This is a genomic window from Micromonospora sp. NPDC023644 (genome assembly GCF_040640115.1).
In the GTDB taxonomy this organism is placed as follows: domain Bacteria; phylum Actinomycetota; class Actinomycetes; order Mycobacteriales; family Micromonosporaceae; genus Micromonospora.
The window spans coordinates 56,893-114,563 of record NZ_JBFABA010000008.1; the positions used below are offsets into that span (position 1 = coordinate 56,893).

Consider the following 57,671-nt stretch of genomic DNA (forward strand, 5'->3'; position numbering starts at 1 on the left):
CACCCCGGTGATCGGGCGGGGCCCCGAGACCCCCCGGCAGTTCTACGGCGGCGACCTGGACGGCGTCACCGGGCGGCTGGACCACCTGGACCGCCTCGGCGTGAACACCGTCTACCTGACGCCGATCTTCCCGGCCCGCTCCAACCACCGCTACGACGCGGCCAGCTTCGACACCGTCGACCCGCTGCTCGGCGGGGACGCCGCCCTGGCCCGCCTCGCCGACGCCGTACGCGCCCGGGGCTGGCGGCTGCTCGGCGACATCACCAGCAACCACACCGGCGACGCGCACGAGTGGTTCACCAGGGCCGCCTCCGACTCCTGCGCGCCCGAGCGGGAGCTGTACTACTTCGACGAGACGACCGGAGACTACGAGTCCTGGAACGGGGTCCGGTCGCTGCCGAAGCTGAACTGGGGCAGCGCCGAGCTGCGCCAGCGCTTCGCCACCGCCGACGACTCGCTGCTGCGCCGCTGGCTGCGCCCGCCGTACGGGCTGGACGGCTGGCGGGTGGACGTGGCGAACATGACCGGGCGGCGGGGCGCCGACGCGTACACCCACGAGGTGGCGGCGCTGCTGCGCGAGGTGGTCGGGCGGACCCGGGCCGACGCGCTGCTGATGGCCGAGCACGGCCACGACCACACCGGCGACCTGGACCGGAACGGCTGGCACGGCACGATGAACTACGTCGGCTTCACCGACCCGGTCTGGTCCTGGCTGCGCCACGGCGACCAGCCGGTACCGAACTTCCTCGGCACCCCGGGCGGGGTGGTGCGCCGGGACGCGGACGCGGTCCTCGCCACCATGAACGCCTACCGCTCGCTGGTCTCCTGGCGGTCGTACACGCACTCGTGGCAGCTGCTCGGCTCGCACGACTCCGCCCGGATCAGGACGGTGGTCGGCGACGCCGCGCGGCAGGAGGTCGCCGCCGGCCTGCTCGCCGCCATGCCCGGCACCCCGATGATCTTCGCGGGCGACGAGCTGGGCCTGACCGGCACCAACGGCGAGGGCTCGCGTACCCCGATGCCGTGGCACCGGCCGGAGAGCTGGGACGCCGCGACGTTCGCCGCGTACCGCGCCCTGGTCGCGCTGCGCCGCGCGGAGCCCGCGCTGCGCCACGGCGGCCTGCGCTGGCTGCACGCCGACGCGGACACGCTGGTCTTCCTGCGCGAGGCGCCGACCGGCACGGTGCTGGTGCTGGCCCGCCGCGCCGCCGGCGAGCCGCTGCGCCTGACCGGGCTGCGGCCGGGCGAGAACCTGTACGGCGGCGCCCCCGCCCTGCGCCCCGACGCCGACGGCGCGGTCACCCTCCCGGCGGACGGCCCCACCTTCCAGGCCTGGCGGCTCTCCTGACCCCTACCCGCCCCGCTACTACAATCCGTCGTTGATGGGGGAGGATGTGCCCGTGGAAGCTCTGAGACTGATACTTCGCTACGTCCATCTGATCGGTTTCGCCCTGCTGCTCGGCGGGGCGATCGTCCAGTACGTCAGCGGGAAGCTGCGGATCAACCCACCCATGCTGTGGGGGTCCGTGATCATGCTGGCGACCGGGTTCGGCCTCTCCGCGCCGCTGCGGGACGGCGACGAGCCGGCGCCCGCGAAACTTGTTACCAAGTTGGTGCTCGCCATACTGATCTTCGTCATGGTGTTCTTCTCCCGGAAGCGCGACGTGGTCAACCGGGGGCACTTCCTGGCGATCGTCGGGTTGACCCTGGTCAACGCGGCGGTGGCCGTCTTCTGGCGGTAACGTCACCGGCAGGGGGCGACGCGCAGAACCGGACGTTCCGCGACGCCGCCCCGCGCATCTACCAGCACCGAGAGTGATCTGGCCCACCTAAGGGTTACGTAGGGGTAACAGGCGCTCAACAGTCGTGCACGATTGTCGGCCGGTGGGTGGGCGCGGGCGTACGCTCCCGTCCGTAACGTGGGACGCCGGCGGCGCAGCGCAGGCCGGCTCAAAGGGCTGCCACCGTGCAGGACGCGGTGTGCAATGGGAAGGAGACGTCTTGCGCTCTGTGCGTGGGATGCGGATTGCCTCCGTCGTCGCGGTGGGTGGGCTCGTGCTGAGCGCCGCCGCGTGTGGCGAGGCTCCCGAGGAGAACAACAACGCCGGCAGCGGCGACAAGAAGTACAGCGCCTGCATGGTGACCGACGTCGGCGGCATCGACGACAAGTCGTTCAACACCTCCGCCTGGAAGGGCCTGGAGGAGGCCAAGAAGGCCAACGACAAGATCGACATCAAGTACGTCGCGTCGAAGGCCGAGGCGGACTACGAGGTCAACCTGACCCAGTACGTCAACCAGAAGTGCGACTTCATCCTGGCCGTCGGCGGCCTGATGGGTGACGCCACCTCCAAGATCGCCAAGGCGAACCCGAACCAGCAGTTCGGCATCGTCGACGCGAAGGTCGCGGAGACCAACGTCTACCCGATGCAGTTCGACACCGCCCAGGCCGGCTTCCTCGCCGGTTACCTGGCCGCCGGCATGACCAAGAGCGGCACGGTGGGCACCTACGGCGGCCTGCCGATCCCGCCGGTCACCATCTTCATGGACGGCTACGCCGACGGCGTCGCGCACTACAACAAGACGAAGAGCAAGACCGTCAAGGTCGTCGGCTGGGACAAGGCCGCCCAGAAGGGCTCCTTCACCAACGACTTCGTCAAGCAGGACGAGGGCAAGAAGGTCAGCGACGCGCTGGTCGCCCAGGGCGCCGACATCATCATGCCGGTCGCCGGCGGCGCCGGCCTCGGCACCACCGGCGCGGCCAAGGCGTCGGGCGGCAAGTACAACACCATCTGGGTGGACGTCGACGGCTGCGAGAGCACCCAGGACTGCGCGGCGATCATCACCACCGTCGAGAAGAACATCCCGGACGCCGTCAAGGAGGCCGTCGTCAAGGCCGCCAACGGCGAGAAGCTGTCGGCCACCCCGGGCTACCTCGGCAACCTGTCCAACAACGGCGTCGGGCTCGCCCCGTACCACGAGTTCGACAGCAAGGTCCCGGCCGAACTGAAGGCCGAGATCGACAAGCTGAAGGCGGACATCGCCGCCGGCACCGTCACCGTCACCTCCGCGGCCCAGCCGAAGTGAGGCTCCGCCGGCCGCCCGCGGTGAGACGATCACCCGGGTAGGCCGGCGAGCGGTACAGCACGACGATCCGGCCGCCCCGGCGTCGCGGGGATCCCCCACGACGCCGGGGCGGCCGATCCGCTACACCCGACGACGGCCCCGCGCCGCGAGCGGTACATCGGCAGCTACGCTGCACCATCGCTTCGCACTCCAGGAGGTTGCGCTGAGACTCGAACTGCGCGGCATCACCAAACGGTTCGGTGACCTGGTCGCCAACGACCACATCGACCTGACGGTGGAGCCTGGAGAGATCCACGCCCTGCTCGGCGAGAACGGCGCGGGCAAGTCGACCCTGATGAACGTGCTCTACGGGCTCTACCAGCCCGACGAGGGCGAGATCCTGGTCGACGGCGCGCCGCTGAAGCTGCGGGGGCCCTCCGACGCGATCGCGGCCGGGATCGGCATGGTGCACCAGCACTTCATGCTGGTGCCCGTCTTCACCGTGACCGAGAACATCATGCTCGGCGCCGAGCAGGTCCGGGGCGGCATCGCCGGCTTCCTGGACCGGCGGCGGGCCCGGCGCGAGGTCGCCGAGGTCTCCGAGCGGTACAACCTGCGGGTCGACCCGGACGCGGTGATCGAGGACCTGCCGGTCGGCATCCAGCAGCGGGTGGAGATCGTCAAGGCGCTCACCCGCGACGTCGACCTGCTCATCCTCGACGAGCCGACGGCCGTGCTCACCCCGCAGGAGACCGAGGAACTGCTCGCCGTGATGCGGTCGCTCAAGGCCGCCGGCAAGTCGATCGTCTTCATCACCCACAAGCTGGGCGAGGTCAAGGCCATCGCCGACCGGATCACGGTGATCCGGCGCGGGAAGACCGTGGGCACCGCCTCCCCGGAGGCGAGCCGGGACGAACTGGCCGCGCTCATGGTCGGCCGCAGCGTGCGGCTCACCGTGGAGAAGGAGCCCGCCACCCCCGGCAAGCCGGTCCTGGAGGTCGCCGGCCTGGTCGTCGACGACGACCGGCAGATCCGCGCGGTCGACGGGATCGACCTGACCGTGCACGCGGGCGAGGTGCTCGGCGTCGCGGGCGTGCAGGGCAACGGCCAGACCGAGCTGATCGAGGCGATCATGGGGCTGCGCCCCACGCTCGCCGGCACGGTCACCCTCGACGGGCAACAGGTCAACGGCTGGTCTACCAAGAAGGTGCTCCGCGCCGGCGTCGGCTACGTGCCCGAGGACCGCAGCGTCGACGGTTTGGTCAAGGAGTTCTCCGTCGCGGAGAACCTGGTGCTCGACATCTACGACCGGCCGCCCTTCGGCAAGGGCCTGGCGCTGAAGCCGGACGCCATCGCGAAGTCGGCGAAGGAGCGGATCGCGCAGTTCGACGTGCGTACCTCCTCGGCCGACGCGCCCGTGGGCACCCTCTCCGGCGGCAACCAGCAGAAGGTCATCGTGGCCCGGGAGCTGTCCCGGCCGCTGAAGCTCTTCATCGCCGCCCAGCCGACCCGCGGCGTCGACGTCGGGTCGATCGAGTTCATCCACAGCCAGGTCATCCGGGAGCGGGACGTCGGCACCGCCGTCATGGTGGTCTCCAGCGAGCTCGACGAGGTGATCGGCCTGGCCGACCGGATCGCGGTGATGTACCGCGGCCGGGTCATCGGCATCGTCGGCCCGGACACCCCCCGCGAGGAGATCGGCCTGCTGATGGCCGGCATCACCCCCGACGCGGCGTCCGCCGCCACGACCGGCACGACCCCGGCCGACGGCGCCGCGGCGGCCCCCGCCGCCGAGGGCCCTGGCAACGAGGACGAGGCATGACCAATCCCAACCCCCCGTCGGGCTCCCCGGACAAGGAGCCGGCGACCGAGGCGCAGGCGGCGCAGACCGCGCTCGGCAACACCGAGCGGGCCGGGACCGCCACCTCCCCGAAGGGCCCGGCCCCGGAGGCGAAGCCCTCGCTGGGCCGGCTGTTCCTGGACAACCTCTGGGCGGCGAACACCTTCACGGTGACCCTGCTGTCGCTGGTGCTGGCGATGCTCGTCGGCGCGGTCCTGATGATCGTGTCCGACCCCGAGGTGCTGGCCACCTACAGCTACATCACCGCCCGCCCGACCGACGCGCTGAACGCGAGCTGGACGCTGGTCAGCGAGGCGTACGGGAACCTGTTCAAGGGCGCGGTCTTCGACCCGGACGCGGTGGGCTTCCAGGCGGTGATGAGCCCGATCTCGGAGACGCTCACCTACACCGCGCCGCTGGTCTTCACCGGCCTGTCGGTGGCGCTGGCGTTCCGGGGCGGCCTGTTCAACATCGGCGCCCAGGGCCAGGCCGTCATGGGCGTGATCCTGGCCGCGCTGGCCGGCTTCCTGCTCCCGCTGCCGCCCGGCCTGCACCTGCTCGTCGCGGTGCTCGCCGGCGCGCTGGGCGGGGCGATCTGGGGCTTCGTCCCGGGCATCCTCAAGGCGCGTACCGGCGCCCACGAGGTGATCAACACGATCATGCTCAACTACATCGCCACGTACTTCCTGACCTGGATCATCGTGCAGAACGGCGTCCAGGACCCGAACCGCACGGACGCGATCAGCCGGCCGGTCGACCCGTCGGCCCAGCTGCCCCGGCTGCTCGGCGACGGGCTGCGGGTGCACGCCGGCATCATCCTGGCGGTGCTGGCGACCTGGGCGGTCTGGTGGCTGCTGAACCGGTCCACCCTCGGCTTCGAGCTGCGCGCCGTCGGCGCCAACCCGGACGCCGCGCGGACCGCCGGCATCAGCGTCACCCGGACGTACGTCCTGATCATGGTCTTCGCCGGGATCCTGGCCGGCCTCGGCGGCTCCAACATGGTGCTCGGCTCCACCGCGAGCGCGCTGACCCCGCTGGTGGTCGCGCAGATCGGCTTCGACGGCATCCTGGTGGCGCTGCTCGGCCGGGTGAAGCCGTGGGGCGTCGCGCTGGCCGCGCTGCTCTTCGGCGCGCTCCAGGCCGGCGGCAACCGGATGCAGTCCTACTCGGGGATCTCACTGGAGCTGGTCACCGTGCTCCAGGCGCTGATCGTCATCTTCATCGCCGCGCCGGCCCTGGTGAAGGCGATCTTCCAGCTCCGGGCCGCCCGCGCCGCCCGGTTGCAGACGAGCCTGGCGAAGGGCTGGTAACTCATGTCCACCATGGCTGTCGAAGACGTCGCGGTCGCCCCCGTCGACCAGGGCTTCTGGACCCGTACCCGCAAGGTCGGCGCCGTGCTGCTCGCCCTCGGCCTGCTGGCGACGGTGGTGTTCGGGGCACTCGCCACCGGCGAGCAGGCCCGCTTCACCCTCAGCGAGGACGCCGCCGGCGCCGCGTTGAAGATCCATGGCACGCTCGGCGCGATCCTCTTCGGCCTCGTCGCGGTCGCCGCCGGCGTCGCGATGCTCGCCGGGCTGCCGAAGCGCTGGTTCACCCTCGTGCTCGGCGTCGGGCTGGTCGGCTTCGTGCTGTCGTTCCTCTGCTGGCAGGTCTCCGACGCGCCGGCCGGGCAGAACTTCATGCCGCTGGTCAACATCCTCCGGGGCACGTTCGTCCTGGCCCTGCCGCTGGTCTTCGGCGCGCTGGCCGGCGTGCTCTGCGAGCGCTCCGGCGTGGTCAACGTGGCCATCGAGGGGCAGCTGCTGATGGGCGCCTTCAGCGGCGCGCTCTTCGGCAGCCTCTCCGGCAACGTCTGGGTGGGCCTGGTCGCGGCGGCCGTCGGCGGCGCGTTCATCTCGCTGCTGCTGGCCGTCTTCTCGATCCGCTACCTGGTCGACCAGGTGGTCATGGGCATCGTGCTCAACCTGCTGGCCGTCGGCGTCACCGGCTTCCTCTACGAGCGGCTGATGCAGACCGACGCGCAGAGGTACAACAGCGCCCCCCGGTTCAGCAACTGGGAGATCCCGCTGCTGTCGGACATCCCACTGCTCGGCCCGGCGCTGTTCCGGGGCAACATCTTCCTCTACCTCGGCCTGCTGCTGGTGCTGGTCATCCACATCGCGCTCTTCCGCACCCGGTGGGGCCTGCGCACCCGCTCGGTCGGCGAGCACCCCACCGCCGCCGACACGCTGGGCGTCAAGGTGCTCGGGCTGCGCTACCGCAACGTGCTGCTCGCCGGGGTGGTCGCCGGCATCGGCGGCGCCTCCTACACCCTGGCGCTCTACTCGTTCACCAAGAACATGATCGGCGGCAAGGGCTTCATCGCCCTGGCCGCGCTGATCTTCGGCCGGTGGAGCCCGACGGGGGCGCTGCTCGCGGCGCTCTTCTTCGGCTTCGCCGACCAGCTCGCCACCTACCTGGGCGCCATCAACAGCGTGATCCCGAGCCAGTTCCTGGCCATGCTGCCCTACCTGGCGACGATCCTGGCGGTGGCCGGGCTGGTCGGCCGGGTCCGGGCGCCGGCCGCCGACGGCAAGCCGTACATCAAGGGCTGACGGGGGAGTACCACATGGAGATCGACTGGGAGCGGCTGCGGGCCGCCGCCACCGAGGTGATGCGGCACGCGTACGTGCCGTACTCGAAGTTCCCGGTCGGGGCCGCCGCCCTGGTCGACGACGGCCGGGTGGTGGTCGGCTGCAACGTGGAGAACGCCGCGTACGGCGTGGTGCTCTGCGCCGAGTGCGGGGTGGTCTCCTCGCTGCACGCCACCGGCGGCGGCCGGATCGTGGCCCTGTCCTGCGTCGACGCCACCGGCGAGCCGCTGATGCCGTGCGGCCGGTGCCGCCAGCTGCTCTGGGAGCAGGGCGGGCCGGAGTGCCTGATCGAGGCGAAGGGCGGGCCGCTGCGGATGGCCGAGCTGCTGCCGCACGCCTTCGACGTGACCGACCTGGAGGCCGTGACCGGGGAGGCCCCGGTGCCCGTGGTGCCGGAGCGGCTGGCCGCCTGGCGCGGGCGCGGCACGGTCTTCGTGCACCCCGACCTCTCCGCCGGACAGCAGGTCTGGACGGCCTACTGGGAGCGGTCCGCGGGCGACAGCGAGGGCGCCGAGACCGGCGTGCTGGAGGAGGGCCCGAGCTGGGACGACGCGGCGGAGGCGATCGGCTGGGGCCTCGCCCGTACGCCCCGGGTGGTGGTCGTGGACGCGTCCGGCGGCATCTTCTGGGCCGGCGAGGGGGAGCCGCCGATGGAGATCCCGGTTCGCTGGGGTGGTTGAGCTTCGGGGATCGGGCCGACCGTGCCCGGCTCCGGGCGGTCAGGCTTGATCCCTCCGCCGGGCACGGTCGGCCCGATCCCTCGTGGTCGGGGTCCGCGTGCCGGTATCTGCATACGACTAGGAAGATCTTTTGTGATGAGTGGTTTTGCGGCGGTTGATGTCATTCGGGTGAAGCGGGACGGGGGTGTGCTCTCCGACGCGCAGATCGACTGGGTGGTGGACGCGTACACCCGGGGGATGATCGCCGACGAGCAGATGTCGGCGCTGGCCATGGCGATCCTGCTGCGCGGCATGACCGGGCCGGAGATCGCCCGGTGGACCGCCGCGATGATCGCCAGCGGGGAGCGGCTCGACCTCTCCGCGGTGGACCGGCCGACCGTCGACAAGCACTCCACCGGCGGCGTCGGCGACAAGATCACCCTGCCGCTCACCCCGCTGGTCGCCGCCTGCGGCGCCGCCGTGCCGCAGCTCAGCGGCCGGGGCCTCGGCCACACCGGCGGCACGCTGGACAAGCTGGAGTCGATCCCGGGCTGGCGGGCGGCGCTGAGCAACGACGAGTTCACCGCCCAGCTCCGGGACGTCGGCGCGGTGATCTGCGCGGCCGGCGCGGGGCTCGCCCCCGCGGACCGCAAGCTGTACGCGCTGCGCGACGTGACCGGGACTGTCGAGGCCATCCCGCTGATCGCCAGCTCGATCATGAGCAAGAAGATCGCGGAGGGCACCGGCGCGCTGGTGCTCGACGTGAAGGTCGGCTCCGGCGCGTTCATGAAGTCCGTCGAGCAGGCCCGCGAGCTGGCCCGGACGATGGTCGAGCTGGGCGGCGCGCACGGCGTACGGACGGTCGCCCTGCTCACCGACATGTCCACCCCGCTCGGCCTGGCCATCGGCAACGCCGTCGAGGTGACCGAGTCGGTCGAGGTGCTCGCCGGGGGCGGCCCCGCCGACGTGGTCGAGCTGACCCTGGCGCTGGCCCGCGAGATGCTCGACGCGGCCGGGCTGCCGGACGCCGACCCGGAGGCCGCCCTGCGCGACGGCCGGGCGATGGACTCGTGGCGGGCGATGATCCGCGCCCAGGGCGGGGACCCGGACGCCCCGATGCCGACCGCGAACGAGGTCGAGGTGGTCCGCGCGGAGGCGGACGGCCACGTCGCGGCGATCGACGCGTACGCCATGGGGGTGGCCGCCTGGCGGCTCGGCGCCGGGCGGGCCCGCAAGGAGGACCCGGTCAGCGTGCCGGCGGGGATCGTGCTGCACCGGCGCCCGGGCGAGGCGGTGCGGGCGGGCGACCCGCTCTACGAGCTGCGCGCGGAGGACGCCGCCCGGATCCCGGCGGCGCGCGACGACGCCGCGCGGGCGGTGCGGATCTCGCCGGTCGCACCCGCCACGACGCCGCTGGTCATCGAGCGGATCGGCTGAGCGCGGCGGCCGCCGGGGCGGCATGGTGCCGTCCCGCTCGGACCGCTATCCTCCCTGGCCAAGGGGGGACAACCGGCGCCGAGTCGTCGCGAGCAGACAGGATTTTCCGCCGTGACCGTACCTGCCCCCGATCCTCGGGAGGTGCGTGAGGCGAGCCTGGACGAGTTGTCCCGGCTGCGTCTCCCGCTGCCACCCGCCCAGTTCCCGCTCGTGTGGGAGCCGGGCGACCAGATCGAGCTCCGCCCCACGGTGGAGATCGAGGCCCGCATCGCGGTGCTGCACCTGATCCAGGCCCGCTGCTTCGGGATGCCACCGCAGGCGGCGATGAGCTGGCTGCTCGCCTCGCACCTGGTCGACATGGTCACGCCGCCGGAGTTCCAGTTCGTGACCGGCGGCAAGGGCGACCACCGGTCGTTCGTGCTGCACCACGACGCGCTCTTCGCGCTGGCCTGGGTACTCGGGCTGACCAAGCAGCTCGACCCGACCCTGCCGGTCGACGAACGGCTGGTGGAGCGGATGCCGCACATCCCCGACGGGGAGACCTTCGGCCAGTGGCGGGCCCGGATCCTCACCGCGCCGCAGCACCCCGCCGACGCGGCGGCCCTGCTGGACCTGCACTACTGCCTGGACTGGGCGTACCTGGAGACGGAGCGGGCCGGCCGGACGCCGCCCGGGCTGGTGGACGCGAACGCGATCGGCCAGCGCCGCTGGGCCCTGGAGTGGGCGGTGATGCTGCGGGGGCCGTACCACGACGAGCCCCCCGGCTGGGAAGAGGTGGACCTCTCCACCTGACCGGGGCGGTCAGCGTGCTGCCGGGCGCCAGACGGTCAGCCGCACCGCGACGGTGACCCGGACCGGCTCGGCGAGGGCGGCCACCCGGGCGGCGAGCCCGGCCGGGTCGGTGTGCCAGGCGCTGGGGCCCATCCCGACCAGCGTCGCGACCTCCGGGCCGGTCAGCGCCAGCTCCCGCCGGTGCACGGTGGACGCCGCGGGGGCGAAGTGCCCGCCCAGGCTCTCGGCGACCCGGTCCGCCTTGGCCGGGTCCACCCGCAGCAGGCCGAGGGCGCCGACCAGCTCGGTGAGGTGGTCGTCGGCCGGCGTCACCACCAGCAGGGACCCGGCCGGGTCGAGGACCCGGTGGAACTCCGCGCCGTTGCGCGGCGCGAAGACGTTCAGCAGCACGGCCGTGCCGGCGTCGGCCAGGGGCAGCCGCTGCCAGGTGTCGGCGAGCGCCGCCGCCGCGCGCGGGTGTGCCCGGGCGGCCCGGCGCAGCGCCGGCTTCGACACGTCCAGGGCGAGACCCGCGGCGTCCGGCAGCGCCGCCAGCACCGCCGCGAGGTGCCGGCCCGTCCCCGCCCCGGCATCCACCACCAGGGGGTACGCCCCGTCGGGGCGCGCCCCGACCAGGTGCTCCACGGCCTGTGTCGCGGCGGCGGCGAGGGCGGTCGAGATGAGGTCGTAGTGGCCGGCGGAGAGGAAGTCGGCGCGGGCGGCCACCATCTCGGCGGTGTCCCCGACGTGCGGGGCGCGGCCGGCGAGCAGGTTGACGTAGCCCTGGCGGGCCACGTCGAAGCTGTGCCGGCGCGGGCAGCGCAGCGCGCGGGCGGCGCCGGTGGCGACCTCGGCCAGCGGCTGGGCGCAGACCGGGCAGCGGAGTCGGTCGAGGACGCGGGGGTCCACGTCAGGCGTCCAGGTGGGTCGGCGACGCGGGTGCCCGGCGGTCGTCGTCGTCGCAGTCGCGCTCGGGGTCCACCGGCTCATTCTCCGGGTCGGGCGAGGTGGTCGACCACCCGGTGGGTGAGCGCGTCCAGCGCGGCGACCTCGTCGGGGGTCAGCAGGTCGATGAGGTGCCGGCGGACGGCCGCCACGTGGCCGGGGGCGGCGGCCTCGATGGCGCGCCGGCCCTCGGCGGTGAGGACGACGACCGCGCCCCGCCCGTCCGTCGCGCACTCCTCGCGGGTGACCAGGCCACGCTGCTGCATGCGGGTCAGGTGGTGGGAGAGCCGGCTGCGCGACCAGAGCATCCGGTCGGCCAGCTCGCTGAGCCGCAGCCGCTGGTCGGGCGTCTCGGAGAGGTCGGAGAGGACGTCGTAGTCGGGCTCGGAGAGACCGGCGTCGCGCATCAGCTCGCGGGCCAACTCCAGGTCGAGCAGGCGGCGCATCCGTCGGTAGCCCCGCCAGGCGCTCTGCTCCCGCTCGTCGAGCCAGCGTGTCTCTGCCATGCCGCCACTCTAGCGATCTGGTTGACATGTCATCAACTCGCTCCTACGGTGTGTGACATGTCAACTAGATCGGCGCGCGACGCCGCCGCGGTGCTGCTCGACGAGGTCGCCTGGCTGGCCGCCGCCCTCGCCCCGCTGCGGGTGCCGGCGTGACCGCCCGGCTGTGGGAGCTGTTCGAGGAGCGCAGCCGGGGTGTGTTGGTCACCCTGCGGCGCGACGGCCGGCCCCAGCTGTCCAACCTCGACTTCCTCGCCGAGCCCGGCCTGATCCGCTGCTCCACCACCGCCGACCGGGCCAAGGTGCGCAACCTGCGCCGCGACCCGCGGGCCAGCCTCCACGTCACCACGGCCGACGGCGGGGCCTACGCGGTCGCGGAGGGCGTGGTCACGCTCACCCCGCCGGCGGCGGCGCCCGACGACGCCACCGTGGAGGAACTGGTCGAGGTCTACCGGCGGATCCGCGGCGAGCACCCCGACTGGGCGGACTACCGGGCGGCCATGGTCGCCGACGGCCGGCTGGTGCTCCGGCTCGCCGTCGAGCGGCTGTACGGCTGGCGGCCCTGACCGGCGCCGGGCTGCTCTTCCGGCCGCTGCGGCCGGGCTGCGCCGGTGCGGCGGGCCGCACGACGGCACCGGGCTGCTCATTCGGCCGTTGCGGCCGGCTGCGCGGTGCGGCGGACCGTACGACGGCGCCGGGCGGTGCCGGTGCCGGCGGCGCGCCGACTGTGGATCCGCGCCGGTCCCGTCGGCCGGCCCGGTGCGGCCGACTAGGGTCTGGGCATGGTCGCGACAATCCGTTACGAGGACATCGTCAAGGTCCCGAAGGCACTGCTGCACGATCACCTCGACGGCGGCCTGCGGCCGGCGACGATCGTCGAACTGGCCGCCGAGGTGGGACACGAGCTGCCCACCACCGATCCCGAGGCGCTCGGCCGTTGGTTCGTCGAGGCGGCCGACTCCGGCTCCCTGGAGCGCTACCTGGAGACGTTCGCGCACACCGTCGCCGTCATGCAGACCGCCTCGTCCCTGCGGCGGGTGGCCCGGGAGTGCGCCCAGGACCTGGCCGCCGACGGGGTGGTCTACGCCGAGGTGCGGTTCGCCCCCGAGCAGCACCTGGAGCGGGACCTGAGCCTGGACGAGGTGGTCGAGGCGGTGCTGGCCGGCTTCGTCGAGGGCAGCGCGCTGGCCGCCGAGGCCGGCCGGCAGATCCGGGTCGGCACCCTGCTCACCGCGATGCGGCACGCCGCCCGGTCGCAGGAGATCGCGGAGCTGGCCGTCCGGCACCGGGACTCCGGGGTGGTCGGCTTCGACATCGCCGGCGCCGAGGCGGGCTTCCCGCCCACCCGGCACCTGGACGCCTTCGAGTACCTCCAGCGGGAGAACTTCCACTTCACCATCCACGCCGGCGAGGCGTTCGGCCTGCCCTCGATCTGGCAGGCCATCCAGTGGTGCGGGGCGGACCGGCTCGGCCACGGGGTGCGGATCGTGGACGACATCACGGCCGGCCCGGAGCCGGTGCTCGGCCGGCTGGCCGCGTACGTGCGGGACAAGCGGATCCCGCTGGAGCTCTGCCCGTCCTCGAACGTGCAGACCGGCGCCGCCCCCTCGATCGCCGAGCACCCGATCGGGCTGCTGCGGGACCTGCGGTTCCGGGTGACGGTGAACACCGACAACCGGCTGATGAGCGGCACCTCGATGTCCCGGGAGATGGCCCTGCTGGTGGACGCCTTCGGCTACGGCTGGAAGGAACTCCAGTGGTTCACCATCAACGCCATGAAGAGCGCCTTCATCCCGTTCGACGAGCGGCTGAAGATCATCGATGAGGTGATCAAGCCCGCGTACGGCAAGCTGCTGGGCTGACCGGGACGGCGGTGGCAGTCAGGAGCGGTGCGGGTGGCCGGCGAGCAGGCCGGCCACCGCGCGCAGCACCTCGCCCGCCCGGGCCGCCTCGGCGCCCAGGCCGGTCTGCCGCCGCAGCACCGCCGGCTCGGCGCGCAGCAGCGCCAAGCCGCGGCGCACCAGCACCCGGGGCGCCTTGCGCTGCTCGGCGAGGTCGCGGGCCAGCCGGCGGACGAAGGTCGCCCCCCGGGGCCGCCGCAGGGCGTACGCCCCGGCGAGGACCCCCCGTCGGCGGCACTCCTCGACGATCTCGGCCGCGAAGATCCCTTCGGCAACGAAAAGTGGCGAACCGGCGACCTCGAATGGCCGGGTGGACACCCGACGGTCCGCATCGATCGCATAGACCGGCACTTCGGCCCTGCCCTCCCTGGCCAGGCGGGCAATCGTCTCCACGGCCGCCGCGGCGTCCCAGGAGCGGGGCGACTCCCAGTCCACGGCACCGTTTCGGCGCGGCAACGTGGGGTCGTCACCGTCCTTGTAGAAGTCGTCCAGGCAGAGCACCGGAAGGCCGGTTCGCTGCGCTATGTACGACTTTCCCGAACCGGAAGGGCCGGCGAGCAGGACAACGCGATGGGGGTGCTTCATTACCTTCAGTGACTCCGGCCAGACGGATTGCTATCAAATTGCATCAACATCTCATCACACCCCCGGCTGCGGCCAACCTGGGCTTTCTCTTTCAGGGGTAGCGTGATGGAATCTCGGATGGTCCGGCCCGCGGGGTCGGCCGCTGGGCGTTGTCCAGGGGCAACGCAGTCCAGGAATCGCGAGGGCGGTGACGTGAGCAAACGGCCAAAGGCGGCGGGTTCCTTCCTGTCGCGTCTGCGCCGGCCGAGCGGTCGGCTCCGCGACATGCCGATCTGGTCCAAGCTCGGTCTCATCATGATCGTGCCGACCATCGCCACGGTGGTCGTGGGCACCAGCGGTCTGGTCGACCACCTGGAGACCCTCAACAACGCCAACCGGGCCGGCGACCTGGCCAACCTCGTCGGCTACTCGGGCGACCTGGTCGACACCCTCCAGAACGAGCGGACCAACGCGCTGCGCCTGCTGGGCGTGCCGCGCGGTCAGGACAACGCCCGCTACAAGCAGGCGTACGAGCAGGCCAACGTCGAGGTGGACAAGGCCAAGGGGCCGTACTCCCAGCAGCGGGCCGAGGTCGAGGACCTCCCGGCGAACCTCGACACCCTGCTGGGCGAGATCGACCAGACGCTGATCGACCTGCCCGGCACCCGCAGCCAGGTCTTCAACGGCAAGCTCGGGCTCGTCCCGGCCATGCAGGCGTACGACGGCCTGATCGACGACCTGATCAGCATCCGCGACTCGGCCACCCAGCTCGCCGGCGACAACGAGCTCAGCGACAAGATGCGCGCGTCGACGGCCACCGCCCGCAACAAGGAGTTCCTGTCCCGTCGCCGCGACGTGGTGCACCGGGCGTTCATCCAGCAGCGGCTCACCCCGAACCTGCGCAACGAGTACATCGCCACCAGCACCGGCTCCAGCCAGTGGCTGCAGAGCTTCCAGGTGGTGGCCAGCCAGCCGGAGCAGGAGTACTACGCCCAGGTGGTGGCCGGCCCCGACCTGCGCGAGGCGAACACCTACAACAGCTGGCTCAACGGCATCACCAACGCCGACAGCCTCGCCGGCGCCCCGTTCGACGCGGACGAGTGGGACGCGGCGATGGTGGCCAACGCCAAGCTGATCCGCACGGTCGAGACGAAGATCGACCGCGAGGTCGTCGCGGGCGCCGAGGACCTGCGCTCCGGCGTGCAGCGCCAGGTGTTCCTGGAGACCGGCCTGCTGCTCAGCATGCTGCTCCTGGCGATCCTCTTCGCCTACCTGGTCGCCCGCTCGATGGCCCGCTCCCTGCGCGAGCTGCGTCAGGGCGCCCTCTCCATCGCCCAGTTCGGCCTGCCCCAGGCCGTCGCCCGGCTGCGCGACCCCAAGGTGACCGGTCAGCTCTCCCCGGTGCAGCTCGCCAACCAGATCGCCGAGCCGCTGCCGGTGCGCAGCAAGGACGAGTTCGGCCAGGTGACCGAGGCGTTCAACGCGGTCCACCTGGAGGCCGTCCGCACCGCCGCCGAGCAGGCCGCGCTGCGCGCGTCCGTCGCCACGATGTTCGTCAACCTGGCCCGCCGGTCGCAGATCCTCGTCGACCGCCTGATCGGTCACCTCGACCGGCTGGAGCGCGGCGAGGAGGACCCGGACCGGCTGGCCGAGCTGTTCCAGCTCGACCACCTGGCCACCCGGATGCGCCGCAACGACGAGAACCTGCTGGTGCTCGCCGGCGCCGACTCCACCCGCGTGCAGCGGGAGCCGGCCGCGCTGATCGACGTGCTCCGGGCGGCCCAGTCCGAGGTCGAGCACTACACCCGGATCGAGTTCGGGGTGATCGACCGGGACATCGAGGTCGCGGCGCACGCCGTCAACGACCTCGTCCACCTCGTCGCCGAGCTGTTCGACAACGCCACCGCCTTCTCGCCGCCGGACTCGCACGTCATGGTGGAGGCCCGGCGCGTCGGCGACCGCGCGTCGCTCTACGTGGAGGACCGGGGCATCGGGATCAGCCCCGACCAGCTCCACGACCTCAACGAGCGGCTCGCCAAGCCGCCGCAGGTGGACGTGGCCGTCTCGCGGATGATGGGCCTGGTCGTGGTCGCCCGCCTGGCGTCGCGGCACGGCGTCAAGGTCGAGCTGCGTCCGGGCACCGACCGGGGGACCGTCGCCGAGGTGGTCATGCCGACCTCGGTGCTCGTGCCCCGGGCGCTCTCCGGCCGCCCGCAGGCGCCCGGGCTGCCGCCGCCCGGCCCGCAGCCGCTCGGTCCGGCCCCGGCCTTCGGCGCGCTGCCGGCGCTCGGCAACGGCCCGACCAATCCGATGCCCACGCAGCGCTCCGGCGAGTCCGGCAACCAGGTCACCCTGGGCGGCCGGCCGTTCGACCCGGCGCCGCGCAACGGGGCCGGCACGCCGGCCTCGGCCGGCGCGACGCGGTCCATGCCGGCCTGGTCCGACCTGACCGGCGCCAGCGGCTTCAACGGCGGCGAGGCCTTCCGGCCGCGCACCTCGAACGGCCAGCCGATCGACCCGCTGCCGCAGCGGCGGTCCGACGACCAGGACGCCACGGGCCAGCAGCAGGCCGTCCCGCGGCAGCTGCCCAGCAGCCCCGAGGCCCGGCCGTACTCCGTCCCGCCGGTCTCCGCGCCGCCCGTGCCCTACGCGGGCCCGCCGGTGTCGACGCCGCCGGTGCCCTACTCCGCGCCGCCGGTGTCCAGCCCGCCGGTCTCCGGCATGCCGGTCTCGGCGTCGCCCGTCTCCGGTCACCCGTACTCCGGCTCGCCCGTCTCGGCCTCGCCGTACTCCGGCTCGCCCGTCTCGGCGCCGCCGAGCGGTCCGCTGCCCCATCGTCAGGCCCCCGGCACGCCCGGGCCGAGCACGCCGGCGCCGCCCGCCTGGCCGCCGGTCGCCGGTGCGGACCGCGAGCCGGCGACCCCGCCGGTGCCCGAGCGTCTGGCCGCCGCGCTGGACATGACCACCGAACTGCCGCGGGTGTCGCGCTCCGGCGCGCCGACCCACGCCCCCGCTCCGCAGGCGCCGGCCCCGGCCGCCCCGCAGGCGCGGCCGACCACGCCGCCGGCCCAGACCCCGCAGCGGTACGCGGACGAGACGATGGAGCTGCCGATCTTCCGGGAGCTCGAGTCGGCCTGGTTCCGGACCCGCCGCCCGGGGCCGGAGGAGGCGACGGTGGCCGCCGTTCAGACGCCGACCGACGGTGGACCGACCCAGCAGTTCGCCCGGGTCGACACCGACGGTCGGGACGTGCAGCCGACACCACCCGGGACGACAGGTAACTCGCCGATGGCAGACACTCCGGCGGCCGGAGGCGCGCCGCGCGAGAACGGACCGACGGTCAACGGGGGTGTCCGCCCCGGCGTCGCCGACAGCTTCGGTCACCGCCGGCCCTCGCAGCAGCAGACCGCGGGTTGGCAGACCGCGGCCGACGACGGGTGGCGCGCCGCCTCGGCGGCGACCGAGGTGCCGGTCGCGGCGACCACCTCGACGGGGCTGCCCAAGCGCACCCCGATGGCGCAGCTGGTGCCCGGCGCGGTGGAGAAGCCCACCACCTCCGTGCAGCGGCGTACGCCGGAGGGTGTCCGGGGCCTGCTTTCGGCCTACCATCGGGGCGTGCAGCGGGGGCGTACGAACCCGTCGGACAGCAACCCGACCAGCCCGGAGGCGACTCCGGGAGGGCAGCAATCCTCGCAGTCTGGCTCAGGCCCGGTGGCCGGGAGCGGGCAGAAGGAGCAAGAACGATGACAACTACGCAGGATCTCGGTTGGCTGCTGGCCAACTTCGCCGACCGGGTACCCGGTGTCGCGCACGCGGTCGCCGTCTCCGCGGACGGACTGCTCCTCGCGTCGTCACGGGACCTCCCGCGTGACCGGGCCGATCAGCTGGCCGCGATCGCGTCCGGCCTGGTCAGCCTCACCCAGGGTGCGGCCCGCTGCTTCGAGGGAGGCGCGGTGCTGCAGACAGTGGTGGAGATGGACAATGGCTTCCTGTTCCTCATGTCCATCTCGGACGGGTCGTCGTTCGCGGTGCTCGCCGCCCGCAGCTGCGACGTGGGACAGGTCGGCTACGAGATGGCCCTGCTGGTCGACCGGGTGGGCGACGCGTTGACCCCGCAGCCACGTGCGGCTGCGGGGATGCTGGGCTGACGACCTGTTGACCCGTGAGGTCGGCGGGGCGACAACGACAACGACGACGGGCTCCATCCGGAGCCGGTGCCGGGTGCGAGGGAGGTGAGCGGCGACATGGCCGATCGTGACGAACCGACCGGAGCGTTGGTCCGTCCATACGCCGTGACCCGTGGTCGTACCCGCCCCCGCCTCGACATCGCGCTGGAGGCGCTCGTCGAGACGACGGTGCGCGGCCGCGCCGCTGCCAATGGCAACGGCGGTCAGGGTCGCGAGCACCAGTACATCGCCGCGCTGTGTGATGGACGTGTGCAGTCGCTCGCCGAGATCGCGGCGCGGATGCAGCTCCCGCTCGGTGTGGCCCGGGTGCTCATCGCCGACATGGCGACGGACGGCCTGGTCGCGGTCCACGAGCCGACCATCTTGGACGACTCGGACGACGCGGTGGGCACTGAACTGCTGGAGAGGGTGCTGAGTGGACTTCGCAGGCTCTGACATGTCGCACCGCCCGCCGACCCCGAGTGGGCGCGTGACGTCGGCGAAGATCGTTATCGCCGGTGGATTCGGCGTCGGCAAGACGACGTTGGTCGGCTCGGTCTCGGAGATCACGCCGCTGACCACCGAGGCCATCATGACCTCCGCCGGCGTGGGCGTCGACGACACCCGGCAGGTGCCGGGCAAGACGACGACCACGGTGGCGATGGACTTCGGCCGCATCTCGATCGACCGTGACCTGATCCTGTACCTGTTCGGTACGCCGGGGCAGACCCGGTTCTGGTTCATGTGGGACGAGTTGGTCCGCGGCGCGATCGGCGCGGTCGTGCTGGTGGACACCCGCCGGCTGGCCGACTGCTTCGCGGCGATCGACTTCTTCGAGCACCGGCGGCTGCCGTACCTGGTGGCCATCAACTGCTTCGACGGGATGCAGTACCACGACCCGCAGGACGTCCGGGACGCGCTCGCGATCTCCGGCGACGTGCCGGTGGTGGCCTGCGACGCCCGTAACCGGGAGTCGACGAAGCACGTGCTGATCTCGCTGGTCGAGTACGTACTGACCATGCGGCGCTCGCGCGCCGTCGCGCCGGCCTGATCGACGCGATCCGCGCCCGGTGACGGCCTCGGCCGCCACCGGGCGCTCGTCGCTGCCTGTGTCACGGCGTCGACGACCGCGCCGACGCCACGGCGTGAACGCCCACGCCGTGCCCGGCCTCCCGCCCCCCACCACGGCCGGCGGGGCGCCGCCTGCGTCACGGCGTGGGCGCTGCCTGTGTCACGGCCGGAGAGACTCCGCCTGCGGCACGGCCGGGAGGACGGCTGCCCGGGTCACCAGGAGCGGGCGGCGGGCCGGCGCCGGGTCAGGAGACGCGCGTCCAGGCGCCCGCGCTGACCGTGTAGACGCCGAGCGAGCCCTGGTCCATGCCGCCGTGCCGGATGGGGGTGAAGGAGTACATCCCCGCCATCCCCTCGGTGACCTGGTTCTGGAGGAACGCCCGGATCCGTCCACGGTCGACGCTGGTGGAGAGCCGCGCCGCGTCCGCGATCAGCTGCACCGCGTCGGACGCGTACGGGGCGAAGCCGCTGAACCCGCCGTGCAGCTGGACGTAGCGGTAGACGAACTCCTTGCGGTCCAACGCGGACATGGTGGTGTTGGCGAGCATCGCCCCGCCCAGCGAGGTCGGGTGGACGGCGTACGCGCCCTCCATGAGGGCCGCGTTCCCGCCCTCCAGGGTCTGCTCGGCCACCGCGCCCGCGTCGAGGAAGACCGGCCCGTCGTAGCCGGCCCGGCGCAGCGCCCCGACGGCGGCGGCCGAGTCCGGGGCGGTCGCCCACACCACCACCCCGTCGGGGCGGGACCCCGCCGCCGCGCGGGCCGTCCGGCGGAGGTCCCCGCCGGTGCGCGGTAGCCGGGTGGCGGAGGCCAGCGCCACTCCCGCCGTACGCAGGGCCCCTGTCATCGCGCGTACGCCGGAGTCGCCGTGCAGGCCGTCCGAGGCCAGCAGCGCCACCCGGGAGAGCCGCTGCGAGGCGATGAGCCGGGCGAGTCGTCGGGCCATGTCGCCGGCGTCCGGAGTCATCTTGTAGACGTACGTCCGCTGCGGCAGCGGCAGCACGATCCCGTCGCCGAAGGCGAGGGAGAGGAACGGCACCCGCTCCTTCTGCGCGACCCCGACCAGGGCCATCGAGGTCTCGGCCAGGGTGCCGCCGACCAAGGCGTGCACGCCGGTGTCGCGGGCCAGCGCGGTGGCCTGCCGGGCCGCCAGCGCCGGATCGCCGGCGTTGTCCCGCACCTCCAGCCGTACGGCGCGGCGCGCGTTGCCGATCGGCACGCCGTTGGCGTTGAGCGATTCGAGGGTGATCTCCAGTGCCCGCTGCTGGAGGACGCCGAGGGCGGCGCCGGGACCGGTCAGCTCCAGGCTGACCCCGATCAGCAGTTCCTGACCGCCCGGCGCGACCGTCCTGACGGGATCGCCCTCGCCCGCCTCGCCGCGCCCGCAGGCGCTGAGCAGGAGCGTGCCCGCCGTCGCGGCCAGCAAGCCGCGACGGGTGAACGCGGAGGGGCCGGTTGCCGATGTCGCCATGAGTCGCCTTCCCACCCGGCGACCCCTGCCGCCGGCTGTTCCGCCGGTATGCTCCCGGCCGCCGCGAGGCGGCGTCAAATTATCCGGGTGTGGGCAGGAACACGCAGGTGGGAGGCGGTTTTCCGGTGGTCAGGAGCGGTAGCCGGCGGAGCGGTACTCGTATTCCCGGTCGTCGTCGCGGTCGCCTGTGTCGCGGGTGAAGTCCCAGCCGCCGGCGGCCTCCCGACCGGGCCGGCCGCCGACCGCGAACCCGCCGATCTCCTGCCCGCGGCGCCAGCCGCGGAAGTAGCCGGTGGTGTTCTCGGCGAGGCTCGCCGCGTCGCGGACGATCCGCAGTGGCCGCTCCTCCCGCAGCGGAGAGCCGGGGACGAGGTTGGCCTGCGGGACCCGCTTGGGCAGCCCGGCCGGGGTCTCGGCACCGACCGCCGGGCGGGCGGCCTGCTCGGCCGCCTGCCAGCCGGTGTCGGCCGTGGTGGACCAGTCCAGGTTGGACTCGTCGTCGTGCCCCACGAACCAGGCGGACTTGGCCTGGGCGAAGATCAGCAGGTCGCCGTCGCCCTCGTCGGACACGGGCGGGGGGCGGCGCTCCATCGGGGGCGCCGGTCGGTACTCGGCCACCGGCCGCTCGTCGCGGGGCGCCGGCCGGTAGTCGGCCACCGGCCGCTCCTCACGGGCTGCCGGCCGCTCGTCGCGGAGGGCCGGCCGCTCGTCACGTGCCACCGGCCGCTCGTCACGGGGGGTCGGCCGGCCACTGCGCGCGGCCTCCTCGCGGTCGACCAGCCGCAGCGGGGGCGTCTCGGGCTGCGCGTCGGCAGCCGGGCCCGTCCCGCCGCGCAGCGCGCGGTCGGCCAGCGGCGGCGGCTCGACCAGCCGCAGCACCGGGGGCTCCTGGGGCAGGTCGTCGGCGAGCCACGGCGGGGTGACCCGGCGCTCCGCCCCCGGATCGGTCGGGGCGTCGACGCCGCGCCCGCCGCGGTCGCCGTAGGCGCCGGCGACCGGGTTCTTGGCGGAGCTGTCGGCCGGATTCTCCGGGTTGTTGACCAGCGGCCAGTTGGCCCGGGAGCCGGGGGGAGCGGGCTCCGCCCGGCCGGCCGGGGGAGCGGACTCCTGGCCCGGCCGGGGCGTGGGCACGGGAACGCTGAGGTCGGTGGCGCTGAAGCCGCCCGTGGGCGTGGCCGGCTCGCCGCCGGTCTTCGGGCGGGGCGGGATCACGGTGCGCTGCCGCTCGGCGCGGGCGCTCTGGATCGCCGCGGTGGTCAGGGTGGGGCGGAACGGCTCCCCCGCCTCGGCGGGCGGCACCGTGCCCCGCTGTGCCGGCGCGATGGGGGTGATGCCCGGCGGCGGGGGCGGCGGCGCGGACACCGGGCGGTTGGTCGGGCCGTCGATCCGGCTCGGCAGCGACCCGGGTCGCGAGGGGGGCGCGGAGACCGGCGGACCGGCGACCGCGGCCGGCGTCACCGGCGTCGGCGCGACCGGGGGCGGGGTGACGGGGGCGGGTGCGACCGGCGGCGGGCCGAGCGGCCGGGGGGCCGGGGGCGGCGTCGGGCCGGAGACGGGCTCGGGTCGGCTCCGTCGGCCACCGGTCGGGGCGGGCTCGAGCTCGGCGGGCCGGAGGGCACGCGGGCCGGTGCCGGCGAGACCGGGCAGGCCGCCGGTGGGGGCGAGGCCGGGGGTGTCGCCGAGGGGCTCGCCGTGTCGGGTCGCGGCGCGGCGCCCCGGGGCCGGTGCGGCGGACGTGCCGGCCCGGTCGTTGAGCGCGCCGACCAGGGCCTGGCAGCCGGCGTCGCAGGCCCGGACGGAGGCGACGGCCTGCCGCACGGTGTCCGCCACGGCGGAGGTGAGGGCGCGGTTGACGGTGGCGCGCCGGGGCGTCTCGCTGATGGCCACCCGCAGGGCGGTCACCGCCGAGGTGAGCTGGTCTGCGTCGGCGACCCCGTCGGCGGCGAGCCGCGACGCGACCGCCTCGGCGGGGATCGGGGCGTCGCCCTCGCGACCCACGGTGCCGCTCAGCATGCCGGGCTCGGGCAGCGCGTCCAACACGGCCAGCGAGACCGGCTCGGCCGGGTCCGGGTATGCGCGCAACGCGGCCGGGTAGAGCTCGCGGAGCACCTCCCGCAGCGCGACGGCGGCGGAGTGCCGGCCGCTGGCCAGGGCGGCGTGCGCGGCGAGGACCTGCTTGTAGCCGGCGAGGTCCCGAGGGGCCGGGAGGGTGACGGCGGAGAGGGCGCCGGCCTGCAGGGCGCGGGCCAGGCCGACGGCGCGCCGCTCGGCCTGGGGCGACTGCATCTCCTCCAGGGAGTCGTCGTCGGCGAACCGCTCGGCGAAGTCGTCGACCGAGTCGTCGTCGGCGATCGCCAGTGGACGACCGGCGGCGCTGAGCAGCGAGGTGACCGTGTGGTCGTCGCTGTCGGCGGCGATGGCCGCACCGCTCGGCCCGCCCGACCGCTCCACGAGCAGCGCGACCAGCTGGGCGTAGCCAGCGGGGTCGTCGCCGATCTCGCAGACATGCAGCAGACGGCCTGCGTCGTCGACCACAGCGGACGTCAGCGTCGAACCGGCCGAGACCGGTCGGTCGGCCGGATCCGCCGAGGCCAGACCGCAGTACACGCGCACGAGCGCCACGGCGTCGTCCTCCTCCCGGGACACAAGGCTTTCACTGCCAGAGACTGATGCTCCCCGTTAAGGGTCAGTCGCGCCAGTCCACGACCGCAGAGATCTTGCCGACAATGGTGCGCCAACCCAGACTTGCGGTTTGTGCCCCGATTTTCTTCAGTCGGCGCCGACCGAAGAACCCGCCGACCCCGCCGTCGACCGTGGCACGCAGCGCCTCGTCCAGGTCGTCGAGGCTGGAGCCGGCGGAGAGCATGTCCAGCACCGCGGGCAGCCGCAGCGCGTACGCCAGGTCGCGGGCCACCTCGCCGGCCTCGATGAGCAGCGTCGGGTCCCAGGTGTCGTGCCCGCCGCGGAGGTTCTCCACCACCAGGTCGAGCTCGTAGATGTCCTCGTCGAGCGGCGCGATGTCGGCCGGCTCCACCCGTTCGGACAGTTCGTTCCAGCTGTCCAGCTGAGACAGGTCGTTCGGCGCCCCGGAACGGATGAAACTGACCAGCGACTCGGGCGTCTTGAAGAGCAGCAGCTTTCCCCGGTGGCTGAGGAAGACCGGAACCTCCTCGTCGCCCGCCTCGTCCTCGTCCTCGGAGTCCGACTCGGCGTCCTCGTCGTCGGTCGCGTCGCGGCGGCGGCCCTTGGCCTCCTCCTCGTCGCTCTCGGCGAACTCCTGGGCGACCTCCTCGTCGAGGATGACGACGGCCTCGTCGTCGTCCTCGTCCTCCTCCACGACCTGGCGGCGGGCCAGGAACGGGTCGTCCTGGTCGCGCTCGGCGACGTCGGTCGGGGTCAGCTCCCGCGCCGGCCGGTACGCCCGCAGCGTGTAGCCGGTGCCGGCGGGCAGCGCGATCTCCACCGGGTCGATCCGCAGCTCGTCCCAGAGGGCGCGGGCGGCCTCGGCAGAGACGGTTGCGGTGCCGGACTCGGCCGGGGCGTCGGCGTCGTCGAGCTCGGGCTCGTCGGCGTCGGGCCGTTGGGGCGACTGGCGGGCCACGCTGACCTCCGTGTGCTTCGGGTTGCCCACCCGCCGGCGTCCGCCGCCGACGAGTGACTCTGGGCACATACCCTAGTGGGCGTCTCCGGGAGACCGGTGCCCGCACCCCGGTGGCGGACCGGGCCGCCGACAAGTAGCGTTGCTACACATGAAGGCCCAGGCGCTGCACGGCCACCTCGACGCGCTGCTGCTCGCGGTGCTCGAGCAGGGTTCGCTGCACGGCTACGCGATCATCGAGGCGCTGCGCAACCGCAGCGACGGCCAGCTCGACCTGCCGACCGGCACCGTCTACCCGGCGCTGCGCCGGCTGGAGCGGGCCGGCCACGTGGCCAGCACCTGGAGCACCGTCAACGGTCGGGAGCGGCGGACGTACCAACTCACCGACGAGGGCCGGCGGGCCCTGGCCGGCGAACGGTCGGGGTGGCACGAGTTCCGCTCCACCGTCGGCCGGTTCCTCGACACCGACACCCCGCCGGCCGCGCCGGCCTGACCGGGGACCGGCCGCGCCGGCCTGACCCGGAGCTCAGCGGGCGGCGAGCAGCCAGGTGCGGGCGGCCCGGCCGAGCCAGAGATATCCGGCGGTGGCCACCACCGCGCCGATGATCATGGGGGGCCAGGTGAGCGCGGCGTCCCAGAGGCCGACCGACCACGCGAAGAGGGCCGAGCCGGCCAGCACGCCGAGGGCGAGGACCCCGGTGAGGGCCGCCCCCACCGCCCGGTCGGCGGCACCGCCGCGCAGCGCCGACCGGCCGGCCCGCAGCAGCCCGATCGCGGCCAGCACGAACGCCGCCGCCCAGATCCAGCCCACTGACGCCGACAGCAGCTGATAGGCGGCCGGCGGCGGGGAACCGCCCCAGCTCGACCCCTGCCAGGTGAGGTCGCCGGCGACGAACGCGACCGTGGCGAGCGCGATGACCCGTAGCGACAGCCCGCGCAGCGCACCCGCCGCCAGCTCCGCCTGGTAGGCCGGGGCGAGCTGCGCCGGCGAGCCGAACTCGGCCACCGCCCGGCGCTGCGCCTCCGTCGCCGGCAGCCCCTCCTCCCGGTACGCGTCGACGGCGTCCAGCAGCCCGTGCCGCGCCTCGGTCAGCAGGTCCGACTTCAGCCGGCGCGGCCCCCGCAGGTGCGCGCCCAGCTCCCGCAGCCGTTCCTCCACCGTCGTCGCGTCGTCCTCGCCCCGCATGGCCCCACCCTGTCACGGGCCGCCGCCGGGCGTCGTCGGGGAGAACCCTGGCCCGACCCGGAACTGGCGGGCGGGGGGAGGTCGGACGCAGGTCAGGGGCGCAGGGCCAGGTACCCGCGTTCGGCCGCCTCCTGGATCAGCCACTGGTCCCGATACCAGCCGGGGGCGGCGACCAGCTCGGCGTGCCGGCCGCGCTGGGCCACCCGCCCGGCGTCCAGGACCACGATCTCGTCCAGCTCGGCGAGCCCGCTGAGCCGGTGGCTGATCAGCAGCACGGAGTGCCCGGCCGGGGTGGCCGCCAGCGCGGAGGCGAGCACCGCGTCGGCGGCGGCGGGGTCGAGCCCTTCGGTCGGCTCGTCGAGCACCAGCACACCCGGCGCCGCGAGCAGCGCCCGGGCCAGCGCGAGCCGCTGCCGCTGGCCCCCGGAGAGCTGGCCGCCCTCCTCGCCGACCACGGTGTCCCAGCCGTCGGGCTGCTCGCGTACCCAGTCCAGCAGCCCGGCCGCCGCGGTCGCCGCCGCCAGCTGTTCCTCGTCGGCGTCGGGCCGCCCCAGCAGCAGGTTCTCCCGCACCGAGGCGTGGAAGACGTACGCCTCGGCGAGCAGCCCCCCGACGGCGCGCGGCAGGTCGTCGGCCCGGTACGCCGACAGCTCCCGCCCGTCCAGGGTGATCCGCCCGTGCGCGGGGCGCACCGCGCCGGTGAGGACGGCGGCCAGGGTGCTCTTGCCGGCGCCGCTGGGCCCGACCACCGCCACCCGGCGGCCGGGCGGCAGCTCCAGGCTGAACCCGTCCAGGGCGGGCGGGGCACCCTCCCGGTACCGGACGGTGACCTCCTCGAACCGCACGTCGTACGGCCCGGGGCCGACCGGTGCGCCGTCGGGCGCGGCCGGACCGGCCGGGGCGTCCAGCAGGGCGGCGACCCGGGTCAGGCCGGTCCGCAGCTGGGTCCACTGCCGGGCGGCCCCGACCAGCGCCAGCGCGATCTCCACGGCGGCGAGCGTGCCGACCGCCAGGACGCCGACCAGCACCCCGTCCACGCCGTCGGCGAGCGCGGCGAGCACCACCGCGCCGGCGGTCAGCCCGGCCACCAGCACCCCGGCGGCGTCGACCGCGAAGCCGGTGGCGGCGAGCCGCCGCTCCAACCGGGCCAGCCGCCGGGTCCGGGCCCCGGCCGCCTCCAGCGCGTGCCCGGTGGCCCCGAAGGCGGCCAGGTCGGCGGCGCCGTGGGTGAGGTCGACTGCGTCGGTGGCGAGGGCGCCGCGCAGCGGCGCCAGCTCGGCGGCGGCGCGCCGGGTCAGCGCGGTGGCGAGTGCGGGCAGCGCGACCCCGGCGACCAGCAGCCCGACCGCGAGCACCCCGGCGGCGGCCGGCGACATCAGCGCCGCCCCGCCGACCGCGAGCACGCTGACCAGCGCCGCCGCCGAGGCCGGCACCAGCACCCGCAGCAGCAGGTCCTGGACCGCCTCCACGTCGGAGACGAGGCGGCTCAGCGCGTCGCCGGAGCGCTGCCGCGCCGTCGGGCGGGCGGCGAGGGTGCCGAAGACCCGGGCCCGGACGTCGGTGATCAGCCGCAGCACGGCGTCGTGCCCGGCGAGCCGTTCGGTGTAGCGGAGCACGCCCCGGCTGATCGCCAGCGCGCGGACCGCCACGATCGCCACGGTGAGGCGGTCCAGCGGGGGGCGGCCGGCGGCGCTCATCAGCAGCCAGGTGGCGGTGGCCATCAGGGCGAGGCCGGCGAACTCGGTGGCGGCGGCGAGCAGCCCCGCCCCGAGCAGCCGGTTCAGGTACGGCCGGGCCAGCCGCAGCACGGCCCGCTCGGCGGAGCCGGCCCGGGGGCCGGACGACGAAGGCTCGTCGGTCATCGGGTCGCCTCCCCGGCCGCCGTGGGCGTCAGCTCCGTGACCCGGCCGTCCTCGATCCGCAGGATCCGGTCCGCGTCGGCGAGCAGCGCCGGCCGGTGCGCCACCAGCAGGGCCGTCCGCCCGGCCACCAGCCGGCGGGTGGCGTCGAGGACGACCGCCTCGGCGGCGGTGTCGAGTCGGGCGGTCGGCTCGTCGAGCAGCACCACGGGCGCGTCCCGCAAAAACGCGCGGGCCAGCGCGACCCGCTGCCGCTGCCCGCTGGACAGGCCGTGCCCGCGCTCGCCGAGGACGGTGGCGAGGCCGTCGGGCAGCCCGGTGATCACGTCGTCCAGGGCGGCGTCGTGGACCGCCGGGGCGAGCGCGGCGTCCGGGGTGTCGGGGGCGCCGAGCCGGATGTTGTCGGCCAGCGAGGCGGCGAAGAGGTGGGCCCGCTGCGGCACCCAGGCCACCTGGCGCCGCCAGCCGTCGGCGTCGGCGTCGGCCAGGTCCACCCCGCCCACGGTGACCCGGCCGGCGGTCGGGGTGACGAAGCCGAGCAGCAGGCCGAGCAGGGTGCTCTTGCCGGCGCCGCTCGGCCCGATCACGGCGACGCGCTCGCCTGGCCGGATGGTCAGCGTGACGTCGCGCAGGGCGGTGGTCCGCTCGTACGCCACGGTCACCGCCTCGAATCGGATCTCGCCGCGGCCGTCGGGGACGGTCGCACCCTCGCCGCGCGTCGGCGCGGGGGCGGCGGCCGACAGGGTGAGCGCCTCGTCCAGCGCGGTGAGCCCCTCCATGCTGGCGTGGAACCGGGCGCCGGCCGCCCGCAGCGGCAGGTACGCCTCCGGGGTGAGCAGCAGCACCAGCAGCGCGGTCTGGAGGGTCAGCCCGCCGCCGAGCAGCCGCACGCCGACCGGCACGGCGACCAGCGCCACCGAGAGGGTGGCCACCAGCTCCAGCACCAGGGCGGACAGGAACGCGATCCGCAGCGTCTTCATGGTCGCGACCCGGTGGCCGTCGGCCATCCTGCGGACCACCTCGGTCTGCGCCCGGGCCCGGCCGAACGCGCGCAGCGTGGGCAGCCCGGCGACCATGTCGAGGAAGTGCCCGCCGAGCAGGGAGAGCCGCCGCCACTGCCGCTCGGTGGCGGCCTGCGCCTGCCAGCCGAGCAGCGCGCCGAAGATCGGGATCAGCGGCAGGGTGACCGCGATGATCAGCGCCGAGCTCCAGTCGGCGACGAAGATCCGGGCCAGCACGGCGAGCGGCACGGTGACGCTGAGCACCAGCTGCGGCAGGTAGCCGGTGAAGTAGGCGTCCAGCGCGTCCAGCCCGCGCCCGGTCAGCGTGGCGAGCTGCCCGGCGCGCTGGCCGGCGACCCAGCCGGGGCCGTGCCGCCCGACCGCCGCGAGCAGGTCCGCCCGCAGCGCCGCCTTGACCGTCGCCGCGACCCGCGCGGACACCGTGCCCTGCGCCCAGACCAGCAGCGAGCGGGCCGCCACCGCGGCGGCGAAGCCGGCCAGCGCCGGCCGGTCCAGCCGCCCTTCGAACGCGGTCGCCAGCAGCGCGGCCAGCGCCGTGGCCTGCGCGACGACCAGCCCCGCGGCCAGCACGCCGAGCAGCGCGAGCACGGCAAGGTCGCGCCGGGCCCCCGGGACCCGGCGCAGCAGACGCGGGTCGAAGGGACGGCGGTTCACCAGTACACCGGTGCCCTGCCGTCGGTCCGTCCCCGGAACACCCACCAGCACATCGCCTGAAAGCCTAGTAGGGCCGGCAGGAGCGGCAGCGTCAGCCAGCCCAGCAGCCGCAGCGTGGGGGCGCTCGCCGCCGCGTCGGCCACGGTCAGCGACGCCCCCGGGTCGACCGTGGAGACCAGCGCGTAGGGCCAGATGGTCGCGCCGGCCAGCGCCACCGGCAGCGCCAGGGCGGCGCAGGTGGCGGCGAAGGCCAGCCCCGGCCGCCGCCGGGCGAGCGCCACCCGGGCCCCCAGCAGCGCCGCGACCAGCAACGACAGCAGCAGTACGCCCACCACCGGCTGCCGTGCGGCGGCGCGTACGTCGGCGGAGAGCAGGCCGAGGACGGCGGCCGCGCCGACGGTGGCCAGCGCCACCGGGACGAGCCGGGCGGCCAGTCGCCCGACCGGCGCGGCGTCGGCGGCGGGCAGCCGCAGCGTGAGGAAGGTCGCACCGTGCAGCGCGACCAGCGCGACGACGGCGAGCCCGGCGGCGGCCACGAACGGGGTGAAGAGATGGGTCACCCCGGCGACGTGGCCGTCGGCGTGCAGCGGTACGCCCTGGAGCAGCCCGGCCAGCACGGCCCCCCAGCCGAGCGCGGCGAGCACGCTGCCGACGACCACGACCCGGTCCCACCAGGCGCGGGCGCGCTGCCCGTCGGGGCGGCTGCGCAGCTGCACGCCGGCGGTCACCAGGACGACCCCGGTCAACGCGCCGAGCACCGCCGGGTAGAAGCCGGCGAGCAGTTCGCCCTCCAGCACGGGGAAGGCGCCGAAGAGGATGCCGACGGCGGCCACCAGCCAGACCTCGTTGCCGAGGAAGAACGGGCCGACCGCGTTGAGCGCGGCGCGGCGGCGGGCGGGGTCGGTGTGCCGGGCGAGCAGCAGGCCGACGCCGTAGTCGTAGCCGCCGAGCACCAGGTAGACGGCGAAGAAGAGGCCGAGCAGGGCGTACCAGGCGAGTTCCACGGTCGTCTCCTCAGGCGAAGGCGGGCTCGGGGTGGGGGTCGGCCGGAGGCTGGTCCGGTTGCCGGCCCAGGGCCGGGTCGTGCGCGCCCCGGGCGGCGTGCCGCGCCAGCAGCACCCAGTTGGTGACGGCGAGGGCGCCGAGCAGCAGGCTGAAGCCGATCAGCGAGGTGAGCATCAGCCAGGGGCTGACCGGCGACACCGCCTTCTCCACGGGCAGCAGCCCGTACGCGGCCCAGGGCTGACGGCCGACCTCGCGGGCGATCCAGCCGAGGATGAGCGCGACGAACGGCAGCGGCAGGGCGAACAGGAGGATCCGCAGCGGGACGCGCAGCCGGATGATCCAGTCGCGCCAGAGCAGCGGGAGCATCAGCCAGAGCATGCCGAGGGTGAAACCGATCAGGATCATGAATCCGAGGCCGACGTTGGCGAGGGCCGGCGGGGTGTAGTCACCGGGGCCGAACCGGGCGGTCCAGTCGGCGATCAGCGGCGCGGCGGCGGGGTCGTCGCCGAACTTGGTGGGTTGCACGTCCCCGATCGCGAAGAACTGGGCGAAGCCGAAGGCCTGCACGAAGAAGATCGCCACCGCCGAGGTGACCAGCCCGATCCGCAGCCCCTTGCGGTGCAGCGCGAAGTCGGGGGTGCGCCGGAGCAGGTGCCAGGCGCTGACCGCCGCCATCAGCATCCCGCCGACCAGCAGCGCCGCCGTGACGACGTGCCCGAGGGCCATGCGCAGGGTGGGGTTGTCCAGCAGCGCGGAGAAGTCGGTGAGGTGGGCGACCCCGTCGCGGACCTCGTAGCCGACCGGGTTCTGCAGCCAGGAGTTCGCCACCATGATCCAGAACGCCGAGGCGTACGCGGTGATCGCGACGCCCCAGAGCAGGGCGAGGTGGACGCCCCGACGCAGCCGGTGCCAGCCGAAGATCCACATGCCGAGGAACGTCGACTCCAGGAAGAAGGCGACGAGCGTCTCGATGGCGAGCGGCGCCCCGAAGACGTTGCCGACGTAGCGCGACAGCCCGCTCCAGTTCAGCCCGAACTGGAACTCCATCACGATGCCGGTGGCGATGCCGAGCACGTAGTTGATCACGTAGAGCTGGCCCCAGAACCGGGTCAGCCGCTCGTAGACCGGCTTGTTCGTGATCACCCAGGCGGTCTGGAGATAGACCAGCAGGGTCACCAGGCCGAGGGTCACCGCCACGAAGAGGAAGTGGATCGACGTGGTGGTGGCGAACTGCAGGCGGGCGAGGAGCAGGGTGTCCATGGCCGGCTCTCCGTACGGTTGGCTCACTTGTCGTAGCGAGCCTACACGTAGATTACCTACACATATCTACTATGGCCCGTCGTAGAGGATGCTACGACGAATCGTAGTAGTCGTGGGGGAGGGGCGACGGGCGGGTCGCGTCGCCGGGCGGGCCTGGCTGCCAGCATGGCCGGACGCGATCCACGCAGCGGTAACTCGGGAGAGCGGCCGGGCGGGGGAGCGGGGGCCGGGGCAGGGGCCGCCCGGGTCAGCTCAGGAAGAGGGAGACCGGCAGGGCTGCCACGTTGGTCGCCACGACCAGCGCGGCACCGCCGAGCAGCCGGGGCGGCCGGTCGGCGACCAGGAGTCGCTGCACCCGTACGTCGAGGTCCCGGTCGCCCAGCCCGAGGGTGCCGGCCGGGGTGATCCGGTTGCCGGCCGCGGCGAACCGGCGCAGCGCACCGGCCAGCGGGGCGTCGGCGTGCGCCTCGCGGGCCTTGTCGTCGGCCCGCATCTCGACGAGCAGGGCGACCCGCTCGTGCGCCTCGCGCACCCAGGCGAACCAGGGCAGCGCCCGGCTGAGCGCGGTGAACGGCAGCAGCACCAGGTCGTGCCGCTCCTGGGCGTGCGCCCGCTCGTGGGCGAGCACGGCCGCCAGTTCGGCGCGGTCCAGCAGGTCGAGGGTGCCCGCGCTGACCACCACCCGGGGCTTCATCCCGGGCAGGCAGTACGCCGCCGCGCTCGGGTGGTCGAGCACCAGCGCCCCGGGCACCGTCGGGTCCCGGCGGGCGACCAGGGCGAGCAGGTCCCGGTGCCGGCGCTGGGCGCGTACGGTGCCGTGGACGCTGCGGACCGTCGTGGTCAGCAGGACCGCGCCGATGCCGAAGCCCACCCCGACGGCGGCCAGGTGCGGCGCCCCCAGCCCGACGGGCAGGGTGCCGTGGGCGAGGTCGGTGGCGAGGGCGACCAGCGCGCTGCCGGTCGGGCGGTCGTAGGCGCCCAGGCCCAGCGCCATCGGCACGCCCATGGCGGAGAGCCCGAGGGCGAGCCCGACCGCCTGCCAGCAGACGATCGCGACGCGGGGGCTGCGCCACGTCCAGGTGGAGCGGGCCAGCACCTGCGCGGTCAGCCAGCAGGCCAGCATCGACGCGGCGAAGTGCAGGGCGTACGCCACGACCGCCGCCCTACCGGTCCGCTGCCTTGTCGGCCCGGGGCGGGCGGCCGACCCCGTCGACCGTCGGCGCCTCGACCCGGTCGGTCAGCGCGTCCCCGTCGTGCCCGGTCGCTGCGGCCTCGGCCCCGAGGGCGGCGCGCAGCACCTCGGCCTCGGTGCCGGTCACCGAGCGGGCGAAGCGCACCAGCGCGGCGTCCCGGCTGCCGCCGAGGTCGAGGGCGTCGAGCATGAGCCGGGCGATGTGCGCCTCGCGGCTGGCGGCGGCCCGGTAACGCCAGGCCCGCCCCTCCCGCTGGCGCTGCACCATGCCCTTGCCGGCGAGCCGGTCCAGCACGGTCATCACCGTCGTGTACGCCAGCTCGCGGCCGTCCAGCGCGTCGGCCACCTCGCGCACGGTGATCCCGTCCGACGTGCCCGGGACCGAGTCCCACAAGACGTCCATCACCGCACGTTCGAGATCACCAAGCCGAGTCACGCCGCAATCCTACCCCCGGTAGTAGACCCGCCCCGCCCCGCACACCACCGCAGCCACCCACGGCAGCACCCCGGAGCTGAGCCCACCCGAGGAAGCGCCCAGAGCTGAGCCCACCCGAGGCGGCACACCTGAGCTGAGCCCTGCCACGAACCTGTCCCCGATCGGTTTTCCGGGGGAGCCCCGCCCGCGCAGGGATCAAGCCTGACCGCCCGGAGCGGGCGGGGCTCCCCCGGAAAACCCCAGGACAGGGACCCGTCACACCCCCTTGGGGTGCCAGACCGTCTTCGTCTCCAGCAGCGTGGTCATCCGGGTGATGCCCGGGTCGGCGGACCAGTCGTGGTCGGCCGGGGCCGGCCGGAGCACCCGCTTGAGGTTCTGCGCCGCCTTGATCTCCAGCTCCGTCGCCAGCTCGGCGTCGGCCACCCCGGTCAGGTCGATGGCGTTGACGTCCATGTGGGCGGCCAGCGCCGGCACGGTCTCGGTGATCCGCCCGGTGAGCAGGTTGACCACGCCGCCGGGCAGGTCGGAGGTGGCGAGCACCTCGGCCAGGGTCACCGCCGCCAGGGGCTGCGTCGGCGAGGTCGCCACCACCACGGTGTTGCCGGTGACGATCGCCGGGGCGATCACGCTGACCAGGCCGAGCAGCGCCGGGGACTCGGGGGCGACCACGGCCACCACGCCGGTCGGCTCGGGCGCCGACAGGTTGAAGTACGGCCCGGCGACCGGGTTGGCGCCGCCGTACACCTGGGGGAGCTTGTCGGACCAGCCGGCGTACCAGACCCAGCGGTCCACGGCCGCGTCGACCTCGTCGCCGGGCACGCCGAGGGCGACGAACTGCTCGCGCCGGCCCTCCAGCATCTCGGCGACCCGGTAGAGGATCTGACCCCGGTTGTACGCCGTCGCACCGGCCCAGCCCTTCACGGCGGCGCGGGCGGCGACGACGGCGTCCCGCGCGTCCTTCCGAGAAGCAAGAGACACATTCACTGCGTCACCGTTGCCGCTTTGCACGAGATACGACCGTCCCGACTCGCTGCGCGGGAACTTCCCGCCGATGAAGAGCTTGTACGTCTTGCGTACCGCGACCCGCTCAGACATTGAGGTAGCCCTCCAGCCCGTGCCGGCCGCCCTCGCGACCGTAGCCCGACTCCTTGTAGCCGCCGAACGGCGAGGTGGGGTCGAACTTGTTGAACGTGTTGGCCCAGACCACGCCGGCACGCAGCCGGTCGGCCATCCACAGGATCCGGGAGCCCTTGTCGGTCCAGATCCCGGCCGACAGCCCGTACGGCGTGTTGTTGGCCTTCTCGACGGCCTCGGCCGGGGTGCGGAACGTCAGCACGGACAGCACCGGGCCGAAGATCTCCTCGCGGGCGATCCGGTGCGCCTGGGTGACCCCGGTGAAGATCGTCGGCGCGAACCAGAAGCCGCGCTCCGGCAGCTCGCACGGCGGCGACCAGCGCTCGGCGCCCTCGGCGGACCCGGCGTCGGACAGCTCCCGGATCCGCGCCAGCTGCGCGGCCGAGTTGATCGCGCCGATGTCGGTGTTCTTGTCCAGCGGGTCGCCGACGCGCAGCTGGGCCATCCGCCGCTTGAGCGACTCCAGCACCCGGTCGGCGACGTTCTCCTGGACCAGCAGGCGGGAGCCGGCGCAGCAGACGTGCCCCTGGTTGAAGAAGATCCCGTTGACGATGCCTTCGACCGCCTGGTCGACGGGGGCGTCGTCGAAGACGACGTTGGCCGCCTTGCCGCCCAGCTCCAGGGTGAGCTTCTTGCGGGTGCCGGCCACGGCGCGGGCGATGGCGCGGCCCACCTCGGTCGAACCGGTGAAGGCGACCTTGTCCACGCCCGGGTGCTCGACCAGCGCGCGACCGGTGTCGCCGGCGCCCGTGACGATGTTGACCACGCCGGCCGGCAGGTCGGCCTGCTGGCAGATCTCGGCGAAGAGCAGCGCGGTCAGCGGGGTCGTCTCGGCCGGCTTCAGCACCACCGTGTTGCCGGCGGCCAGCGCCGGGGCGATCTTCCAGGCCAGCATCAGCAGCGGGAAGTTCCACGGGATGACCTGCGCCGCGACGCCGACCGGCCGCGGGTCCGGCCCGAAGCCGGCGTACGGGAGCTTGTCGGCCCAGCCGGCGTAGTAGAAGAAGTGGCCGGCGACCAGGGGCAGGTCGACATCGCGGGACTCCCTGATCGGCTTGCCGTTGTCCAGCGACTCCAGCACGGCCAGCTCGCGGGAGCGCTCCTGGATGATCCGGGCGATCCGGAAGAGGTACTTCGCCCGGTCCCGGCCCGCCATCGGGCCCCAGACCTTTTCGTAGGCCTGGCGGGCGGCGCGGACGGCGCGGTCCACGTCCTGCGCGCCGGCCTCGGCGACCTCGGCGAGGACCTCCTCGGAGGCCGGGTTGACCGTCTTGAACGTGCCGCCGTCGGCGGGATCGACGAACTCACCGTCGACGAAGAGCCCGTAGGAGGCTTTGAGGTCCACCACCGAGCGGGACTCGGGGGCGGGTGCGTATTCGAACATCGGCTCTCAGTCCAGGGTGAAGTAGTCGGGACCGGAGTAGGCGCCGGTCGTCAGCTTGGTGCGCTGCATGAGCAGGTCGTTGAGCAGGCTGGAGGCGCCGAAGCGGAACCAGGCCGGGTCCAGCCAGTCCGCGCCGACGGTCTCGTTGACCATCACCAGGTACTTGATGGCGTCCTTGGTGGTCTTGATGCCGCCGGCCGGCTTCACGCCGACCTGCCGGCCCGTGGCGGCCCGGAAGTCGCGGACCGCCTCCAGCATCACCAGGGTCACCGGCAGGGTGGCCGCGACCGGGACCTTGCCGGTGGAGGTCTTGATGAAGTCGCCGCCGGCCAGCATCGCCAGCCAGGAGGCGCGTCGCACGTTGTCGTACGTGGCCAGCTCGCCGGTCTCCAGGATGACCTTGAGGTGGGCGTCCCCGCAGGCCTCCTTGGTGGCCACGATCTCGTCGTAGACCTCGCAGTAGCGGCCGGCCAGGAACGCGCCCCGGTTGATCACCATGTCGATCTCGTCGGCGCCGGCCGCCACGGCGGCCCGGGTGTCGGCGAGCTTGACCTCCAGCGGCGCCTGGCCCGACGGGAAGGCGGTCGCCACGCTGGCCAGGTGCACGCCGCTGCCGCGCAGCACCTCGGCCACGTGCGGGACCATCGAGGGGTAGACGCAGACCGCGCCGACGTGCGGGCAGGACGGGTCGGCCGGGTCGGGGCGCAGCGCCTTGGCCGCGAGCGCCCGCACCTTGCCCGGGGTGTCCGCCCCCTCCAGCGTGGTCAGGTCGACCATCCGGATCGCCAGGTCGATGGCCTGGGCCTTGGCGGTGGTCTTGATGGAGCGGGTGCCGAGCTGTGCCGCCCGCTGCTCCGCGCCGACCTGGTCCACGCCCGGCAGGCCGTGCAGGAAGGTCCGCAGAGCGGTCTCGGATCGTCCCAACTCGGAGAGCTCCGACCGGGCCGACGTCGCTGTCGCCGTCATGCCCCGAAGTCTACGCATCCGACCGGGCAGTGATCTTGGTCACCGCCCGGTCGGCGTGCGGTGGTGAGCGGGGTCGCTGCTCCGGGCGCACCCGCAGTGCCCGGACGGCCGGACCGGTAGGTTGAGCGATCGTGGACGTACACGTCATTGACCATCCGCTCGCCCAGTCGCGGCTGACCGCCATGCGGGACGCGCGCACCGACTCCTCCTCGTTCCGGGCGGCGCTGCACGAACTCACCACCATGCTGGTGTACGAGGCCGCGCGCTCCTTCCCCGTCGAGAAGTACCCGGTGCAGACCCCCGTCACCGGCACCGAGGGCACCCGGCTGGCCAACCCGCCGCTGCTCGTGCCGGTGCTGCGGGCCGGCCTGGGCATGGCCGACGCCGCCCTCGGCCTGCTGCCGGAGTCCTCGATGGGCTTCGTCGGCCTGGCCCGGGACGAGGAGACGTACGAGCCGCGCGCCTACATGGAGTCGCTGCCGCGGGACCTGAGCGGCCTGCCGGTGCTGGTGCTCGACCCGATGCTCGCCACCGGCGGCTCGCTGGAGCACTGCTGCCGGCTGCTGGCCGACCGTGGCTGCACCGACATCACCGTGCTCTGCGTGCTCGCCGCGCCCGTCGGCATCGAGCGGCTGGAGCGCTCGGGCCTGCCGCTGCGCCTGGTCACCGCCTCGATCGACGAGGGGCTCAACGACCGGATGTTCATCGTGCCGGGGCTCGGTGACGCCGGCGACCGCCAGTTCGGTGGGATGCCCCGCTTCTGAGGTCTGCCGCGCGGCTGCGCGCGAGTCCGTGCGCGAGATGCGCGCAGCCGCTACCGTTCCGGGCCATGACTGGTGTTGCGCTCGCCGAAGAGCTGCTTCTCCTCGCGTACGACGACGAGACCGGCAAGGCGACCATGCCGCGGATCAGCCTCGACCTGGGGATGGCCGCCGCGGTGCTGATCGAACTGGCCCTGGCCGGGCGGATCGTGTACTCCGAGGGGTCCCTGGCGGTGGTCGACCCGACGCCCACCGGCGAGCCGCTCGTGGACGGGGTCCTCGCCCGCATGGCCGCCGACACGCCGCACAGCCCCTCGTCCTGGGTGCAGCGGCTGCGCCACGGCCTGCGCGACCGGATCCTCGGCGACCTGTGCGCCCAGGGCGTGGTGCGCGACGTCGACGAGACCGAGCTGGGCTTCATCCACGTGCACCGCTACCCGACGGTGGACCCCGCCGTCGAGGCGGACGCCCGGCGTCGGCTCGCCGAGGCACTCGCCAGCGGTGAACTGCCCGACGAGCGGACCGCCGCCCTGGCGACCCTGGTCGCGGTCCTGCGGATGGAGCCGGCGCTCGGCCTGACCGGTGACGCGGCCCGGGCGGCCCGGCAGCGGCTGGAGGAGATCGCCGGCGGCGCCGGCTTCTCCGGCACCGTCAGCCTGGACGACTCCGTGGTCCGCCCCTCGGTCGGCCTCGTCGTGGCGGCCCTGGGCCGCGCGGTCGACGCCGCCCTGGGCCCCCGCCGCTGACCCACCCCGCCCTCACCCCACCCCACCGCCCGGCTGCGGCCCCCGCCGCCCGGACACCCCGTCGATCATGAGGTTGGCGGCCCGGGAAGCGCTTTCCAGTGCCGCTAACCTCATGATCAACGTGGCGGGGGCGGGGCTGGGGCGGGGGTAGGGCGGGTGGGTCAGAGGCCGAGGGCCGTGGACATCTCGGCGCGGAGGGCGGCGATCGCGTGGGTGGCGCGGGCGCGGGCCGCGGCGACGTCGCCGTCCGGCACCGGCTCCACCACCTCCAGGTACGCCTTGAGCTTCGGTTCGGTGCCCGAGGGGCGGATCACCACCCGGGCGGTGCCGGTGCGCAGGATCACCACGTCCGCCTCGGGGAGCAGGTCCTGCGCCTCGGTGACCGGCTGCCCGAGCAGCGCCGTCGGGGTGGCGGCCCGGATCCGGGCCATCGCGGCGGCGATCTCCCGCAGGTCGTCCACCCGCACCGAGAGCTGGTCGGTGTGGTGCACGCCGAACTCGGCGGCCAGCTCGTCCAGCCGGTCGGTCAGGGTGCGCCCCCGCGCCTTGAGCCCGGCGGCCAGCTCGGCCACGGTCAGCGCGGCGGTGATGCCGTCCTTGTCGCGTACGTGCTCCGGGGCGACGCAGTAGCCGAGCGCCTCCTCGTAGCCGAAGACCAGCGGCTCGGCCCCGCCGCCGGCCCGTACGATCCACTTGAACCCGGTCAGCGTCTCGTCGTAGGGCAGGCCCCGGGCGGCGCACATCGCCCGCAGCAGGGACGACGACACGATCGTGGTGGCGTAGAGGCCGGTCACGCCGCGCCGCATGAGGTGGTCGGCCAGCAGCACCCCCACCTCGTCGCCGCGCAGCATCCGCCAGCCGGGCGGGTTGCCGTCGGGCTGGGCCGGACCGGCGACCGCGCCGCCCGCGCTCGCCGCCGGACCCGTCTCCCGGACGGCCACCGCGCAGCGGTCCGCGTCCGGGTCGTTGGCGATGGCGATGTCCGCGCCGGTCGCCTCGGCCAGCGCGACCAGCCGGTCCACCGCCCCCGGCTCCTCCGGGTTGGGGAAGGAGACGGTCGGGAACGCCGGATCCGGCTCGGCCTGCTCGGGCACCACGCCGGGCACGGGGAAGCCCGCCCGGGCGAACGCCGCGGTGAGCACCGCCGCCCCCACCCCGTGCAGCGGCGTGTACGCCACCGCCAGGTCGCGCGACCCGTCCTGGTCGATGACGGCGGTGGCCCGCTCCACGTAGGAGACCACCAGGTCGTCGCCGAGCACCTGCCCGGCCGGCCCGAGCGGCACCTCGGCCAGCGGCCCGACCGACCGGATCGCGGCCTCGATGCCGGCGTCCGCCGGCGGCACGATCTGGGCGCCCGCGCCGAGCGTGCCGCCCAGCTCCGCGCCGAGGTAGACCTTGTAGCCGTTGTCCTGCGGCGGGTTGTGGCTCGCGGTGACCATCACCCCGGCGACCGCCCCGAGGTGGCGCACCGCGTAGGCGAGCACGGGGGTGGGCAGCGGGCGGGGCAGCAGCAGCGCCGGGCGTCCCGCGCCGGTGGCGACCTGGGCGGTCCGCTCGGCGAACTCGCGGGAACCGTGCCGGGCGTCGTACCCGATCACCAGCGGGCCGGAGCCGCCCTGGGCGGCGAGCCAGGCGACCAGCCCGGCGGCGGCCTGGGTGACCACGGCGAGGTTCATCCCGTTCGGGCCGGCGCGCAGCGGGCCGCGCAGCCCGGCGGTGCCGAAGGTCAGCGGGCCGGCGAACCGGTCGGCCAGCTCCGGGGCGCTCGCCGGCAGGCGGTCGAGCACCGCCCGCAGCTCCTCCCGGCTGGCCGGGTCGGGATCGTCGTCGAGCCAGCGCCGCGCTCGCTCGCGAATGTCGTCGATGTCAGTGGTTTCCGCCGGCATGTCTCTTGATAGCACGCCGGCGGATCACCACCGCGCCTAGCCCGGGGCTCAGCCGGCGTCGGTGAGCTGGAACGACTTCACCATCTCGTCGAAGATCGGCTTGCTGTCGGCGAACTTCGCGTCGGTCGAGGTGAGGTAGAACGAGTAGACCTTGCCCTCGTGGACCACGCCGCGCCACACGCCGTGCCGCTTGGCCTCGCCCTCGCCGCAGGTGTACTCGAACTCGGCCGCCGACTTGCCGACCCACTGCACCTCGTTCATGGCGAGCTGGGCGTACGGCTTGGCGCAGGACTTGGAGCGGTTCTTCAGGGTGTCCTGGGCGACCTCCGCCCAGCGCAAGGAGGTGGTGCGGAAGTCCTCCACCACGATCCGGACCTTGCGGCCCTCGTCCTCCGGGTCGATGTAGTCCACCCAGACGCCGGCGCTCTTGACCTCCCAGCCCTGCGGCACCTTGACCCGTACGCCCTTGCCGGCGTACTCCGTCATCTCGGGCACGCCGGCGGCCGGGGCCTGCGAGGTCGGGGCGGCCTGCGGGACGGTCGGCGCCTCGTCGTCGCCGCCGCTGAACAGGACGACCGCCCCGATCAGCAGCAGCACGGCCAGGCCACCGGCGGCGGCGAGCTGCATCTTGCGGGGCCAGCCCTTGACCGTGCCGACGACCTGGTTGCCGACGGCGCCCACCCGACCGGCGAAGCCACCGCCGGAGCCGGCCGCGCCCGGCGCGGTGGCCGGCGTCGCCCATGCCTGCCCGGTGCCCGGCACGGACCACTGGCCGCCGCCGTAGGTCCCGCCCAGCTGCTGGGTCGCCTCCGGCGGCGGTGCGCCGAAGACGGGGGATCCGGCGCTCACCCGCTGGGTGGCCTCCGACGGGGCGCCGAAGGCGGGGATGCCGGTCCCCACCCGCTGGGTCGCCTCCGTCGGACCGCTGAAACCGACCAGGCCGGCGGCGTTGGTCCGCAGCTGCTGGGTGGCGTCCGACCCGCCGGTCCCCACCCGCTGGGTCGCCTCGGCGCCGCCGTAGGTGCGGCCGGCCGGCGCGGGCCCGCTCGGCGCCGGCATCGCGCCGGTGGGGGTGTGCAGCGGTCCGGCCAGGGCGTCGGCGCTGGTGTCGTCCATCGCGGCGGGGCTGGCGGGGAGGGCGGCCTGCGCGGGCCGCTCGCCCCGGCGCAGCGCCGCCAGCCGGTCGGTGAGCGACTCGCCGGGGTTGAGCATCGCCCGCCCGCCGATCTGCCCGCTCGGCTTCGGCTGCTCCGCCGGGGTGGCCGGCGGGGCCGGCACCGCCCGGGGGACCGGGACCACCGAGTAGGGATCGGTCATCGAGTTCACCGCGGCGGCGTTGCTGGTCAGCGGGCCGGCGAGCAGCTCGCGCAGCATGGCCCGGGCGGTGTGCACGTCGAGGCGGCGGGCCGGGTCCTTCTCCAGCAGGCCCATCAGCACCCGGGCCAGCGGCCCGCTGCGCTGCGGCGGGGCGGGCGGGTCCTCGACCACGGCGTGCATGGTCTCGATCGGGTCGCCCTTGTCGAACGGGGGCCGCCCCTCCACCGCCGTGTAGAGCGTGACGCCCAGCGAGAAGAGGTCGCTCGGCGGACCGAACTCCTGGCCCATCGCCCGCTCGGGGGAGATGAAGTGCGGCGAGCCGAGCACCATCCCGGGGGTGGTGAGCTGCACGTCGGTGGGCATCCGCGCCACGCCGAAGTCGGTCAGCACGCAGCGCCCGTCGGCGCAGATGAGCACGTTGGCCGGCTTGACGTCGCGGTGCAGCACGCCGATCGCGTGCGCCACCTCCAGCGCGCCGAGCAGCGCGATGCCGATCTTGGCGACCACCCGCTGCGCGACCGGCCCGTCCTCGATCACCATGTCGGCGAGGCTGCGGGCGTCGAGCAGCTCCATCACGATCCACGGCCGGCCGCCCTCGGTGACCACGTCGTAGACCTGGACCACGGCCGGGTGCTGGATCGCGGCCGCCGCGCGGGCCTCGCGCAGGGTGCGCTCGTACATGGCGTCGCGGTCGCTCGGGGCCAGCCCCGGGGGCAGGACGACCTCCTTGACGGCCACGTCCCGCCGCAGGAGTGTGTCCGTGGCACGCCACACCGTGCCCATGCCGCCGTTGCCCACCGCCGAACGCAGCGAGTAACGGCCACCGATGGTCGTGCCGGGGGTCGCGCGTCCGTTGGGGGGACTGACTGGTCCGCCGCTCCACGTCGGGATCTGAGTCACAGAAAAGCCACCGGGGGAATTCGAGGGGGGCTGGGACACAACCCCCCTATCTTGCTGGTTCCGACGCCCGATGCGAAACCCGACGCGGCGGACGTTTACCGAACTGGACAGTACGTATCCGAACGTTCACCTCTCGTCGATGCCCGTCGACCCGTCGACCGGTGTGCGGTATCCCTCACCCGCCGACGCCGCCGCGCGTCCTACCATCCGCTAATGAGCGAACCGCGGTCAAGCGAGTCCGGTTTCCCGATCAAGGGCGTCTACACGGCGGCGGACCTTCCGGAGGAACTGGACTCCCGGCTCGGCGGCCCGGGCGAGTTCCCGTACGCGCGCGGGGTCTACCCGACCATGTACACCTCCCGCCCCTGGACCATGCGCCAGTACGCAGGCTTCGGCACCGCCACCGAGTCCAACGCGCGGTACCACCAGTTGTTGCGGGCCGGCACGATGGGTCTCTCCGTGGCCTTCGACCTGCCGACGCAGATGGGCTACGACTCCGACGACCCGATCGCGCACGGCGAGGTGGGCAAGGTCGGGGTGGCCATCGACTCGATCGACGACATGCGGCTGCTCTTCGACGGCATCCCGCTGGACAAGGTCTCCACCTCGATGACCATCAACGCGCCCGGCTCGGTGCTGCTCCTGCTCTACCAGCTCGTGGCCGAGGAGAACGGCGTCCCCGGCTCGGCCCTGAACGGCACGATCCAGAACGACATCCTCAAGGAGTACATCGCCCGCGGGACGTACATCTTCCCGCCGAAGCCCTCGCTGCGGCTGGTGGCCGACACCTTCGGCTACTGCCGCAAGGAGGTGCCGAAGTGGAACACCATCTCCATCTCCGGCTACCACATGGCCGAGGCCGGCGCGTCGCCCGCACAGGAGATCGCGTTCACCCTGGCCAACGGCGTCGAGTACGTCCGGGCCGCGCTGGAGGCCGGGCTGGCCGTGGACGACTTCGCGCCCCGGCTGTCGTTCTTCTTCGTCGCCCGCACCACCCTGCTGGAGGAGGTGGCCAAGTTCCGGGCCGCCCGCCGGATCTGGGCCCGGCTGATGCGCGACGACTTCGGCGCCAGGAACCCGAAGTCGATGATGCTGCGCTTCCACACCCAGACCGCGGGCGTGCAGCTCACCGCCCAGCAGCCCGAGGTCAACCTGGTCCGGGTGGCGGTGCAGGGCCTCGCCGCGGTGCTCGGCGGCACCCAGTCGCTGCACACCAACAGCTTCGACGAGGCGATCGCGCTGCCGACCGAGAAGGCGGCCCGGTTGGCGCTGCGTACCCAGCAGGTGCTGGCGTACGAGACGGACCTGACCGCCACCGTCGACCCGTTCGCCGGCTCGTACGTGGTGGAGGCGATGACCGCCGAGATCGAGGCGGCGGCGACCGAGCTGATGGAGCGGGTGGCCGACCACGGCTCGGCGGTCGACGCCATCGAGGCCGGCTTCCAGAAGCGGGAGATCGAGCAGTCCGCGTACCGGATCGCGCAGGAGATCGACTCCGGCGATCGGGTGGTGGTGGGCCTCAACCGGTTCACCATCGACGAGGAGGAGCCGTACGAGCCGCTGCGGGTCGACCCGACGATCGAGGCGGCGCAGGCCGAGCGGCTGGCCCGGCTGCGCGCCGAGCGGGACGGCGGGGCGGTCGAGCGGGGGCTGGCCGAGCTGCGCGCCGCCGCGGAGGGCGCGGAGAACGTGCTCTACCCGATGAAGGAGGCGCTGCGGGCCCGCGCCACCGTGGGCGAGGTCTGCGGCACCCTGCGCCAGGTCTGGGGGCTCTACCGACCGACCGACCGGTTCTGATCACCCGACCGACGGCCGTCCGTTCCCTCCGCCGCGCCGGAACGGGCGGCCGTCGGCGTCGGCCCGCCGGCTTGTCGCCCACTGCGCCGCAACCGGCCGGCCCATCTGCGGGTAAGCCTCCGCGCCGTGACCCCGCCGGTCCACCTGCGGGTGGGCCTCCGCCCCGTAACCGGCCGGTGCACGTGCGGGTAACGCCCGGTCCACGGGGCGTTTTCGCTGGTCGCGGGCGTGCGGGCGGAGCGCTACAGTCGGAGGAGGCTCCGCCGCCGATCGGCGGCGCAGACGCGCGGAGCGGGCCCCGGCGACGCCGCCGGAAGGGCTCGACGCGCGACGCGGCGCGTCGTGGCCCACCGGCCGCGGCGTGTGCCGGACAGGTTCGGGGGTATCCCGACCGGGTGGACGCGGCCGCACACGGTGTGCGGTTGGTCCGGGACGGAGCGTGTGACCGTCTCGGGTGCCCTCGGTCGGGTAATTGTCGGAGTGTCAGTTCACCTGACCGACTAATGCGACAATTCGGAACGACGGCTCTCGAGATCGACATCGATTTCGAGACCGCCGTTCCGGTTACGCGTTGTAGGAGGTGTGGGGCAGATGACGGCGTTCGACCAGGATCTACCTGCTGTCCCGCAGATCTACGAGCGCTCCGAGCAGGGCATACGTGACGCTGTGCGGTCCGACCACTACGGGAACGAGGTTGCGCAGCGTCACCGGAGGTCTAGGCTGTCTGCGGTTCCTGATGATCCATCCATCTCTAGCGAACGAGAATTCGACGTGACGAGTGCGTTGACGCTGCCCACCGGCAACCAGCTGGCGTCGTCCTGGCCGGAGGCGCCCTCCGGGTCGCAGCCCCTGCCGTTCGAGCTGGACCACCTGCTCGCCCTCCGGGTGCCCGGGCTGATCGCCACCCGTCGCCACCTCCACTCGCACCCGGAGCTCTCCGGCGAGGAGTTCGAGACGGCCGCCCTGATCGCCCGGGAGCTCACCCTGGCCGGGCTGAGGCCGCGGCTGCTGCCGAAGGGCAACGGGGTCATCTGCGACATCGACGGCCGCCCCGACGGCCCGGTGGTCGCGCTGCGCGCCGACATCGACGCCCTGCCGCTGACCGACTCGAAGGACGTGCCGTACCGCTCCACGGTGGACGGCGTCTGCCACGCCTGCGGTCACGACGTGCACACCACCGTCATGCTCGGCGTCGGCATGCTGCTGGCCCAGCTCGCCGACCTCGGCGAGCTGCCCGGCCGGGTCCGGCTGATCTTCCAGCCCGCCGAGGAGATCCTGCCCTGCGGCTCGCTGGAGGTCATCGAGGCCGGCGGCCTGGACGACGTGGTGCAGATCTTCGCGCTGCACTGCGACCCCAACCTGCCGGTCGGGCAGATCGGCCTGCGGGTCGGCCCGATCACCGCCGCCGCCGACAACGTCACCGTCCGGCTCACCGGCCCCGGCGGGCACACCGCCCGCCCGCACCTGACGGTCGACCTGGTCGACGCGCTGGGCCGCCTGATCACCGAGGTGCCGGCCCTGGTCAGTCGCCGGGTGCCGGCCAACAGCGGGCTGCTGCTGGTGTTCGGCCACGCCTCGGCCGGCACCCGTTACAACGTCATCCCCTCCGAGGCGTGCGCCTCCGGCACCCTGCGGGTGATGGACCGCGACACCTGGGAACTGGCCCCCAAGATCGTGGGTCAGGTGGTCCGGGACGTGGTCGCCCCGACCGGGGCCACGGTCGACCTGGAGTACCTGCGGGGCCGCCCGCCGGTGTGCAACGACTCCCGGGCCATCCAGGTGCTGACCGCCGCCACCACCGCCACGCTCGGGCCGGAGGGCGTCGCCGAGACCCCGCAGAGCATGGGCGGCGAGGACTTCTCCTGGTACCTGGAGTACGTCCCTGGCGCGCTCGCCCGGCTGGGCGTCGGCCGCTCCGGCCCGAACGTGGACCTGCACCGGGCCTCGTTCGACGTGGACGAGCGGGCCATCCCGGTCGGCGTACGGCTCATGGTCCAGACCGCGCTGCGGGCACTGGCGGCGGCGCGGTAGCCGGCAGCGGCGCGGCCGGTCCGACCGGCGTCATCGCCGGCGGCGTCCTGCGCCGCCGCCGGCGCAGCACCAGCAGCAGCACCGTCAGCGGTACGCCGATCGCCAGCAGCCACGGCAGCACCGCGCCGAGCACCGTCAGCAGGATGGTCATGGAGGTCAGGAAGACCTTCCAGCCACCCTCCAGCCCCACCAGGAAGCCGACCTCGGTCTCCTCGTCGGCGGTGCTCGCGTCCGGGCCGACCAGCGACACGGTGATCGTCGACAGGCTGGTCAGGTCCGCCAGCCGCTCCTTCTTCGCCTCCAGCGACGCCAGGTCCGCCTCGCGGCGGGACAACTCGTTCTCCAGCGAGACCAGGTCGCTGATCGAGGTGGCCCGGGCCAGCAGCTTGCGGGCGCTCTCCACCCGGGCGCGCTGGGTGATGATCCGCGCGTCCAGGTCGACCATCTGCTCGGTGACGTCCTCGGTGCGGATCTCCCGCCGCTGCTGCCGGCCCAGCTTCGCCAGCTCGTCGACGACGCCGTGGAACTTCGCCGCCGGTACCCGCAGCTCCAGTTCGGCCCGCGCGTCCGCGTCGGCGCTGCGCCGCTGGTCGCCGCCGATGAAACCGCCGGCCGCCGTGACCGTGGCGATCGCGCTGCGCGCCGCCGCGTCCACATCGTCCACCTGCACGCGCATCGTGCCGGTGTAGATGATGGAGCGCTGGTCGACCCGCAGGTCCGGCGCACCGGCGCCGGCACCCTGCTCGGCCTTGCCGCCGCCCCGCTCCGCCGCGCCGCCCGCCTGGTCGGCCGCGCCGCCCGCCTGGTTCCGCTCCGCCGGCGCCGCCGCCGGCGCGCTGTCGGCGTTGTCGCGCGCGTCGCTGCCGCAGCCCGCCAGCGCGAGCAGCGCCACCAGCGCGGCGGCCGTCAGCCGTACGCCCCGACGTCGCCGTTCCCCTACGTCCATCCCGCCTCCATCGTCCTCGCCCCCGTGCGGGGCGATACCTCAGACGTGACGCGTCACCACGTCGGTTCCGGCAGACTGCGCTCAGGACGTCACGATTCGATAATCTTGGAGTCACGATGCAGCTCACCAAGTACGCGCACTCCTGCCTCCGGGTGGAGCACGACGGGGGAGTGCTGGTCATCGACCCGGGGGTGTTCAGCGAGGCGGCGGCGCTCGACGGGGCGGACGCGGTGCTGATCACCCACGAGCACCCCGACCACCTCGACGTCGGGGCGGTGGCCCGGCAGCTCGACCGGCGTCGGTTCGTCATCCACGGTCCGGCGTCGCTGGCCGGCACCCTGGGCGACGCCGCCGAGGCGCTCGAACCGGTCCGACCCGGACAGTCGTTCACGGCCGCCGGCGTGCCGGTACGCGCCTACGGCGGGCGGCACGCCGTGATCCACCCCGACATCCCGGTGGTGGACAACCTGGCGTACCTGCTGGACGACGTGGTCTACCACCCCGGGGACAGCCTGGTCGTCCCCGAGGACACCCAGGTCGACACGCTCTTCCTGCCGATCCACGCCCCGTGGACGAAGTTCTCCGAGTCGCTGGACTTCCTCCGGGCGGTCGCCCCGCGCCGGGCGTACGCGCTGCACGACGGGCTGCTCAACGACAACGGGCTCAACGTGCTCAACGGCAACTTCGCCCGGCTGTCCGAGGTGGACTACCGCCGGCTCGAACCGGGCACCCGGATCGACGCCTGACGGCGATGCCCGGCCCGTCCCGAGAGCTGGTGCACCGGCTCTACACCACCTCACCGGACCGGTTCGTCGCGATCCGCGACGAGGCCGTCGCCGAGGCCCGCCGCGCCGGCGACCCGAAGACCGCCCGGGAGATCGCCCGGCTGCGCCGGCCCACCGTGGCCGCCTGGCTGGTCAACCTGCTCGCCATCCGCCACCCCGAGCTGGTCGCCGACCTGGCCCAGCTCGCCGAGGCGCTACGCACCGCCCAACGTGAGCTGCGCGGACCCCGGCTGCGGGAACTCTCCACCCAGCGGCGGGCGGTGGTCGGCGCGCTCGTCGCCGAGGTGCGCAAGCTGGCGGCCGGGGCCGAGGGCGCCCCGTCGGCCGGGAAGCTGCCGCTGGCCGAGGTGGAGGCCACCCTCAACGCCGCGCTCGCCGACACCGACGTCGCCGAACAGGTCCGCTCCGGCCGGCTGCTGAAGGCCGCCACCTACGCCGGCTTCGGCGAGGTGCCCCGCCCGCAGCTGCGCCTGGTGACCGGTGGGGAGGAGCCGGAACCGGCGCCCATGCCCGAGCCGGCGGGCAGGCAGCGGCGCGACGCCGACCGGAGCGCGCTCCGCGCCGAGCAGGCGGAACGGGCCGCCCGGGCGGAGCGGGCACGCCGACGGCGGGCGCTGGAGAAGGAGCTGGCCAGGGCGCGTACCGACCAGGAACGGGCCGAGGCGGAGCTGGCGGACGCGACGACGACCGAGCGCGACGGCGTCGCGGCCCTGGACGCGATCGAGGCGGAGCTGGCCGAGCTGGAGCGGCGGCGGGCCGTCGCCGAGCAGGACCTGAGCCGGGCGCGGCTGGCGCGGCGCGGGGCGGAACGGGTGGTGACGGCCGCGCGTCGCCGCGCCGGCGAGGTCGAGGCGGCGGTGGAGGCCCTCGACGCCGAAGAGGGGGCTGCCGAGTCGGACGGCGGCGCGGCAGACTGACCCCTGTGGACGGACGGGGCGACCGGGGAACGGGCGGATGACGCCGGAACAGGCCGCCGCGGCCAGCAAGCCGGTCGTGCTGGAGCTCGGCGACCTCTTCACCCGCTGCCCGACCACCCTGCGCCGGGCGCGGCTGCTCGGCATCTCCGGCTGGGCGTTCTACGTCACCGGGCGGGCCGGCGCCCTCGGCGACGTCCGCGCGGAGACGGTCGCCGCCGCCCTCGGCTTCCTGGCCCCCGACGCGGTCGCCGACGGCTGGGACGCGGCCCGGCGGGTCGTCCCGCCGGTCGAGGTGGCCGCCGCCACCCTGGCCGAGTGCTGCCGGTGGGGTGAGGAGCGGCTCGACCCCCTTCCCGGGGTGAGCCGGCTCGCCGCCCTGCTCGGCCGCGCGGTCGACGCCGCGGACGCCAGCGGCATGCCGCTCTTCGCCGCCTGGCGGGCCATGCCGGTGCCGGTCCGGACGGCCGGCGCCCGGGCCGCCGTCGGCCTGCGGCTGCTCCGGGAGCACTTCGCCGGGGCGCACCTGATCGCGGTCCGGGCCAGCGGGATGACCCCGCTGGAGGCGGTGCTCGCCGGGCCGGACGGGGAGGCGGGCGCGGTCGCCTGCGGCTGGTCGCCGCCGTACCCGCCGGTCGGGCCGTTGGTCCGGCGGCGGCTCTGGGCCGAGGCGGTGACCGACCGGCTGGCCTCGCCGGCGTTCGCGGCGCTCGGCCCGGCGGACGGCGCCGAGCTGGTGGAGCTGCTCATCGCGACCCGGGCCCACGTGGCCGACCCGGGCTGAGCCGCCGCGACCCGGGGGTGCGTGGCCCGGCGCCTGGAGTCGCGGCAGCCGGCCGCCGCCGCGGCCGGAAAATCGGCGGCGCCCCGGCGGCCCGACTGTCAGGATCGCCTCCGTGACTCTCCCCGCCGGCTGGCACGCCCGCCGCCCCACCCTGGACGACGTACCGGCGATCCTGGCGGTGGTGCACGCCGCCGACACCTTCGCCGTCGGCTACCCGGACTTCGACGCCGACGACGTCACGGCCGCGCTGACCGCGCCGTTCTTCGACCCGGCCCGCGACTCGTGGGTCGTCGCCGACCCTGGCGACGCGGTGGTGGCCTGGGCGACGATCGACAATCCGACCGGCGTGGGGCGCGAGTTCGTCGAGGTGTACGTGGTGCCCGGGCGGGGCGACGACCTGCGGGCGCCACTGCTGGCCCGGCAGCTCGATCGGGTCGCCGAACGCGCCACCGAACGGGGCGTGCCGGCGCTGACCGTCCGTACGGCCGTCTTCGCCCCCGAGACACGGTGGGCGACCGAGGTGGTCGAGGCCGGGTTCACCCTGGCCAAGCGGTATGTGCGGATGCGCCGGTCGCTCGCCGGGCTGCCGGCCGAGCCGCCACTCCCGCCCGGGGTGACCGTCCGTCCGCTGCGCGGCGAGGACGAGGCCGACCTGCGCGAGTTCCACCGGATCTTCGACACGGCGTTCCGGGACACCCCGGACTACGAGCCGGTCGGCTACGAGCAGTGGCGGCAGCGGCTCACCCCGTACGGCACCACCTGGGACGAGTGGTTCGTCGCCGAGGTCGACGGCGTGCCAGCCGGCGCGCTCCAGTCCTCGGACCAGGCGCTGGATCAGAACGAGGGCTTCGTACGCAGCCTCTCGGTGCTGCCGGCGTACCGGCGGCGGGGGGTGGGCGCGGCGCTGCTGCTGCGGGCCTTCACCACCTACGCGGCCAAGGGCCGGGCATCCGCCGGGCTGGGCGTGGACCTGGCCAACCCGACCGCGCCGGTGACGCTCTACCGTTCGGTGGGGCTGCGCGAGGTGAGCTGGACCGACATGTACGAGTTGGTTGTCCCGGCCGTCGGTGTGTGATTGACGACGCCGACCGGGGCCGGCTGGAGGCCCCGCCCGGCTCCGGAGCAGACTGGGGGCCGTGGGATACGCGCTGGGCCGACGATACGGGCTAGGCCGACGCGGTGCCGGTGGGGCGGGACCGCAACTCGGTGACGTAGTCGTCCGGCGCGCCCGCCTTCTCGGCGGCGTTCGCGATCTCCGAGAGGTACCACGCCGTGGGCAGCCCGCCCTCGTACCCGTCGAAGACGTAGATCCACGCGGTCACGTCGCCGTCGAGGGTCGAGACGCGCACGTGCAGCTTGCGGTACGTGCCGGCGGCCACCCCCTCGAGCTCGTCGAGCTGGGCGGCGTCGTAGGGGTGGATGTCGTAGATCGCCACGAAGACCCGGTCGCCGGGGGACTCGACGACCGTGCTGACCGCACCCTCCCAGCCGATCACGTTCTCGCCCGCGAAGGTGAGTCGCCAGCCTTCCAGCCAGCCTGTGCCCACCATCGGCGAATGCGGACAGTAGGCGCGCATGCGGGCGGGGTCGAGGTTTGAGCCGTAGGCGGCGTGATGACGCACGGCGATGACGATAGCCCGCCCGCCGGGTGGGGGAGAATACGACGGTGCGTGTCGGACGCGTTCGGGAGAAGAAATTCACTGTGAGCACTGACGAAGGGCGAGCGCTGTGAGCCGGATCGTGATCATCGGCGGTGGACCGGCCGGTTACGAGGCGGCCCTGGTCGCCGCGCAGCTGGACGCTGATGTCACCGTCGTGGAGGCCGAGGGCGCCGGCGGGGCCTGCGTGCTGTCCGACTGCGTACCGTCGAAGACCTTCATCGCCAGCTCCGAGGTGGTCACCGGCTACCGGGACACCGAGGAGTTCGGGGTGCACTCCGACGGGCTGGAGGCGGTCACGGTCGACGCCAGCGCGGTGCACGAGCGGGTCAAGCGCCTCGCGCTCGCCCAGTCCGCCGACATCCACGCCAAGCTGGTCAAGGCCGGGGTGAACTTCGTGTCGGGCACCGCCCGGCTCGGCGAGGACACCCTCGGCCACACCCACCGGGTGCTCGTCACCCCGACCGACGGCGGCGGGGAGCAGTCGATCGCCGCGTCGACCGTGCTGGTCGCCACCGGCGCCACCCCGCGCCAGCTGCCCACCGCCGTCCCCGACGGCGAGCGCATCCTGACCTGGCGCCAGGTGTACGACCTGCCGGAGCTGCCCGAGCACCTGATCGTGGTCGGCTCCGGCGTCACCGGCGCCGAGTTCGCCAGCGCCTACCTGGCGATGGGCGTGCAGGTGACCCTGGTCTCCAGCCGCGACCGGGTGATGCCGCACGAGGACGCCGACGCGGCCATGGCGATCGAGCGGGTCTTCCGCAACCGGGGCATGAGCATCCTGAACAACTCCCGGGCGGACGCGGTCCGGCGCACCGCCGACGGGGTGGAGGTCGAGCTCTCCGACGGCCGCAAGGTGGCCGGCTCACACGCGCTGATCGCGGTCGGCTCCATCCCCAACACCGCCGACCTGGGCCTGGCCGAGTACGGCGTCGCGCTGGCCCGGGGCGGCTACGTCACCGTCGACCGGGTCTCCCGGACCAACGTGCCCGGCATCTACGCCGCCGGCGACTGCACCGGCGTGCTGCCGCTGGCCAGCGTGGCCGCCATGCAGGGGCGGATCGCGATGTGGCACGCGCTCGGCGAGGCGGTCCGGCCGCTGCGGCTGCGTACCGTCGCGGCGAACGTGTTCACCGACCCGGAGCTGGCCACCGTGGGCGTCTCGCAGGACGAGGTCGACGCGGGCAAGGTGCCGGCCCGGCAGGTCATGCTGCCGCTGGACGGCAACGCCCGCGCCAAGATGGACGGCCTCGCCGACGGCTTCGTCAAGCTCTTCTGCCGCCCGGCCAGCGGCCAGGTCGTCGGCGGCGTGGTGGTGGCGCCGAAGGCGAGCGAGCTGATCCTGCCGATCACCATGGCGGTGGAGAACAACCTCACGGTCAACGAGCTGGCGCAGACGATCACGATCTATCCGAGCCTCTCCGGCTCCATCACCGAGGCCGCCCGCCAGCTCATGCTGCACGAGCTGGAGTGACCCGCCGCAGCAGGGTGAGCGCGACGACGACGAGCATCGCGACCTCGGTGAGGATGAGCAGCCGCTCGACCAGGCCGAGCAGCAGCCGGTCGCCGGGGTAGGCCGACCAGACCATCGCCGCCGCCAGCGCCACGCTGGCCGTGGCGAGGCCGCGAACCCGACGGCCGGCGGCGTCGGGCAGGCGTCGGGCGAGCAGCCAGCCGGCGACCGGCAGCGCCAGGAAGGCGACCACCGAGGCGTACCGGTGGACGTAGGCGGCGGCGTCCATGGGCAGGCCGGGCTCGTTCGTCGGCACCACCGCGGCCAGCAGCAGCCCGCCGACCCAGGCGGCCAGGAGCGCCTCGGCCGCCCGGTTCGGTCTGGCGGCGGACGGCCGGTGGGCGTGCCACAGGGCGGGAAGGAGCACGGCGGTGGCCGCCGCGAGCACCACCATGGCGACGTCGATCACCCCGCCCCGGTCCGAGACGGCGTAGTCGCTGACGGTCAGCGCCCACGGGTTCAGGCCCTCGTTCACCTCGAGGTGGCCGATCACGGCGAGCAACGCCGCCAGGGCGATCCCGCCGAGGGCCAGCAGTCCACTGTTCCGGGTTCCGCGCATGGCTCAGCCTGTCGCGGAGGGAGCCCCAGACGGATCCGGGCCGCCCACCGAGATCGATCCCCGGGACCACCCCTAGGCGGCACCGCGCGGGCGGTCACTCCGCCCCGGGCGCGTCCGTCCGCACCGGGACGGCGACCGGCACCACCGCGACCGCCTCGGCCGCCCGCCGGGCCCCGACGACGGTCATGGCCAGGCCCGCCGCCGCGAAGCCGGCCGCCGCGACCGCCGCGATCAGCGCCAGCCGCCACGCCGACTCGGTGAGCGCCGTCCCGCCGAGGTGCCCGACCAGCCCGCCGTACGTGGCCCAGCCGAGCGCCGCCAGGCCCTCGTAGAGCAGGAAGAGCCGGTACGGGTACCGGCTGCGGCCGGCCGAGAAGCAGGCCGCCATCCGGCCGCCCGGCACGAAGCGGCAGAGCAGGATCACGAGCGGCCCGGGCCGGCGCAGCCCCTGGGTGACCCGGCTGGCGACCCGCCGGGCCCGGCCCCGCTCGATGTCACGGGGTGCCCGACGGTCCGGCGCGCCCCGCCCGAGCAGGTAGCAGGCCAGGTCCCCGACGAAGACCCCGAGCGCGCCCACGGCGATGGTCACCGGCAGGCTCAGCCCGCCGTACACGGTGAGGGCGCCACCGGTGATCATCACGACCTGGGTGGGGACCACCGGGACGAAGGCGTCCGCGACCAGCAGCGCGAGCAGCGCGAGGTACGCCCAGGCCGGCGACGCGACCTCAGTGAGTAGTTCGGACACGACTGCCACCTCGCCGGACGGGGCCGATTGCGGGTACCGAGCCTGACGGGTCGTCCGGCGTCACGGGACACGACCCTGGCTCGTGGTGACCACCGACACGGCAGGGCCACCGGACACAACGAGCGGACACACCCGCAGGTGACGGCCCTGCGGACCGTCGAGGGTCGGCGGATCGGAGCGGCCCGGCGTACCGTTGGCGACGCGCGGCCCCACGACCGTCGGGTCCCCCGTTCCTGACGGTCCGGCCGCCGTGGGCCGCCGGCAGGTCCCGTGCCGGCGGCCCGCCCCCGTGCCGCGCGGCGCGCCGAGTCGTGCTCCCGCCCACGCCGTCCGGGTGCCGGACCGCCCCGGAAAACCGGCTGCGGTCCGCGCGGGCGGGGACGTACCGTCGCCGTATGCGCAGTGCGGTATCCACCACGACGCCGGGAGACCCCGGCGCGCCGTACTGACCTGACCGTCGACGAGGCCCCGGGGCGATCCGCCCCGGGGCCTCGTCGCGTCCGGTGACCGGGTCGCCTCCGGGCCGTACCCGATCAAGGAGCGCGACATGATCGACCACCGCAGACTCGGCCGGGAGCTGGAGCTGTTCGGCTCCGACCCGCTGGCCGGCGCCGGGCTGCCGCTCTGGCTGCCGGCGGGCGCCGCCGCCCGGCACGCCGTCGAGGAGTACGTCCGCGAGCTGGAGCGCCGGGCCGGCTACCGGCACGTGCTCACCCCGCCGCTGGGCAGGCGGGAACTCTTCGAGCTCTCCGGCCATCTCGGCTACTTCGCCGACGACATGTTCCCGCCGATGGCGCTCGGCGCCGACGAGTTCGTGCTGCGGCCGGCGCTCTGCCCGCACCACGCCCTGGTGTTCCGGGCCCGGGGCCGCTCCTACCGGGAGCTGCCGCTGCGCATCGCCGAGCTGGGCGGCATGTATCGCGCCGAGCGCTCGGGGGTGCTCGGCGGGCTGTCCCGGGTGCGCGCCATCTCGCTCAACGACGCGCACAACTTCTGCGCGCTGGAGCAGGTGGGCGAGGAGGTCGTCGAGATCCTCCGGCTGATCCGCGAGGCGCACGCCGCGCTCGGCGTACGGCCGGCGGGGTTCCGGCTGTCGCTGCGCGGGCCGGGGGAGAAGTACGTCGGCGACGACGCCCAGTGGGCGCGGGCCGAGGAGCTGCTGCGCGCCGCGCTCGACGGGGTGGAGTTCACCGAGGCCCCGGGGGAGGCCGCGTTCTACGGTCCGAAGATCGACATCCAGGTGCTGGACGCCGCCGGCCGCGAGTTCACCCTCTCCACCGTCCAGCTCGACTTCGACAAGCCGGAGCGGTTCGACCTGTCGTACACCGACGCGTCCGGGGCACGGCGGCGGCCGGTGATGGTGCACCGGAGCCTCGTCGGCAGCATGGAACGGCTCTTCGCGTACCTGATCGAGGTGCACGAGGGCGCCTTCCCCGCCTGGTACGCCCCGGTGCAGCTGGTCGTGCTGCCCGTCGGGGACGAGCAGGCCGGGGCGGCGGCCCGGCTCGCCCGCGACGCGCTGGCCGCCGGGCTGCGCGTCGAGGTCGACGGGGCCGGTTCGCTGGGCTCCCGCATCCGCGACGCGGCCCGCGCCCGGGTCCCGTACGCCGCCGTCGTCGGCCCCCGCGAGGCGGCCGAGGGCGCGGTCGCGCTGCGGTTGCGCGGCGGCCGCGCCCTGGACCCGATGCCCGCCGCCGACGCTCTCCGGCTGATCGGCGCGGTGGTGGCCGACCGCGCCCCGACCCTGCTGCCGGCCGGCTGAGCCCCCGCCCGGCCCCGACCCCGTCGCCCGACCGCCTGTCGCCACCGGCGGCCCGCCCGTCACCGGGTGGACCCCTCGAGCGGGGCGGGCTCGGGGTCGGGGTCGGGCAGAGCGTCCGGGGCGGGGTCGGGCTGGAGGGCGGCGGTGAACTGCGACCGGTAGAGGCGGTGGTACGCGCCCCGCGCGGCGAGCAGCTCGTCGTGCGTGCCCTGCTCCACGATCCGGCCGTCCTCCATCATCAGGATCAGGTCGGCGTCGCGGATGGTGGAGAGCCGGTGCGCGATGACGAAGCTCGTCCGGTCCGACCGCAGCGCGGCCATCGCCCGCTGGAGCAGCACCTCGGTGCGGGTGTCCACCGAGCTGGTCGCCTCGTCCAGGATCAGCAGCGACGGCTCGGCGAGGAAGGCCCGGGCGATCGTGATGAGCTGCTTCTCGCCGGCGCTGACGTTGCTGCCCTCCTCGTCGATCACCGTGTCGTAGCCGTCGGGCAGGCTGCGCACGAACCGGTCCACGAACGTCGCCCGGGCCGCGGCGACGATCTCCTCCTCGGTCGCCCCGGGCCGGCCGTACGCGATGTTGTCGCGGATGGTGCCGCCGAAGAGCCAGGTCTCCTGGAGCACCATGCCGATCCGGCCGCGCAGGTCGTCGCGGCGCATGGTGGTGACGTCCACCCCGTCGAGCGTGATCCGGCCGGCGTCCAGCTCGTAGAAGCGCATGATCAGGTTGACCAGCGTGGTCTTGCCGGCCCCGGTCGGCCCGACGATGGCCACCGTGTGCCCGGGCTCGGCGACCAGGGAGAGGTCCTCGATCAGCGGCTTGTCCGGGGTGTACCGGAAGGAGACGTTCGCGAACTCGACCCGGCCGTGCGGGTCGCGCACCCGGGCCGGCTCGACCGGGTCGGGGCTCTGCTCCTCGGCGTCGAGCACGGCGAAGACCCGCTCGGCGGAGGCCACCCCGGACTGGAGCAGGTTCGCCATCGAGGCGACCTGGGTGAGCGGCTGGGTGAACTGCCGGGAGTACTGGATGAACGCCTGCACGTCGCCGAGGCTCATCGACCCCGACGCCACCCGCAGGCCGCCCACCACGGCGATCGCCACGTAGCTGAGGTTCCCGACGAACATCATCGCCGGCATGATGATCCCGGAGATGAACTGGGCGCCGAAGCTCGCCCGGAACAGCTCCTCGTTCTTCGCGGTGAAGGCGGCCTCCACCTCGCGCTGCCGGCCGAAGACCTTGACCAGCTCGTGGCCGGTGAACGCCTCCTCGATCTGGCCGTTCAGCTCGCCGGTGTGCGCCCACTGGGCGATGAACTGCCGCTGCGACCGCTTGGCGATGCTGGTGGTGACGACCACCGAGACCGGGACGGCGACGAGGGCCACCAGGGCGAGCAGGGGCGAGATCCAGAACATCATGGCCAGCACGCCGACCACGGTGAGCAGCGAGGTGAGCAGCTGGCTCAGCGTCTGCTGGAGGCTGGTCGAGATGTTGTCGATGTCGTTGGTGACGCGGCTGAGCAGCTCGCCCCGGGGCTGCCGGTCGAAGTAGGGCAGCGGCAGCCGGTTGAGCTTCTCCTCCACGTCGGCGCGCAGCCGCAGCACGGTGCGCTGCACCACCCCGTTGAGCAGCCAGCCCTGCCACCACATCAGCACGCTGGACGCCAGGTAGAGCCCGAGCGCCAGCAGCAGCACCCGCGCCAGCGCGGCGAAGTCGATGCCCACGCCGGGCACCACGTCCATCCGGGCGAGCATGTCGGCGAAGTTGTCGTTGCCGGCCGCCCGCGCGGCGGCCACCGCCTGGTCGGCGGTGGTGCCCGCCGGCAGCTGCCGGCCGATCACACCCGTGAAGATCA

General features: G+C 74.2%; 49 protein-coding genes (2 of these 49 only partly in view). 26 read left to right on the forward strand and 23 right to left on the reverse strand.

Annotated features, from left to right (window positions below; translation table 11 throughout):
• From AB0G08_RS09060 to AB0G08_RS09100, 9 genes are all read left to right on the forward strand, one after another.
• Nucleotides 1–1,348, forward strand: partial view of a glycoside hydrolase family 13 protein gene (locus AB0G08_RS09060; protein ID WP_358085291.1) — the 3' portion only. It extends 464 nt beyond the left edge of the window; 1,348 of the gene's 1,812 nt are visible here — the last part of the coding sequence; the start codon falls outside the window, past its left edge; the stop codon is at nt 1,346–1,348.
• 52 nt (nt 1,349–1,400) lie between these two features.
• Entirely contained in the window at nt 1,401–1,742 is a 342-nt protein-coding gene (locus tag AB0G08_RS09065; protein ID WP_358085294.1) for a hypothetical protein, read from the forward strand.
• 277 nt (nt 1,743–2,019) lie between these two features.
• On the forward strand, nt 2,020–3,084 hold the full coding sequence (locus tag AB0G08_RS09070; protein ID WP_358085297.1) for a BMP family ABC transporter substrate-binding protein: 1,065 nt from the start codon (nt 2,020–2,022) through the stop codon (nt 3,082–3,084).
• 262 nt (nt 3,085–3,346) lie between these two features.
• On the forward strand, nt 3,347–4,885 hold the full coding sequence (locus AB0G08_RS09075; protein ID WP_358085589.1) for an ABC transporter ATP-binding protein: 1,539 nt from the start codon (nt 3,347–3,349) through the stop codon (nt 4,883–4,885).
• The gene (locus AB0G08_RS09080; RefSeq protein ID WP_358085300.1) at nt 4,882–6,213 is read left to right on the forward strand and encodes an ABC transporter permease; all 1,332 of its coding nucleotides are present in this window, start codon (nt 4,882–4,884) and stop codon (nt 6,211–6,213) included. The genes AB0G08_RS09075 and AB0G08_RS09080 overlap by 4 nt, the downstream gene beginning before the upstream one ends.
• Before the next feature lie 3 nt (nt 6,214–6,216).
• Nucleotides 6,217–7,497 (forward strand): ABC transporter permease, encoded by a 1,281-nt coding sequence (locus tag AB0G08_RS09085; RefSeq protein WP_358085302.1) that lies wholly within the window; start codon nt 6,217–6,219, stop codon nt 7,495–7,497.
• Nucleotides 7,498–7,511: 14 nt separating this feature from the next.
• The gene (locus AB0G08_RS09090; RefSeq protein WP_358085305.1) at nt 7,512–8,216 is read left to right on the forward strand and encodes a cytidine deaminase; all 705 of its coding nucleotides are present in this window, start codon (nt 7,512–7,514) and stop codon (nt 8,214–8,216) included.
• A gap of 135 nt (nt 8,217–8,351) precedes the next feature.
• Nucleotides 8,352–9,632, forward strand: coding sequence for a thymidine phosphorylase (locus AB0G08_RS09095; RefSeq protein WP_358085309.1), 1,281 nt, complete (start codon nt 8,352–8,354; stop codon nt 9,630–9,632).
• A 111-nt stretch (nt 9,633–9,743) separates the two neighbouring features.
• The gene (locus tag AB0G08_RS09100; protein WP_358085312.1) at nt 9,744–10,424 is read left to right on the forward strand and encodes a DUF4272 domain-containing protein; all 681 of its coding nucleotides are present in this window, start codon (nt 9,744–9,746) and stop codon (nt 10,422–10,424) included.
• Between the two features lie 9 nt (nt 10,425–10,433).
• On the opposite strand, the gene AB0G08_RS09105 is transcribed toward AB0G08_RS09100, so the two are convergent.
• Together AB0G08_RS09105 and AB0G08_RS09110 are read right to left on the reverse strand one after the other, a co-directional pair.
• Nucleotides 10,434–11,312 carry a putative RNA methyltransferase gene (locus AB0G08_RS09105; protein WP_358085314.1) on the reverse strand — a complete coding sequence of 293 codons (879 nt, stop codon included), beginning with the start codon at nt 11,310–11,312 and terminating at the stop codon, nt 10,434–10,436.
• A 77-nt stretch (nt 11,313–11,389) separates the two neighbouring features.
• Nucleotides 11,390–11,854, reverse strand: coding sequence for a MarR family transcriptional regulator (locus tag AB0G08_RS09110; protein WP_358085317.1), 465 nt, complete (start codon nt 11,852–11,854; stop codon nt 11,390–11,392).
• Between the two features lie 149 nt (nt 11,855–12,003).
• Here AB0G08_RS09110 and AB0G08_RS09115 point away from each other — a divergent pair, with 149 nt between their 5' ends.
• Nucleotides 12,004–12,417, forward strand: a complete 414-nt coding sequence (locus AB0G08_RS09115; protein ID WP_358085320.1) for a PPOX class F420-dependent oxidoreductase — start codon at nt 12,004–12,006, stop codon at nt 12,415–12,417.
• 216 nt (nt 12,418–12,633) lie between these two features.
• On the forward strand, nt 12,634–13,713 hold the full coding sequence (locus AB0G08_RS09120; RefSeq protein WP_358085323.1) for an adenosine deaminase: 1,080 nt from the start codon (nt 12,634–12,636) through the stop codon (nt 13,711–13,713).
• A gap of 18 nt (nt 13,714–13,731) precedes the next feature.
• On the opposite strand, the gene AB0G08_RS09125 is transcribed toward AB0G08_RS09120, so the two are convergent.
• Nucleotides 13,732–14,253: an ATP-binding protein gene (locus tag AB0G08_RS09125; RefSeq protein ID WP_357870031.1), complete on the reverse strand. Its 522-nt coding sequence runs from the start codon at nt 14,251–14,253 to the stop codon at nt 13,732–13,734.
• A gap of 276 nt (nt 14,254–14,529) precedes the next feature.
• Between AB0G08_RS09125 and AB0G08_RS09130 the strand changes: the two genes are divergently transcribed.
• From AB0G08_RS09130 to AB0G08_RS09145, 4 genes are all read left to right on the forward strand, one after another.
• Nucleotides 14,530–18,063, forward strand: a complete 3,534-nt coding sequence (locus tag AB0G08_RS09130; RefSeq protein WP_358085326.1) for a nitrate- and nitrite sensing domain-containing protein — start codon at nt 14,530–14,532, stop codon at nt 18,061–18,063.
• Complete coding sequence (locus tag AB0G08_RS09135) at nt 18,060–18,464, forward strand: roadblock/LC7 domain-containing protein (protein ID WP_067370442.1); 405 nt, start codon at nt 18,060–18,062, stop codon at nt 18,462–18,464. The genes AB0G08_RS09130 and AB0G08_RS09135 overlap by 4 nt, the downstream gene beginning before the upstream one ends.
• A 96-nt stretch (nt 18,465–18,560) precedes the next feature.
• The gene (locus AB0G08_RS09140; RefSeq protein ID WP_030329021.1) at nt 18,561–18,938 is read left to right on the forward strand and encodes a DUF742 domain-containing protein; all 378 of its coding nucleotides are present in this window, start codon (nt 18,561–18,563) and stop codon (nt 18,936–18,938) included.
• Nucleotide 18,939: 1 nt separating this feature from the next.
• Complete coding sequence (locus AB0G08_RS09145; RefSeq protein WP_089002065.1) at nt 18,940–19,533, forward strand: ATP/GTP-binding protein; 594 nt, start codon at nt 18,940–18,942, stop codon at nt 19,531–19,533.
• 265 nt (nt 19,534–19,798) lie between these two features.
• Here AB0G08_RS09145 and AB0G08_RS09150 read toward each other — a convergent pair whose 3' ends face one another.
• The 3 genes from AB0G08_RS09150 to AB0G08_RS09160 form a co-directional block, all read right to left on the reverse strand.
• On the reverse strand, nt 19,799–21,022 hold the full coding sequence (locus AB0G08_RS09150) for an ABC transporter substrate-binding protein (protein ID WP_358085329.1): 1,224 nt from the start codon (nt 21,020–21,022) through the stop codon (nt 19,799–19,801).
• Nucleotides 21,023–21,151: 129 nt separating this feature from the next.
• Nucleotides 21,152–23,668: a transposase gene (locus AB0G08_RS09155; protein WP_358085332.1), complete on the reverse strand. Its 2,517-nt coding sequence runs from the start codon at nt 23,666–23,668 to the stop codon at nt 21,152–21,154.
• Between the two features lie 40 nt (nt 23,669–23,708).
• The gene (locus AB0G08_RS09160; RefSeq protein WP_358085335.1) at nt 23,709–24,653 is read right to left on the reverse strand and encodes a DNA primase; all 945 of its coding nucleotides are present in this window, start codon (nt 24,651–24,653) and stop codon (nt 23,709–23,711) included.
• Nucleotides 24,654–24,771: 118 nt separating this feature from the next.
• On the opposite strand from AB0G08_RS09160, the gene AB0G08_RS09165 reads away from it, so the two are divergent.
• Complete coding sequence (locus AB0G08_RS09165) at nt 24,772–25,113, forward strand: helix-turn-helix transcriptional regulator (RefSeq protein WP_358085338.1); 342 nt, start codon at nt 24,772–24,774, stop codon at nt 25,111–25,113.
• Nucleotides 25,114–25,146: 33 nt separating this feature from the next.
• Here AB0G08_RS09165 and AB0G08_RS09170 read toward each other — a convergent pair whose 3' ends face one another.
• The 10 genes from AB0G08_RS09170 to deoC all read right to left on the reverse strand — a co-directional run bounded on the left by AB0G08_RS09170 (nt 25,147) and on the right by deoC (nt 36,718).
• Nucleotides 25,147–25,806, reverse strand: coding sequence for a permease prefix domain 1-containing protein (locus AB0G08_RS09170; RefSeq protein ID WP_358085341.1), 660 nt, complete (start codon nt 25,804–25,806; stop codon nt 25,147–25,149).
• 92 nt (nt 25,807–25,898) lie between these two features.
• Entirely contained in the window at nt 25,899–27,668 is a 1,770-nt protein-coding gene (cydC, locus tag AB0G08_RS09175; protein ID WP_358085344.1) for a thiol reductant ABC exporter subunit CydC, read from the reverse strand.
• A complete protein-coding gene (gene cydD, locus AB0G08_RS09180; protein WP_358085347.1) occupies nt 27,665–29,341 on the reverse strand; it encodes a thiol reductant ABC exporter subunit CydD in 1,677 nt (558 codons plus the stop codon). Before cydD ends, cydC begins: the two co-directional genes overlap by 4 nt.
• Nucleotides 29,338–30,345, reverse strand: a complete 1,008-nt coding sequence (locus tag AB0G08_RS09185) for a cytochrome d ubiquinol oxidase subunit II (RefSeq protein ID WP_358085350.1) — start codon at nt 30,343–30,345, stop codon at nt 29,338–29,340. Before AB0G08_RS09185 ends, cydD begins: the two co-directional genes overlap by 4 nt.
• A 10-nt stretch (nt 30,346–30,355) precedes the next feature.
• The gene (locus AB0G08_RS09190; protein WP_358085354.1) at nt 30,356–31,606 is read right to left on the reverse strand and encodes a cytochrome ubiquinol oxidase subunit I; all 1,251 of its coding nucleotides are present in this window, start codon (nt 31,604–31,606) and stop codon (nt 30,356–30,358) included.
• A 247-nt stretch (nt 31,607–31,853) separates the two neighbouring features.
• On the reverse strand, nt 31,854–32,759 hold the full coding sequence (locus AB0G08_RS09195; RefSeq protein WP_358085357.1) for a M56 family metallopeptidase: 906 nt from the start codon (nt 32,757–32,759) through the stop codon (nt 31,854–31,856).
• A gap of 10 nt (nt 32,760–32,769) precedes the next feature.
• Nucleotides 32,770–33,234 (reverse strand): BlaI/MecI/CopY family transcriptional regulator, encoded by a 465-nt coding sequence (locus tag AB0G08_RS09200; protein ID WP_358085360.1) that lies wholly within the window; start codon nt 33,232–33,234, stop codon nt 32,770–32,772.
• 255 nt (nt 33,235–33,489) lie between these two features.
• Nucleotides 33,490–34,329, reverse strand: a complete 840-nt coding sequence (locus AB0G08_RS09205; RefSeq protein ID WP_358085363.1) for an aldehyde dehydrogenase family protein — start codon at nt 34,327–34,329, stop codon at nt 33,490–33,492.
• On the reverse strand, nt 34,322–35,752 hold the full coding sequence (locus AB0G08_RS09210) for an aldehyde dehydrogenase family protein (RefSeq protein ID WP_358085366.1): 1,431 nt from the start codon (nt 35,750–35,752) through the stop codon (nt 34,322–34,324). The genes AB0G08_RS09205 and AB0G08_RS09210 overlap by 8 nt, the downstream gene beginning before the upstream one ends.
• A 6-nt stretch (nt 35,753–35,758) precedes the next feature.
• On the reverse strand, nt 35,759–36,718 hold the full coding sequence (deoC, locus tag AB0G08_RS09215) for a deoxyribose-phosphate aldolase (RefSeq protein ID WP_358085369.1): 960 nt from the start codon (nt 36,716–36,718) through the stop codon (nt 35,759–35,761).
• A gap of 131 nt (nt 36,719–36,849) precedes the next feature.
• Here deoC and upp point away from each other — a divergent pair, with 131 nt between their 5' ends.
• Together upp and AB0G08_RS09225 are read left to right on the forward strand one after the other, a co-directional pair.
• Nucleotides 36,850–37,482 (forward strand): uracil phosphoribosyltransferase, encoded by a 633-nt coding sequence (gene upp / locus AB0G08_RS09220; protein ID WP_089002050.1) that lies wholly within the window; start codon nt 36,850–36,852, stop codon nt 37,480–37,482.
• Between the two features lie 65 nt (nt 37,483–37,547).
• Entirely contained in the window at nt 37,548–38,225 is a 678-nt protein-coding gene (locus AB0G08_RS09225; RefSeq protein WP_358085372.1) for a GPP34 family phosphoprotein, read from the forward strand.
• A 161-nt stretch (nt 38,226–38,386) separates the two neighbouring features.
• Here AB0G08_RS09225 and AB0G08_RS09230 read toward each other — a convergent pair whose 3' ends face one another.
• Both AB0G08_RS09230 and AB0G08_RS09235 read right to left on the reverse strand, forming a co-directional pair.
• The gene (locus AB0G08_RS09230) at nt 38,387–40,111 is read right to left on the reverse strand and encodes a phospho-sugar mutase (RefSeq protein ID WP_358085374.1); all 1,725 of its coding nucleotides are present in this window, start codon (nt 40,109–40,111) and stop codon (nt 38,387–38,389) included.
• Nucleotides 40,112–40,159: 48 nt separating this feature from the next.
• Nucleotides 40,160–42,328 carry a protein kinase gene (locus tag AB0G08_RS09235; protein ID WP_358085377.1) on the reverse strand — a complete coding sequence of 723 codons (2,169 nt, stop codon included), beginning with the start codon at nt 42,326–42,328 and terminating at the stop codon, nt 40,160–40,162.
• 213 nt (nt 42,329–42,541) lie between these two features.
• Between AB0G08_RS09235 and AB0G08_RS09240 the strand changes: the two genes are divergently transcribed.
• Nucleotides 42,542–44,125: a methylmalonyl-CoA mutase family protein gene (locus tag AB0G08_RS09240; RefSeq protein WP_358085380.1), complete on the forward strand. Its 1,584-nt coding sequence runs from the start codon at nt 42,542–42,544 to the stop codon at nt 44,123–44,125.
• A gap of 771 nt (nt 44,126–44,896) precedes the next feature.
• Nucleotides 44,897–46,156: an amidohydrolase gene (locus AB0G08_RS09245; protein WP_358085382.1), complete on the forward strand. Its 1,260-nt coding sequence runs from the start codon at nt 44,897–44,899 to the stop codon at nt 46,154–46,156.
• On the opposite strand, the gene AB0G08_RS09250 is transcribed toward AB0G08_RS09245, so the two are convergent.
• On the reverse strand, nt 46,113–47,102 hold the full coding sequence (locus tag AB0G08_RS09250) for a DUF4349 domain-containing protein (protein WP_358085384.1): 990 nt from the start codon (nt 47,100–47,102) through the stop codon (nt 46,113–46,115). The two genes, AB0G08_RS09245 and AB0G08_RS09250, sit on opposite strands and share 44 nt — an antisense overlap.
• 116 nt (nt 47,103–47,218) lie before the next feature.
• Here AB0G08_RS09250 and AB0G08_RS09255 point away from each other — a divergent pair, with 116 nt between their 5' ends.
• The 4 genes from AB0G08_RS09255 (at nt 47,219) to AB0G08_RS09270 (ending at nt 50,660) form a co-directional block, all read left to right on the forward strand.
• Entirely contained in the window at nt 47,219–47,848 is a 630-nt protein-coding gene (locus AB0G08_RS09255) for an MBL fold metallo-hydrolase (protein ID WP_358085386.1), read from the forward strand.
• 5 nt (nt 47,849–47,853) lie between these two features.
• Nucleotides 47,854–48,804 (forward strand): hypothetical protein, encoded by a 951-nt coding sequence (locus tag AB0G08_RS09260; protein ID WP_358085388.1) that lies wholly within the window; start codon nt 47,854–47,856, stop codon nt 48,802–48,804.
• 37 nt (nt 48,805–48,841) lie between these two features.
• The gene (locus tag AB0G08_RS09265) at nt 48,842–49,585 is read left to right on the forward strand and encodes a hypothetical protein (protein WP_358085391.1); all 744 of its coding nucleotides are present in this window, start codon (nt 48,842–48,844) and stop codon (nt 49,583–49,585) included.
• 112 nt (nt 49,586–49,697) lie between these two features.
• Nucleotides 49,698–50,660, forward strand: coding sequence for a GNAT family N-acetyltransferase (locus AB0G08_RS09270; protein ID WP_358085394.1), 963 nt, complete (start codon nt 49,698–49,700; stop codon nt 50,658–50,660).
• A 91-nt stretch (nt 50,661–50,751) separates the two neighbouring features.
• On the opposite strand, the gene AB0G08_RS09275 is transcribed toward AB0G08_RS09270, so the two are convergent.
• The gene (locus AB0G08_RS09275; protein ID WP_358085396.1) at nt 50,752–51,207 is read right to left on the reverse strand and encodes a gamma-glutamylcyclotransferase; all 456 of its coding nucleotides are present in this window, start codon (nt 51,205–51,207) and stop codon (nt 50,752–50,754) included.
• Nucleotides 51,208–51,313: 106 nt separating this feature from the next.
• Between AB0G08_RS09275 and AB0G08_RS09280 the strand changes: the two genes are divergently transcribed.
• Nucleotides 51,314–52,717 carry an NAD(P)H-quinone dehydrogenase gene (locus tag AB0G08_RS09280; protein WP_358085399.1) on the forward strand — a complete coding sequence of 468 codons (1,404 nt, stop codon included), beginning with the start codon at nt 51,314–51,316 and terminating at the stop codon, nt 52,715–52,717.
• Here the strand turns inward: AB0G08_RS09280 and AB0G08_RS09285 are convergent.
• A complete protein-coding gene (locus AB0G08_RS09285; protein WP_358085402.1) occupies nt 52,695–53,315 on the reverse strand; it encodes a DUF998 domain-containing protein in 621 nt (206 codons plus the stop codon). The genes AB0G08_RS09280 and AB0G08_RS09285 overlap by 23 nt on opposite strands.
• Before the next feature lie 94 nt (nt 53,316–53,409).
• Complete coding sequence (locus tag AB0G08_RS09290) at nt 53,410–54,060, reverse strand: DedA family protein (protein ID WP_358085404.1); 651 nt, start codon at nt 54,058–54,060, stop codon at nt 53,410–53,412.
• Nucleotides 54,061–54,607: 547 nt separating this feature from the next.
• On the opposite strand from AB0G08_RS09290, the gene thrS reads away from it, so the two are divergent.
• Nucleotides 54,608–55,822: a threonine--tRNA ligase gene (gene thrS, locus AB0G08_RS09295; protein WP_358085407.1), complete on the forward strand. Its 1,215-nt coding sequence runs from the start codon at nt 54,608–54,610 to the stop codon at nt 55,820–55,822.
• A 59-nt stretch (nt 55,823–55,881) separates the two neighbouring features.
• Here the strand turns inward: thrS and AB0G08_RS09300 are convergent, their stop codons facing one another.
• Nucleotides 55,882–57,671, reverse strand: the 3' portion of a protein-coding gene (locus AB0G08_RS09300; protein ID WP_358085592.1) for an ABC transporter ATP-binding protein. It continues 160 nt past the right edge of the window; the window shows 1,790 of its 1,950 coding nt (coding positions 161–1,950); its start codon lies off the right edge, out of view — the gene reads right to left on this strand; the stop codon is at nt 55,882–55,884.

Coding starts and splice junctions, on each gene's coding strand:
- AB0G08_RS09165 (WP_358085338.1), top strand. CDS start 24,772: ATGAAGGCCCAGGCGCTGCACGGCCACCTCGACGCGCTGCTGCTCGCG.
- deoC (WP_358085369.1), bottom strand. CDS start 36,718: ATGACGGCGACAGCGACGTCGGCCCGGTCGGAGCTCTCCGAGTTGGGA.
- AB0G08_RS09170 (WP_358085341.1), bottom strand. CDS start 25,806: ATGCGGGGCGAGGACGACGCGACGACGGTGGAGGAACGGCTGCGGGAG.
- AB0G08_RS09135 (WP_067370442.1), top strand. CDS start 18,060: ATGACAACTACGCAGGATCTCGGTTGGCTGCTGGCCAACTTCGCCGAC.
- AB0G08_RS09095 (WP_358085309.1), top strand. CDS start 8,352: ATGAGTGGTTTTGCGGCGGTTGATGTCATTCGGGTGAAGCGGGACGGG.
- AB0G08_RS09150 (WP_358085329.1), bottom strand. CDS start 21,022: ATGGCGACATCGGCAACCGGCCCCTCCGCGTTCACCCGTCGCGGCTTG.
- AB0G08_RS09110 (WP_358085317.1), bottom strand. CDS start 11,854: ATGGCAGAGACACGCTGGCTCGACGAGCGGGAGCAGAGCGCCTGGCGG.
- AB0G08_RS09120 (WP_358085323.1), top strand. CDS start 12,634: ATGGTCGCGACAATCCGTTACGAGGACATCGTCAAGGTCCCGAAGGCA.
- AB0G08_RS09205 (WP_358085363.1), bottom strand. CDS start 34,329: ATGTCTGAGCGGGTCGCGGTACGCAAGACGTACAAGCTCTTCATCGGC.
- AB0G08_RS09225 (WP_358085372.1), top strand. CDS start 37,548: ATGACTGGTGTTGCGCTCGCCGAAGAGCTGCTTCTCCTCGCGTACGAC.
- AB0G08_RS09230 (WP_358085374.1), bottom strand. CDS start 40,111: ATGCCGGCGGAAACCACTGACATCGACGACATTCGCGAGCGAGCGCGG.
- AB0G08_RS09250 (WP_358085384.1), bottom strand. CDS start 47,102: ATGGACGTAGGGGAACGGCGACGTCGGGGCGTACGGCTGACGGCCGCC.
- AB0G08_RS09265 (WP_358085391.1), top strand. CDS start 48,842: ATGACGCCGGAACAGGCCGCCGCGGCCAGCAAGCCGGTCGTGCTGGAG.
- AB0G08_RS09145 (WP_089002065.1), top strand. CDS start 18,940: ATGTCGCACCGCCCGCCGACCCCGAGTGGGCGCGTGACGTCGGCGAAG.
- AB0G08_RS09080 (WP_358085300.1), top strand. CDS start 4,882: ATGACCAATCCCAACCCCCCGTCGGGCTCCCCGGACAAGGAGCCGGCG.
- thrS (WP_358085407.1), top strand. CDS start 54,608: ATGATCGACCACCGCAGACTCGGCCGGGAGCTGGAGCTGTTCGGCTCC.
- AB0G08_RS09260 (WP_358085388.1), top strand. CDS start 47,854: ATGCCCGGCCCGTCCCGAGAGCTGGTGCACCGGCTCTACACCACCTCA.
- AB0G08_RS09190 (WP_358085354.1), bottom strand. CDS start 31,606: ATGGACACCCTGCTCCTCGCCCGCCTGCAGTTCGCCACCACCACGTCG.
- cydC (WP_358085344.1), bottom strand. CDS start 27,668: ATGACCGACGAGCCTTCGTCGTCCGGCCCCCGGGCCGGCTCCGCCGAG.
- AB0G08_RS09090 (WP_358085305.1), top strand. CDS start 7,512: ATGGAGATCGACTGGGAGCGGCTGCGGGCCGCCGCCACCGAGGTGATG.
- AB0G08_RS09285 (WP_358085402.1), bottom strand. CDS start 53,315: ATGCGCGGAACCCGGAACAGTGGACTGCTGGCCCTCGGCGGGATCGCC.
- AB0G08_RS09070 (WP_358085297.1), top strand. CDS start 2,020: ATGCGGATTGCCTCCGTCGTCGCGGTGGGTGGGCTCGTGCTGAGCGCC.
- AB0G08_RS09085 (WP_358085302.1), top strand. CDS start 6,217: ATGTCCACCATGGCTGTCGAAGACGTCGCGGTCGCCCCCGTCGACCAG.
- AB0G08_RS09210 (WP_358085366.1), bottom strand. CDS start 35,752: ATGTTCGAATACGCACCCGCCCCCGAGTCCCGCTCGGTGGTGGACCTC.
- AB0G08_RS09240 (WP_358085380.1), top strand. CDS start 42,542: ATGAGCGAACCGCGGTCAAGCGAGTCCGGTTTCCCGATCAAGGGCGTC.
- AB0G08_RS09255 (WP_358085386.1), top strand. CDS start 47,219: ATGCAGCTCACCAAGTACGCGCACTCCTGCCTCCGGGTGGAGCACGAC.
- AB0G08_RS09140 (WP_030329021.1), top strand. CDS start 18,561: ATGGCCGATCGTGACGAACCGACCGGAGCGTTGGTCCGTCCATACGCC.